Source organism: Paenibacillus paridis, assembly GCF_006345825.1.
Classification (GTDB): domain Bacteria; phylum Bacillota; class Bacilli; order Paenibacillales; family Paenibacillaceae; genus Pristimantibacillus; species Pristimantibacillus paridis.
The window spans coordinates 2073228-2130898 of sequence record NZ_VCIX01000092.1; the positions used below are offsets into that span (position 1 = coordinate 2073228).

The 57671-nt window shown below is 45.3% G+C and carries 36 protein-coding genes, 2 pseudogenes and 3 other annotated features (2 of these 41 cut by a window edge); of the genes and pseudogenes, 7 read left to right on the forward strand and 31 right to left on the reverse strand.

All coding sequences use genetic code 11. From position 1 onward, the window contains the following. The 5 genes from FJQ58_RS31155 to zwf all read right to left on the reverse strand — a co-directional run. Nucleotides 1-245: the start of a copper amine oxidase N-terminal domain-containing protein gene (locus FJQ58_RS31155; protein ID WP_238404408.1), read on the reverse strand. The gene continues 271 nt to the left of window position 1, outside the view; only the first 245 of its 516 coding nucleotides appear in the window; it begins with the start codon at nucleotides 243-245; its stop codon lies off the left edge, out of view. A gap of 576 nt (nucleotides 246-821) precedes the next feature. Continuing rightward, nucleotides 822-2240 carry an NADP-dependent phosphogluconate dehydrogenase gene (gene gndA / locus FJQ58_RS31160; protein ID WP_139999618.1) on the reverse strand — a complete coding sequence of 473 codons (1419 nt, stop codon included), beginning with the start codon at nucleotides 2238-2240 and terminating at the stop codon, nucleotides 822-824. 44 nt (nucleotides 2241-2284) lie between these two features. Next, nucleotides 2285-2950 (reverse strand): fructose-6-phosphate aldolase, encoded by a 666-nt coding sequence (gene fsa, locus FJQ58_RS31165; protein WP_139999620.1) that lies wholly within the window; start codon nucleotides 2948-2950, stop codon nucleotides 2285-2287. Between the two features lie 20 nt (nucleotides 2951-2970). Next, entirely contained in the window at nucleotides 2971-4965 is a 1995-nt protein-coding gene (gene tkt / locus FJQ58_RS31170; RefSeq protein WP_140000262.1) for a transketolase, read from the reverse strand. Continuing rightward, nucleotides 4949-6475 (reverse strand): glucose-6-phosphate dehydrogenase, encoded by a 1527-nt coding sequence (gene zwf, locus FJQ58_RS31175; RefSeq protein ID WP_139999622.1) that lies wholly within the window; start codon nucleotides 6473-6475, stop codon nucleotides 4949-4951. The genes tkt and zwf overlap by 17 nt, the downstream gene beginning before the upstream one ends. A 129-nt stretch (nucleotides 6476-6604) precedes the next feature. On the opposite strand from zwf, the gene FJQ58_RS31180 reads away from it, so the two are divergent. Beyond that, nucleotides 6605-7486, forward strand: coding sequence for a LysR family transcriptional regulator (locus tag FJQ58_RS31180; protein ID WP_139999624.1), 882 nt, complete (start codon nucleotides 6605-6607; stop codon nucleotides 7484-7486). 150 nt (nucleotides 7487-7636) lie between these two features. Here the strand turns inward: FJQ58_RS31180 and FJQ58_RS31185 are convergent, their stop codons facing one another. Both FJQ58_RS31185 and FJQ58_RS31190 read right to left on the reverse strand, forming a co-directional pair. After that, the gene (locus tag FJQ58_RS31185; protein ID WP_139999626.1) at nucleotides 7637-10765 is read right to left on the reverse strand and encodes a hybrid sensor histidine kinase/response regulator; all 3129 of its coding nucleotides are present in this window, start codon (nucleotides 10763-10765) and stop codon (nucleotides 7637-7639) included. Nucleotides 10766-10996: 231 nt separating this feature from the next. Beyond that, a pseudogene (locus tag FJQ58_RS31190) lies at nucleotides 10997-12121 on the reverse strand (NADH:flavin oxidoreductase). Nucleotides 12122-12367: 246 nt separating this feature from the next. On the opposite strand from FJQ58_RS31190, the gene FJQ58_RS31195 reads away from it, so the two are divergent. Beyond that, nucleotides 12368-12964, forward strand: a complete 597-nt coding sequence (locus tag FJQ58_RS31195) for a TetR/AcrR family transcriptional regulator (protein ID WP_139999628.1) — start codon at nucleotides 12368-12370, stop codon at nucleotides 12962-12964. A gap of 93 nt (nucleotides 12965-13057) precedes the next feature. Here FJQ58_RS31195 and ilvB read toward each other — a convergent pair whose 3' ends face one another. The 10 genes and pseudogenes from ilvB to FJQ58_RS31245 all read right to left on the reverse strand — a co-directional run. Beyond that, nucleotides 13058-14782, reverse strand: a complete 1725-nt coding sequence (gene ilvB / locus FJQ58_RS31200) for a biosynthetic-type acetolactate synthase large subunit (RefSeq protein WP_238404409.1) — start codon at nucleotides 14780-14782, stop codon at nucleotides 13058-13060. Nucleotides 14783-14848: 66 nt separating this feature from the next. After that, nucleotides 14849-15120, reverse strand: a binding site (T-box leader). Nucleotides 15121-15179: 59 nt separating this feature from the next. Further along, nucleotides 15180-15451, reverse strand: a binding site (T-box leader). Between the two features lie 59 nt (nucleotides 15452-15510). Next, nucleotides 15511-15782: a binding site (T-box leader), on the reverse strand. A gap of 70 nt (nucleotides 15783-15852) precedes the next feature. Next, on the reverse strand, nucleotides 15853-16563 hold the full coding sequence (locus tag FJQ58_RS31205) for a GDSL-type esterase/lipase family protein (RefSeq protein WP_139999630.1): 711 nt from the start codon (nucleotides 16561-16563) through the stop codon (nucleotides 15853-15855). 18 nt (nucleotides 16564-16581) lie between these two features. Beyond that, nucleotides 16582-17709: a glycoside hydrolase family 88 protein gene (locus FJQ58_RS31210; RefSeq protein WP_139999632.1), complete on the reverse strand. Its 1128-nt coding sequence runs from the start codon at nucleotides 17707-17709 to the stop codon at nucleotides 16582-16584. Nucleotides 17710-17756: 47 nt separating this feature from the next. Next, nucleotides 17757-19382 carry a response regulator gene (locus FJQ58_RS31215; protein WP_139999634.1) on the reverse strand — a complete coding sequence of 542 codons (1626 nt, stop codon included), beginning with the start codon at nucleotides 19380-19382 and terminating at the stop codon, nucleotides 17757-17759. 5 nt (nucleotides 19383-19387) lie between these two features. Continuing rightward, complete coding sequence (locus FJQ58_RS31220) at nucleotides 19388-21112, reverse strand: sensor histidine kinase (protein ID WP_139999636.1); 1725 nt, start codon at nucleotides 21110-21112, stop codon at nucleotides 19388-19390. 49 nt (nucleotides 21113-21161) lie between these two features. After that, complete coding sequence (locus FJQ58_RS31225) at nucleotides 21162-22040, reverse strand: carbohydrate ABC transporter permease (RefSeq protein ID WP_139999638.1); 879 nt, start codon at nucleotides 22038-22040, stop codon at nucleotides 21162-21164. Nucleotides 22041-22054: 14 nt separating this feature from the next. Then, entirely contained in the window at nucleotides 22055-22948 is an 894-nt protein-coding gene (locus tag FJQ58_RS31230; protein ID WP_139999640.1) for an ABC transporter permease, read from the reverse strand. A 100-nt stretch (nucleotides 22949-23048) separates the two neighbouring features. Next, complete coding sequence (locus FJQ58_RS31235) at nucleotides 23049-24773, reverse strand: extracellular solute-binding protein (protein WP_162341887.1); 1725 nt, start codon at nucleotides 24771-24773, stop codon at nucleotides 23049-23051. Between the two features lie 97 nt (nucleotides 24774-24870). Next, nucleotides 24871-29061 carry a polysaccharide lyase family 8 super-sandwich domain-containing protein gene (locus tag FJQ58_RS31240; RefSeq protein ID WP_139999644.1) on the reverse strand — a complete coding sequence of 1397 codons (4191 nt, stop codon included), beginning with the start codon at nucleotides 29059-29061 and terminating at the stop codon, nucleotides 24871-24873. A gap of 145 nt (nucleotides 29062-29206) precedes the next feature. Continuing rightward, nucleotides 29207-31432 (reverse strand): annotated as a pseudogene (locus FJQ58_RS31245) (GH92 family glycosyl hydrolase); the annotation flags it as partial. Nucleotides 31433-31575: 143 nt separating this feature from the next. Here FJQ58_RS31245 and FJQ58_RS31250 point away from each other — a divergent pair. Continuing rightward, on the forward strand, nucleotides 31576-32439 hold the full coding sequence (locus FJQ58_RS31250; protein ID WP_139999648.1) for an AraC family transcriptional regulator: 864 nt from the start codon (nucleotides 31576-31578) through the stop codon (nucleotides 32437-32439). Between the two features lie 104 nt (nucleotides 32440-32543). After that, nucleotides 32544-33074 (forward strand): NAD(P)H-dependent oxidoreductase, encoded by a 531-nt coding sequence (locus FJQ58_RS31255; protein ID WP_139999650.1) that lies wholly within the window; start codon nucleotides 32544-32546, stop codon nucleotides 33072-33074. Between the two features lie 72 nt (nucleotides 33075-33146). Here FJQ58_RS31255 and FJQ58_RS31260 read toward each other — a convergent pair whose 3' ends face one another. Both FJQ58_RS31260 and FJQ58_RS31265 read right to left on the reverse strand, forming a co-directional pair. Further along, nucleotides 33147-33512 carry a winged helix-turn-helix transcriptional regulator gene (locus FJQ58_RS31260; RefSeq protein ID WP_139999652.1) on the reverse strand — a complete coding sequence of 122 codons (366 nt, stop codon included), beginning with the start codon at nucleotides 33510-33512 and terminating at the stop codon, nucleotides 33147-33149. A 60-nt stretch (nucleotides 33513-33572) separates the two neighbouring features. Next, complete coding sequence (locus FJQ58_RS31265) at nucleotides 33573-34457, reverse strand: TetR/AcrR family transcriptional regulator (protein ID WP_139999654.1); 885 nt, start codon at nucleotides 34455-34457, stop codon at nucleotides 33573-33575. 123 nt (nucleotides 34458-34580) lie between these two features. On the opposite strand from FJQ58_RS31265, the gene FJQ58_RS31270 reads away from it, so the two are divergent. Further along, nucleotides 34581-35363, forward strand: coding sequence for an MBL fold metallo-hydrolase (locus tag FJQ58_RS31270; protein ID WP_238404410.1), 783 nt, complete (start codon nucleotides 34581-34583; stop codon nucleotides 35361-35363). 203 nt (nucleotides 35364-35566) lie between these two features. On the opposite strand, the gene FJQ58_RS31275 is transcribed toward FJQ58_RS31270, so the two are convergent. The 5 genes from FJQ58_RS31275 to FJQ58_RS31295 form a co-directional block, all read right to left on the reverse strand. Then, nucleotides 35567-36112 carry an ABC transporter ATP-binding protein gene (locus FJQ58_RS31275; protein WP_338016185.1) on the reverse strand — a complete coding sequence of 182 codons (546 nt, stop codon included), beginning with the start codon at nucleotides 36110-36112 and terminating at the stop codon, nucleotides 35567-35569. 53 nt (nucleotides 36113-36165) lie between these two features. Further along, nucleotides 36166-36987, reverse strand: a complete 822-nt coding sequence (locus FJQ58_RS31280; protein ID WP_139999658.1) for an ATP-binding cassette domain-containing protein — start codon at nucleotides 36985-36987, stop codon at nucleotides 36166-36168. Nucleotides 36988-36998: 11 nt separating this feature from the next. Next, nucleotides 36999-37835, reverse strand: a complete 837-nt coding sequence (locus FJQ58_RS31285; protein WP_238404411.1) for an ABC transporter permease — start codon at nucleotides 37833-37835, stop codon at nucleotides 36999-37001. A gap of 1 nt (nucleotide 37836) precedes the next feature. Further along, nucleotides 37837-38805 carry an ABC transporter permease gene (locus FJQ58_RS31290; RefSeq protein ID WP_338016187.1) on the reverse strand — a complete coding sequence of 323 codons (969 nt, stop codon included), beginning with the start codon at nucleotides 38803-38805 and terminating at the stop codon, nucleotides 37837-37839. Nucleotides 38806-38888: 83 nt separating this feature from the next. Then, a complete protein-coding gene (locus tag FJQ58_RS31295) occupies nucleotides 38889-40541 on the reverse strand; it encodes an ABC transporter substrate-binding protein (protein WP_139999661.1) in 1653 nt (550 codons plus the stop codon). Nucleotides 40542-41023: 482 nt separating this feature from the next. Between FJQ58_RS31295 and FJQ58_RS31300 the strand changes: the two genes are divergently transcribed. Continuing rightward, nucleotides 41024-42127: a PRK06851 family protein gene (locus FJQ58_RS31300; protein ID WP_139999663.1), complete on the forward strand. Its 1104-nt coding sequence runs from the start codon at nucleotides 41024-41026 to the stop codon at nucleotides 42125-42127. Nucleotides 42128-42293: 166 nt separating this feature from the next. Further along, nucleotides 42294-43250, forward strand: a complete 957-nt coding sequence (locus FJQ58_RS31305) for a phosphotransferase family protein (protein WP_139999665.1) — start codon at nucleotides 42294-42296, stop codon at nucleotides 43248-43250. 56 nt (nucleotides 43251-43306) lie between these two features. On the opposite strand, the gene FJQ58_RS31310 is transcribed toward FJQ58_RS31305, so the two are convergent. The 7 genes from FJQ58_RS31310 to FJQ58_RS31340 all read right to left on the reverse strand — a co-directional run. Beyond that, nucleotides 43307-44353, reverse strand: coding sequence for an ABC transporter substrate-binding protein (locus FJQ58_RS31310; protein WP_139999667.1), 1047 nt, complete (start codon nucleotides 44351-44353; stop codon nucleotides 43307-43309). A 106-nt stretch (nucleotides 44354-44459) separates the two neighbouring features. Then, nucleotides 44460-46085: a helix-turn-helix domain-containing protein gene (locus FJQ58_RS31315; RefSeq protein ID WP_238404412.1), complete on the reverse strand. Its 1626-nt coding sequence runs from the start codon at nucleotides 46083-46085 to the stop codon at nucleotides 44460-44462. A gap of 216 nt (nucleotides 46086-46301) precedes the next feature. Next, on the reverse strand, nucleotides 46302-47654 hold the full coding sequence (locus FJQ58_RS31320) for an S-layer homology domain-containing protein (protein WP_162341889.1): 1353 nt from the start codon (nucleotides 47652-47654) through the stop codon (nucleotides 46302-46304). Nucleotides 47655-47731: 77 nt separating this feature from the next. Then, nucleotides 47732-55327 (reverse strand): immunoglobulin-like domain-containing protein, encoded by a 7596-nt coding sequence (locus FJQ58_RS31325; RefSeq protein WP_139999673.1) that lies wholly within the window; start codon nucleotides 55325-55327, stop codon nucleotides 47732-47734. Nucleotides 55328-55388: 61 nt separating this feature from the next. Then, the gene (locus FJQ58_RS31330; RefSeq protein ID WP_139999675.1) at nucleotides 55389-55793 is read right to left on the reverse strand and encodes a hypothetical protein; all 405 of its coding nucleotides are present in this window, start codon (nucleotides 55791-55793) and stop codon (nucleotides 55389-55391) included. Nucleotides 55794-55822: 29 nt separating this feature from the next. Further along, a complete protein-coding gene (locus FJQ58_RS31335; RefSeq protein WP_139999677.1) occupies nucleotides 55823-56569 on the reverse strand; it encodes a hypothetical protein in 747 nt (248 codons plus the stop codon). A gap of 93 nt (nucleotides 56570-56662) precedes the next feature. Further along, nucleotides 56663-57671: the 3' end of a preprotein translocase subunit SecA gene (locus tag FJQ58_RS31340; protein WP_338016196.1), read on the reverse strand. The gene runs 1349 nt beyond the window's last position; the window shows 1009 of its 2358 coding nt (coding positions 1350-2358); its start codon lies beyond the right edge, outside the window; the stop codon is at nucleotides 56663-56665.

Below are 57671 nucleotides of genomic sequence, written 5' to 3' on the forward strand. Positions count from 1 at the left end.
GGACTATTTTTCTCATCACAAATGCTCCCCTTGACTAGAATAGATCTATTTTTCAGACCTATTTCTTCCATTTCGGCTTTTTGCACCAGTTTAGATCTACAAATTAGATCTATTTCTCTAAAACCTAGCCATATCCAGTTCATTTGGAGGCGTTGGGCTAGATTAGATCTATTTTTTAGACCTATTTCTTCCATTTTGTCCATTTGTGACAGTTTAGATCTAAAAATTAGACCTATTTCTTTCAAACCTAACCATATCCAGTTTATTTGGAGTCTGCTGGGCGGTCAAATCCAGATTTGTGTGTAAAATCTCATCTTTCTTATCTAATTTATCTATCTATCTTACTTATCACATCCATTTCATCGGTTTCAGCGAATTCTGCTACGTTTACGAGATAAGTGATGACCATGGAAATCGTAAAACAGACTTATAGAAACTGGATTAACGGCTGAGATAATAGAATAAACGCCGGATGTATGTACGCGATCAAATCGTTTGCTTACATGATGTGTAGAGCTGTACACCCTCAAATCTCATCAGTCATTTCTTATTCTTCAGTTATATCGTTTTTTCAAGCTCTTGTCCGAAAATGCGAAATCAATATGCTCAGAATGATAGCTCTTATCCCTATTCGAGTTTCATTCTGCGCTCATGAACAACTCAAGATTCTAACAGATGTTTCCATATCTTCTAACGCGAAAATCAGTGGAAAGTTACATATCCGACCACGAAGCAGCAAAAAAAACCGCATTGCGAATGCACATTCGCAATGCGGTTTCCCATGAATCTCTTCTTAATTGTTTAGCTGGCCCCAAATCCGATTACGCATTATTTTCCATCCATTGGAAGTGGAAGCTGCCCTTCTGATCGAGCCGCTCAAACGTGTGAGCTCCGAAATAATCCCGCTGCGCTTGCAGCAAGTTAGCTGGAAGCCTCTCCGAACGGTAACTGTCATAATAAGCCAGTGCGGATGCAAAAGCAGGAACCGGTATGCCTCTGGTTACTGCAATCGAGATTACTTTTCTCCAAGCACCTTGATAGTTTTGAACGACATCTCTGAAATAATCGTCCAAGAACAGATTTTTCAGCGCAGGATCACGATCATACGCATCTTTAATATTTTGCAAGAATCCTGCGCGAATGATGCATCCGCCGCGGAAAATCATCGCGATGCTGCCGTAATCAAGATCCCATTTATACTCGTCGGAAGCGGCTCTCATTTGTGCGAAGCCTTGCGCATAGGAAGCGATTTTGCTTGCATAGAGCGCTTTGCGGACGGCCTCGATAAATTCGGCGGGATCACCGTCGTAGCTAGCCGTATCCGGTCCGTTCAACCGTTTGCTTGCTGCCACGCGCTCTTCTTTCATCGCTGAGATAAAACGTGCAAACACGGATTCAGTAATGATGGATAAAGGTACGCCTAAATCCAAAGAGCTTTGGCTCGTCCATTTGCCGGTTCCTTTTTGGCCTGCAGAGTCAAGAATGACATCGACCATCGGTTTACCCGTTTCCGGATCTGTTTTGGAGAAAATATCAGCTGTTATTTCAATTAAATAGCTATCCAACTCGCCTCGGTTCCATTCCGAGAAAATTTCGTGCAGCTCACTTGTATTTAAATGCAAAACATCATTTAGCAATTGATACGCTTCACCAATCAGCTGCATATCTCCGTATTCGATGCCGTTATGCACCATTTTCACATAGTGGCCCGCGCCGTCTTCCCCGATGTAGGTAGAACAAGGATCACCGTTAACTTTGGCCGATATCGCAGTCAAAATTGGCTCTACCAGCTCATACGCGTCTTTCTGTCCGCCAGGCATGATCGAAGGACCTTTCAGTGCCCCCTCCTCGCCTCCAGAAACGCCTGCTCCAATAAAGCGGAAGCCTTTCGCTTGGAGCTCTTTGTTTCTTCTTTGCGTATCAGGGAAATAAGCATTCCCGCCGTCTATCAGAATATCCCCTTGGTCAAGGTAAGGCAAAAGCTGATTAATCGTATCATCCGTAGGCTGCCCCGCTTTGACCATAATTAAAATTTTGCGAGGCGTCTCTAGCGATTGGACAAACTGTTCAACACTGAAGGTGCCAACGAAGTTTTTTCCTTTCGCTTCCTCTACAAGCTCATTCGTTTTCTCGGGGGAACGATTGTACAAGGCAACCGAGAATCCTCTGCTTTCGATATTTAAAGCTAGGTTTTTACCCATAACCGCCAAGCCGATCACGCCAATTTGTTGTTTACTCATCGCTGACTTCCTCCCCTGCTTTGCTTATGAATGGTATATGGTTATTATTGGACTGCTTTTTTCCAATCTGCTGCAAATTTCTCCATCCCTTGATCGGTCAAAGGATGCTTAGAGATTTGTTCAATCACACTGAATGGGATCGTAGCAATATGTGCACCCGCCATTGCAACGCGAGTCACATGATCGGGATGACGGACAGAAGCCGCGATAATTTGCGCGTCCAGGTTATGGATACGGAATAATTCAGCAACTTTCACGATTAATTGAACGCCATCTTCCGAAATATCATCCAAGCGGCCAAGAAACGGAGATACATAGGTAGCGCCAGCACGGGCAGCCAAAAGCGCCTGATTCACTGTGAAGATCAAAGTGACATTTGTTTTTACGCCTTTTTTGGCGAGATAGCGGCATGCCTCAAGACCGGCAAGCGTCATCGGAAGCTTGATGGTAACGTTTTTATCGTTATTGTTGATTTTGATCAATTCATTTGCTTGAGCGATCATTTCTTCTGCGGTTTCGGCGTCAGGCGTTACTTCGGCAGAAACGGATTCAACGTCCGGCACTTCTCGCAAAATTTCTGCAATCCGATCTTCGAATTTCACTCCCTCTTTGGCTACCAAAGAAGGATTCGTTGTCACGCCAGATAAAACTCCAATTTTGTACGCCTTTTTAATATCCACCAAATTTGCTGTATCGATAAAAAATTTCATAGTCATAAACCTCCAATTTTTTATTTGTTTAGCAATTCTTTAGTCAAGCGAACGACGTTGTCAGCAGAGAATCCAAAGTATTCCATAACTTCATTGCCTGGGCCTGAAGCGCCAAAGGTGTCAATAGACAACACTTTTCCGAATGGTCCGGTGTACCGCTCCCAGCCTAACGAAATTCCCGCTTCTATCGCCAATCTCTTCGACACGGAATCAGGAAGAACCGATTGCTTATAGTCATCAGGCTGACGATCGAACAGTTCCCTGCTCGGCATCGCAACCACACGGACCGAGTGGTTATCCCTCTCCAGCTCAGCTTTAGCGCTAACGGCAAGTGAAACCTCAGAACCGGTAGCGATCAAAATGACGTCTGGTTGACTGTTTGTTTCAGCAAGTACATAAGCGCCTTTTGCCACGCCGTCTATATTTGCTTTTGTCGCTTCATAAACGGGCAGATTCTGCCGGCTTAATACGAGCGCTACCGGGCCTTCTTGCTGTTTCAGCGCATATGCCCATGCGCTTGAAGTCTCATTGGCATCCGATGGACGAATCACCGTAAGTCCCGGGATTGTACGAAGTGCAGCTAGATGCTCAACAGGCTCATGCGTCGGTCCATCTTCCCCGACCGCAATGGAATCATGCGTAAATACATAGGTGACTGGCAGCTTTTGCAAAGCAGCCAACCTGATCGCAGGCCGCAAGTAATCGCTGAATACGAAGAACGTACTGACAAACGGTTTAACCCCTCCATGCAAGGCCATGCCATTGCCGGCTGCCCCCATGGCATGCTCACGGACACCGAAGTAGATATTGCGCCCAGAATAGGATTCAACGGCAAAGGTTTGCTCCCCGCGAATATCCGTCATCGTCGAGTGAGATAGGTCTGCGCTGCCGCCAAAGATCGATGGGACGGTTTTAATGTAATGATTAATAGCTTCACCGCTTGCAATTCTTGTTGAAACGGTTTTGGAAGAGTCAAATGTTAGTATGTCTTCCGCATCAATCGACACGGATCCATCGATGACTTGCTCAAGCTCCTTGCCTTGCAGCGGATACTGCTCTTTATAAGAAGCAAGTAGACCATTCCATTCCGTTTCCTTGACTTCGCCCTGCTGCTTTAACTGCTCGAAGTGAGCTTTAACTTCTGTCGGAACCGTAAACTCTTCCTCGTACTTCCAGCCGTAAACTTCCTTCGTTGCAATCGCTTCTTCTTTGCCAAGCGGATTGCCATGCGCTTTATTGGTTCCGGCTACTTTCTTGCTTCCATAGCCAATAATCGTCCGAATTTCAATAATGGTCGGCTGTGAATCATTTTTCTTAGCTGCTTCAATCGCTTTAGTGATTTGCGCAACGTCGTTGCCGTCTTCCACTCTTAAGTAATGCCAATTAGCGGATTCGGCTCTCTTCTGCATATTTTCCCCGAAGGATAGGTTTAGATCCCCATCCAATGAAATATCATTGGAATCATACAGTGCAATTAATTTGCCCAGCTTCATGTGTCCTGCCATGGACATTGCTTCGTAGGAGACACCTTCCATCAAGCAACCGTCACCGACAAGCGCGTACGTATAATGATCGATGACTGGAAAGCCATCTTGATTGAATTTTGAAGCTAAATGGGCTTCGGACATCGCCATTCCTACTGCCATTGCAAGCCCTTGGCCCAGAGGCCCAGTAGTCGCTTCAACGCCATCCGTATGCCCAAATTCGGGATGACCTGGAGTTCTGCTGTTCAGCTTGCGGAACTGTTTTAAATCATCAATGGATACCTTATAGCCAGACAAATGCAGCAGGCTGTAAAGCAAAGCTGAGCCGTGGCCTGCAGAAAGAACGAAGCGGTCGCGGTTAAACCATTTTGCGTGCCCTGGGTTTTGATTCAACTGGTTCGCCCAAAGAGCATACGCCATTGGCGCAGCCCCCATTGGCAGCCCAGGATGTCCTGAGTTTGCGCTGTTAATCGCATCAATAGACAACGTACGAATTGTATCAATAGCTAGCTGTTCAATCGTTTGTGTGATAGGCATATTCTTCTCCTTTAATTGCTTCTATTTTTTGTTTAGGCTTGGAATCGAACCACCAATGATAGCCGTCTCTTGCCAATAGCTCATCGGACTCGGCAGGTCCATAGGTGCCTGCCTCATAGAGATGAAGGGGAACAAGATTTTCTTCAAAGGCGTTCAGGATCGGCTGCACCCATTTCCAGGACAGCTCAACCTCATCCCAATGCGCAAAAAACGTTGAATCTCCATTCAAGGCATCGTGAATCAAATTTTCGTACGCCTCTGGCACATCGTTGCGACTCGTATGAAAATCGATATGAATAGGCTTGAACTCCCCTTTATGCTGGGGATCTCTTGTGTTCAATTGCAGCGAAATGCCTTCATTGGGGCTAATTTCAAACACAAGCAGATTAGGCTGCTTAGTGTCATCAATGGTGTGGGATTGCTGTTTGAGCGGTTCTTTGAATTCAATGACGATCCGGGTCGATTTCTCCTTCATTCGTTTCCCTGTGCGGATGTAAAATGGAACGTCCCGCCAAAAATAATCGTCGATTTGCAGTTTGGCAGCTATAAAGGTGTCATTCATGGATGTAGCGGCAATTCCCGGTTCAGCTCTATAACCGGCAACCGGCGTATCCTGAATTACTCCCGCTTTGTACTGCCCGCGAATCACGCTCGATTTAACCTCATGTTTTTGCAAAGGCTCAACGGATTCCATAACCATTTTCTTTTTTATACGTACATCCTTGGAGGTACTGTTCTTCGGTAGATGAATCGCCAGCATCATCAGCAATTGCAGCATATGGTTTTGGAACATATCCCTCACCGCACCAACATGGTCGTAATAACCCGCTCTTTCCTCGACGCCGACGGTTTCGTTAGCCGTGATCTGTACGTTCGCAATATAACGATTGGTCCATAATGCCTGTAGAACCGGATTGGATTGTTGTAGAACTTCGAGCTTCTGCACCATGGGTTTGCCAAGATAATGGTCAATTCGGAAAACCTCATGCTCCGCAAAAGACTTGCTTAGTTTCTCATTCAGGTCCCGGGCTGATTGCAAATCATGGCCGAATGGCTTCTCGATCACTAGACGCTTCCAGCCATCCGCTGAACCAAGTCCGCTTTCTTGGATATTGGATGCGATGGTCTCAAAAAATTCAGGCCCAACGGATAAATAAAACAGTCGATTCGGCGCAATATCAAGCTCTTTCTCCCGCTGTTCAATCACCTGCAGCAGCTTCACGTAATCCTCTTTATGACCTACGTCTAATACTCTATAGCGGAATGCTTGCAAGAAGCTTTTCATTAATGCAGGATCGTTCGCCTCACGTCTAGAGAAGGTACTCAGCGATTTTTCGACATTTGCCTGAAAAGCTTCATCCGACACTTCTCTTCGGCCTAGACCAATGACAGAGAAGGATTGCGGCAGCTTCTGATCAACAAACAAATTATATAAGGCCGGGTATATTTTTCTTTTGGCTAAATCCCCCGTCGCTCCAAACAAAACAAATGTTGTTGCCTCCATTTTTTTCTAACTCCCTTCAAGCATGGTTTCCCTTAATTCGATGAATCAATGGCTTCTTTTCCTTAGTTCAACTATAATACGAATATCACCTATACAAGTAATTAATATATTTCACAGGAGCTATAGACCATGTCTATGAACAACTATGAGTTATATAAGGTTTTTTATTGGGCCGCGAAGACAGGAAGCCTGACACAAGCTGCCAAATCCTTGTACATCACCCAACCGAGCGTCAGTCATGCCATCAAACAGCTGGAAGACAGCTTTGGCATCACTTTGTTTTACCGAAACTCCAAAGGCGTTTCCCTAACTCAGGAAGGGGCTATCCTCTACTCCTATATTGAAAAGTCGCAAATCCTCATTTCGTTGGGGGAGGAAAAACTCGCAGCGCTAAAAAATCTCGACAGCGGCGAGCTTAGAATTGGCGGTAGCGATTCACTGTTTAAGCATTATTTGCTGCCGTATTTGGAAGAGTTTCATCGGAGCCACCCCGGCATCAAGCTGCAGCTGATTCATGGCACCACGCCAGAAGTCATTGCATTCTTGAAAGAAGGCAAAATTGATCTTGGTGTTGTCCGTATGCCGATTGTTGATCCTCAGCTCGAGGTTAGAGAAGGAATACAGCTTCAGGATTGTTTTGTCGCGGGGGCTCATTTTTCAGAGCTTAAGGGTGTGGCGATTTCGCTCGATATGTTGCTCGCATATCCCGTTATCTTATTCTCGCGCAACAGTCGCGCCCGAATGGCCATTACGGAATTGTTTCAAGGCTATGGCTATGAGCTCAAGCCCGAAATTGAGGTCGGAAGCGTCGATCTTCTCATTGAGTTTGCACGGAAAGGACTCGGAATCTCCTATGTGACTAGAGAGTTTGTCTCCAAGGAGCTGGAAGAAGGCTCGCTCTTTGAAATCCAGTTAGAGGTGCAGCTGCCTCCTTCCCAAGTAGGAACAATGATTATGCGCAACATGCCGCTCTCTAGCGCTGCAACGAAGTTCATTGAGCTTGTCAGATAGGCAGCTTAATATCGAAACCATCATCTGTATAACGACAAAAAAGGAATGCCTAGGCATTCCTTTTTCTTGCTTGTAAGGTATTAGTTACTCCACTATGCATTGATTAAACTAAACGGTCAACCTGTATCCATTTTCTTTCTTTAATATCCATTAATCCTTAACCGGAATGGTAAACGACACCGCTGTTCCTTCGCCAGGCTCACTTTGAATATGCAGCCCTTGGCCATATAGCTGGGTTAATCGACTATGCGTATTAAACAAACCAATGCCACGTTCTTCTTTGCCCACCGGAGATAGCAGCTTCGCCACTTGTTCCCCATTCATTCCGATACCCGTATCCGATATTGTAACACGAATAGCGCCTGCTTCACTCTTTATTCGAATGCTCAGAGTGCCGCCCTTTGCCTTACTTAAAATGCCATGCCGAACCGCATTCTCCACTAGCGGTTGGATCGTTAATGGCGGAATCAGCACATCGTCCCTCTCCCATTTTACGTCCCATTCGATCTGCAGCCGTTCCTCAAAGCGCTGCTGTTCAATGTACAGGTAGTTCTCCACCAGTTGAAGCTCACGCGAGAGTGAAACCAGCTTGCCAGCGGTCAAGAAGTCGAAGCTAATGCGCAAATAAAACGTAAAAGCCTCTACAAGTTTCCTCATCTTGTCTGAATCAATCTCACTGAGTGCCGTAATCGAATTCAGTGTATTAAATAGAAAATGAGGATGGATTTGCGCTTGCAAATAAGCAGCCTCCATGCGTAAGCGGTCATTGACGGCCTGTTTCAGCGACGACAGCGACCATGCGCGATATTTCAACTCCATGGCATCCACTGGCTTGGTAACATAATCGTTGGCTCCTGCACGAAACCCCGTATAGATGTCTTCCGGTTCGCTGCGGGCCGTCAACAAAATAATAGGCAGCTCATAAAGCGTATACCGTTCTCGGATCAATCGGGTCAATTCATACCCTGACATTCCCGGCATCATTACGTCAGCAATCACAAGATCCCACTGGTCTTGATGCAGTTTATCTAGTGCCTCACCAGCAGAATTGGCAGTTCCGATATCATAATTTTCTGTAGACAAGATATGGGTAAGTACCTTGAGATTGATAGAATCATCATCAACAGCTAGCACACGAATTTGGTCGACTGCGCTGGAGAGCTTCGAGATGTGATCAAGCTCCTGACTTGTAGTGCTGACAGCAACCATAGCGGCAGTCTCCGTTGCAATCTTAACTAAAGCCGCCGACCACGCCTCCGAATCCATTTCTGCAGGAGTTGACAATAAAGGTACAGAAGGCTGCGAACGCTCTTCATGCACTGCTAATTTGAAGCTGAACACGCTTCCTTCTCCTGGCTGCGATTGTAAGAGCAGCTTGCTGCCATGCAATTCAACCAGCTCTTTGCAAATGCTAAGCCCAAGCCCCATGCCTCCCCCGTCAGTAGAGCCCTGTTCATAGGGGATAAACGCGCGCTTTTGCAAGATTTCATCCATTCCAGCACCTGTATCCCTGATTTGCAGCAGCACTTGGCCCTTTTCATATTTTGCTGACAGCTCTACAAAGCCATTCTGCGTATACTTTAGTGCATTATGCACCAAATTAATAAGAATCTGTACCAAGCGTTCCTCGTCTGCATCTACATGCGGCAGGTCCTCCGGTATATTCATGCGCAACTCAACCTTTGTACCTTCGCTCGAAAACCTAAGCATGTCCAGTACGCCAACAGCTACAGACTGCACGTTTACCTTTGTCAAACGGACCGAAATTCTTTTTTCCTGCAATCGTACGACATCAAGCAAATCATTTAGCATATGCGACATCCGGCGACTGACCATGACAAGCAGCTCCATATCGCGCTGGCTTTGTTCATCAAGCACTTGTTTTTTTCGAGTCAGTACGCTCTGGGCAATGTTCATAATGCCATGCAGAGGCGTCCGCAATTCGTGAGACGTATTCGCAAGAAAACGATCCTTAAGCTGATTAGCCTCAGCCAATCGTTCATTAAGCTGCATATTTTCATCGGAATTATTAAAATATCTTTTGAACCAATAGGCAGAGAAACTCGTAATGGCAGCTATCAAATCAATCGGATAAAACATAAATTGAGAGGTACCCGCATAATACACCGTCCCCCACAAAATATTATTGATAACGCATACGACAGAGAACACCAGGAATAATGCCCCTTCTCCCCTATTAAGCACCATCCGCATGAAATAGTAGGCCGTCCAAAACAAAGGAACATAGTATAGGATCATATAGTGTTCTTTTTCAAGTGAATACAGCACCATTTCCGCCGGGGCAATGGCAATAAATAAGGTAAAGGCAATAAGCAGGAAGATGTATTCATACAAAAGCACGCCTTTTCTTCTTATACCGCCAAGACCTCTTCCCATCAGCAAGAGGAAAAAAGAGAACCACATGAAGGCGAATGCTTTTATCTTCAACATCCATGCAAAGCTCGTGTCCATCCACATAAACAATAGCCCATGATGATTAACCGCAACCGTCATGGCTGATGCTGCCATCAAAAAGAAAAATACAATAAACTCTTTTTTTCGCCTATTCATTAAATATATGATTAGCGCATACATCGCATGAAGCATAAAAATGACGCAAACGATAAGCTGAAAGGCAATCGAATACAAATAAACCTTATTAACCGTTTCATGTGTGCCAAATTGTACGGACCGAACGATGCCACCTTGGAGCGGTGACTCTTGGTTTGCTGCCCGTACGAATACGTTGAGTTCCATCTGATCCTTCTGTGCATAGGTGACCATAAAAGATTTGGTTTCCGATACATGTTTCTCCTTGGATTCGGCAAGCACGCCGAACTTCGCCAGCACTTCCCCATTAATTTCGACTTGGGAGGCCGTGTAGATCGACTGAAACCATATGCTTAGCGGCTCCGATAACGGACGGTCCAGCAAAATCCTTACATAATAGGTACCGTATCCATAGCTATCCATTTGGGCAGGCTGAAATGCAGTATTCCAGTTGCCCGGAACCTGCAGCATTTGATCATGTGAAGCGTCAACAAAATTAGTTGAACCGATCCACTGACCAGGGTAAAATAACCACTCCCCATCTATTGGAATCGATTTTTGATTCTCAAGATCTATGCCTCTTAAATCAAGCAAGCCTTGCTTCACCGTTGGAGGATTAGATAATGAAAGCCAATCTTGCCAACTCCATCGTACGGAAACGAGGATAAGAATAAACAATGCTAAATAAATGATATGACTGAGCCTAATCTTATTTTTAGATGTTTTCATGAGTGCCTCGTTCGTTGCATATTCACCATGCCGTATTGATGATTCATAATCCGCTTCACCTTCTCTTAACTTGCCACTATCTTACCATATTACCTCTCGCTACCAGAAATAAAATGACATATTTTTATAATTGAATAGATTCATTCGGCTTGTATAGGGATGGAATGCAAAAAAACACTCCAATATCGGCGATTGCCTGAATTATTGGAGTGTATGTTTATTTAAAATAGGTTAAATAAGAGTACTAAGTGCTTCTGGAGTGAAGGGTAGAAGCTCATCCATTCGTCCTTCTCGTATTTTCACAGCCCAAGCAGGATCGGCGATAAGTGCTCGTCCGACGGCCACCAGATCAAACTCATTGTTGTTCAGTCTTTCAAGTAGATCATCTATATCTTTCTGGCCTGCCCCTTTGCCTTCGGTGTAAAGGCTAGTAAATTCGTTATCAAGGCCAACCGAACCTACCGTAATCGTCGTTTTACCCGACAATTTCTTTACCCATCCAGCGAGGTTAAGATCGGAGCCTGCAAATTCAGGCTCCCAGAAGCGGCGAGTGGAGCAATGGAAAATGTCTACGCCTGCTTTGACCAGCACGCTCAGCAATTGCTCTAGTTGTTCCGGCGTTTCAAACGGCTTTGCTTGGTAAGCGTTCATTTTCCATTGCGATAGTCGAAATGCAATCGGATAATCGGGGCCAACTGCAGCCCGGACTGCCTCAACCACTTCGATAGCAAATTGAGCACGTCTGATGATATCGCCACCATAACGGTCTGTTCGCTGATTTGTTTTCTCCCAGAGGAACTGGTCAATGAGATAACCGTGAGCGCCGTGAAGCTCGATTCCGTCAAAGCCGATTCGTTTCGCATTTGCCGCTCCGCTTGCATAGGCTTGTATAGCTATCGCGATTTCTTCTTCCGTCATTGGCTCTGTGACTTGATTACCTTCCAAATCAAGCCCGGATGGACCAATCGAGAGCACCTCTGAATTGGGCTGAGATCCTAGCGGGCGCGCCATGCCCATATGCCATAGCTAGGGAAATATTTTACCGCCGGCATCATGAACTTGTCTGACCACTTCCGCCCAACCGTTCAAAGCAGATTCTCCATAGATAGCCGGCAAACTCGTCTCGCTAGTCGCAGCGGGATGGTCAATCACGGTACCTTCCGTAACGATGAGACCGACGCCATTTTCTGCACGCTGGCGATAATAGGCAGCTACATCCGGCCCTGGCACGCCATTTGGAGAAAAACCTCTAGACATTGGAGCCATCACAATTCGACTCTGCAAGGCTAACGAATGAAGGGAAAACGGCTGAAATAGAAGATCTGTTGAATGGCCTTTCTGCTGCTGATTATTCATAAATGGAACCTCCACTATTTATATTTTATCGCCTGCTTCACTGCATGAATTACACTACCTATGCAATGGGGGATGAATGAAATATTAGCAAGGTTAGAAAGGTCATTCAACCGACAAACTCACCATTTTGTTGCTTAAACGAAAGGAGTTGAAAATTGTTGGTTAACCCAGAAAAACAGTTGTCGAGAAAGCAACACCTGTTATAATAGAGGCATCAATTGCTTTGCTGAAAGGAGGTATTAGAAAATGACTGGCCTATTCACTCCCAATCCTACCGATCCGCGTGTTATTCGAACGCGTCAACTCATATTGGATGCCTTCGTCGAGAACCTGAATAAAATGGACTTTAATGCCATTACCATCAGTGATATTACGAAGAAAGCGACGATTAACCGAGCTACTTTTTATGCGCATTTTCCTGATAAGTATGCACTGCTTGACGCGCTTTTTTCGGGTACTTTTTTGGATTATATTATCAAGAGAGTTGATGCCGACGCCATGTTGACGAAGGAAACCATTGAGCAGCTCATTATTTCTTTGTGCGATTACCACGAGTCAACCAACCGCTGCGTCAAAAAATATGATTCCGTTGCACCCATCAATGAAAAAAACATTAAAATTCAATTAGAAAAATTCATTCTTCAACTCCTATCACGAGAATCAGAAAAAACAGATTCGAATAAGTTAGAACTTACAGCCACCATGCTCTGCTGGTCACTCTATGGCATAACCTTTCAGTGGAATATCGGGGGAAGAAGCGAATCCCCTATTGATTTGTCAAAGAGAGTGTTACCCATGATTTTTAATGGAATTAGCTGGTTAAACACCACTGCAAAAGAGTAATGTCTACCACTCCTCTTCATAAAATAACAGCTCGCTGCTCCATACCCATTGGCAATTTTGCAGAGTTCCGAAATACTAAGCCATAGGAACCCGTCAGTCCCCCATAATCATTTGGTCTAACGTAGTTCCAGCAAGAACCATCGGATATACGTTCTCATCTTTCGAGACAACAAACTCAACGAGCACAGGCCCTTGCGTTGCCATTGCTTCCTTCCAAATGAGGGAAGCCTCTGCTTTTGTCGTTGCTCTCCGTCCTTTGATTCCGTAGGCTTCTGCCAATTTTACGAAGTCCGGGCTTCCAGCAAGATCGATCTGGCTATAACGCTTGTCGTACATGAGCTCCTGCTGCTGTCTAACCATACCGAGAACTTGATTATTAATAACGACAATTTTAACTGGAATTTGATGAATGGAACAAATCGCCATCTCTTGAGCACACATCTGCATGCCTCCGTCACCATTCACAGATACCACAAGCCGATCCGGATTTCCGATCTGTGCACCGATTGCAGCTGGAAACCCGAATCCCATCGTTCCAAGCCCTCCAGATGTAATGAGTGAACGCGGGCGATTAAATTTGTAAAACTGGGCTACCCACATTTGGTGCTGGCCTACATCAGTCGTAATAATCGCATCGCCGCGCGTTGTTTCACTGATCATTTCAATAACAAATTGCGGTTTCAGCTCATTCTCGGAATCCTCGTAGCGTAATGGATACTTTAATTTATTTTCTTGAGCTTCATGAATCCAACGGCCGGATTGAGAAGGTCTAGCTTTCGGAATCGCATAGCTTAGGACAGCTTTAATATCGCCGATACAAGCAATATTCGTTTTAATGTTTTTACTCATTTCAGCAGGATCAATATCGATATGGGCAATTAATTTGGCATGCGGCGCAAAACCATCGACTTTCATCGTCACCCGGTCATCAAATCGTGAACCGATGGAAATAATCAGGTCTGCATTTTGAATAGCCATATTCGCTGAATACGTGCCATGATGGCCAAGCATCCCGAGACTAAGGGGATGACCACTCGGGAATCCGCCCAAACCAAGCAATGTAGATGCCACTGGTATTTTCGTTTGATCCACAAACGATAGCAGCTCGGCGGATGCATTGGAATACACCACGCCGCCACCGGCAATAATGACAGGTTTTTCAGCAACAGCAATTGCCTGAATTAACTGTTCGGTCTCCATTGGGTTTATGCTCGGAGCTCCTGTATAGCCTCTAATGCTTAGTCTATTCGATGGTTGGAAGCGGATTTTTTGATTGGAAACATCTTTGGGAATATCAATCAAGACCGGCCCTTTCCTCCCAGAGTTTGCAATATAAAATGCTTCGTGGATGATTCGCGGGAGATCGTCTGCGTCACGCACCAAATAGTTATGTTTCGTTATCGGCATGGTCATGCTAACAATGTCCGCTTCCTGAAACGCATCGGTCCCCATCAACGCTGTTGAAACATTCCCCGTAATCACAACAAGCGGAACCGAATCCATATAAGCGGTAGCAATTCCGGTCACTAAATTTGTCGCTCCCGGTCCAGAGGTGGCAATACACACACCTACTTTCCCTGTCGACCGTGCATAGCCATCCGCCGCATGGACAGCTCCTTGCTCATGTCTAGTCAAAATATGCTTGAAATCCGGATGGCCGACCATGGCATCATAGATATAAAGTACATTTCCTCCAGGATACCCAAATACACACTCCACGCCTTCCGATAACAAACCTCGCAAAAGAGCCTCAGATCCCGTAATCCAATCATCCGATTGTTGAACGGAATGTTGCGTCGACATCAATCCTTTTTCCATGAAAATGCCTCCTTGAATATAAATAACCCCTCTCATCCTTAGGCGACAGCATACTGCTGCCAAGCCTATAGGGACGAAAGGGGAACATTTCGTGGTACCACCCTGATTTGCCGAAAATCTTGCGATGTCAGCCTCAAGAGGTAAGGTTTCCCTTACCTGCCGCACGGTAACGTGTGCCATTCCGTTTGAGCCTACAGATCGCATCCATACTGGATACGACTTTCGGGTCAAATGCTCCGAGACGACATTGTACAAAAGGATTATGGCAAAGGTTTCAGCGTTTCCTTTGCTCTCTGGGCATAAGAGCCTTCGTACTTTTTTCTCTTCATCGCTTAATATAGGTTTAAATGCAAATAACCCCTCTCATCCTTGGGCGACAGCATACTGCTGCCAAGCCTATAGGGACGAAAGGGGAACATTTCGTGGTACCACCCTGATTTGCCGAAAATCTTGCGATTTCAGCCTCAAGAGGTAAGGTTTCCCTTACCTGCCGCACGGTAACGTGTGCCATTCCGTTTGAGCCTACAGATCGTATCCATACTGGATACGACTTTCGGGTCAAATGCTCCGAGACGACATTGTACAAAAGGATTATGGCAAAGGTTTCAGCGTTTCCTTTGCTCTCTGGGCATAAGAGCCTTCGTACTTTTTTCTCTTCATCGCTTAATATAGGTTTAAATGCAAATAACCCCTCTCATCCTTGGGCGACAGCATACTGCTGCCAAGCCTATAGGGACGAAAGGGGAACATTTCGTGGTACCACCCTGATTTGCCGAAAATCTTGCGATTTCAGCCTCAAGAGGTAAGGTTTCCCTTACCTGCCGCACGGTAACGTGTGCCATTCCGTTTGAGCCTACAGATCGTATCCATACTGGATACGACTTTCGGTTCAAATGCTCCGAGACGACATTGTACAAAAGGATTATGGCAAAGGTTTCAGCGTTCCCTTTGCTCTCTGGACATAAGAGCCCTCGTACTTTTTTCTCTTCATCGCAATTTATATTGGAGCTTATGTTAGCATAAAGCCAAACCTTTTTCAATCCCATTTTGAACATTACTATAAGCTCTAGCTAGACACTCATATGAATACCTTTTTGTTCCATAGTATCAATTAGTGCACTTGCCATTATATCATAACCAAGCAAGTGAGGGTGAAGTCCGTCGTCGGCAAGTCCATCGCGCAGCCGCACGCCATCTTCAGCCGTCATAAGTGAATGATAATCGACATAAATGGCATTTTTCTCTTCAGACAGCACTTTCAGCTGACGATTTACCTCGACGATACTCGCATTGCGAATATCATTGTTTCCTGATTGCGGCATATACGTAGGCAGCACCGAACAAACGATTGGCGTAATTCCATTCTCCTGAGCACTCTTCACCATTTGCCGAATATCATCAACAAGCCCCGCAATAATTTGATCTGCCGGTTTCCGGTCTAATGCTGTCCAGCCATCCAAAGCCCAGAAATTGTTTACGCCGATTTTGATTGCAACGTATTTCGGTTTGAGTTGGATAACATCGGCATCAAATCTTCTTAATACATGACTGCTTATATCTCCGCCAATTCCGCGATTTACAATGAATTGCCCGCCGCGGCCAAAGTAGGTATGAAGTTCCCACATATGAGTGATAGAATCTCCGATAAATACAAAATCGACGGGTACTTTATGAGCAATCAGAATTTCGTTGCCGATATCAAATTCTCCTCTTCGGCTATCCGCTGCAGCTGTAGTGGCAAAGAAGCCCGGTTTTACGATGTCCATTCGTTTTGTTGTCATTTCACAAATCCTCTCCGTCTATTTTGTTTTTGAATTTCCCGAATTTTTAAGCTTTAGCAATGCTTCTACAAAATAATAATCTCCATAAATGAGCGGTGCATCCACATAGATGCCTTTATCGAAATAACCGGTTGCATGCAGCAGCAATCCTTCCTCATCCAGCTCCCATGCGCCATAATTCTCATACAAGGAATGAAGGATCTCTTCAGCTACCAGCTTATACTCCGCCCCTTCTTCCCCCGGCAGTAGTATAGCAAGTTCCAATAGACCTGAAGCAGCAATTGCAGCAGCGGAGGAATCTCTAGGGACAGCGTTGCTAGCATTCGGCATTCGAAAATCCCAATAAGGCACTTTATCCGCCGGCAAATGATCGATATAAAATTTCGCGATCCGCTTGGCAGCTTTCATATAATCCTCTTTCCCCGTATAGCAATAACAGAGCGCAAATCCATATAATGCCCACGCAGCTCCTCTTGCCCAAGCTGAATCCTTGGCATAGCCTTGTCCTGCCAGTGCCTCAATTCGCTCGCCTGTCTCCGGATCGAAACTTACGATATGGTGAACGGATCCGTCGGAAAGAACAAATTCTCGAAGCACCGTATCTGCATGCAAGGATGCAATATGCCGGTACCGGGGATCGTCAATCTCCTGGGAAGCCCAGTAGAGAAGCGGCAAATTCATCAGGCAGTCAATAATTGCCCAACCGCTGTGATCCTCTCCTCCCCAGTTCGGCCATGCGCGGACAAACCCGCCTACAGGATTGAACCTTCCAGCTAGCAAGCTTGCAGCCATTAACGCATGGCGCTTGGCATCTTCATCTTGCAAGATCAGGTATTGATTCATGCTGCTTAAGCCAAACATAAAACCAACATCGTGATGCAATGGATCAAATTCCCAGAGCGTCTGACTGATTTGCCGTTCGCATTCCATAGCAAGTAGTTTCATTGGCTCCTTCTTCGTTTCCCGGTAAACTAACCACAGCAGGCCCGGCCAAAATCCGGCTACCCAATCATGAGGTGAACTTCGCTCGTACCGACCATTTGCCGATCCATTCGGGAACGATGCCCCTATGGATTTGCTCGTCCGATCTATTTTTAGAATGACTTTCTGCCAAGCTTGTTCTACCCAATCCGTCTTTGTACGCATCTGCTTCCTCCCTTCTCCAAGCCCATCTGGGTAAGTTACAGTGAAGACTATCTTTTTCGATAGATTTCAGGTGTAACCCCATAATATTTTTTAAACGTTCTGATGAAATGCTGTGAGCTTTGGTATCCTACCCGCTCCGTAATCTCATAGATTCTAAAGGACGACTGTTCCAATAAAATCTTTGCTTTCTCCATACGGGCACGCAAGATGTATTCGCTTAAATTTTCTCCCGTAATTTCCTTATAAATTTGAGATAAGTAAATTGCATTCAAGTAAACGGAATCTCCAATCGATTGAAGCGTCACATCTTCTCCAAGATTCTGCTCAATATAGGAGTGGACTTTATTCACCAATTGACGATGATTATCATCGATTTGCAAAGACCCCTCATCAAATAAAGCATCTAGGATGACAAGACTCCACGTTTTCAAGAGCTTTGCTGAGTGAATCGCATTATGTTCCGCGCGACTGGAGGCCGACCCTACGATATCCTCCAGCACTTTGCCATTCTTGTGTGCGAGGTACGTGAAGCTGCTTAACAAATGCAAGTACGCTTCGCGTAGATGCGCTTGTGAATCCGATTGGGAATGCTCCAGTTCGCTGAAAATGTCCGAAAGTTTATGATTCAGCTTCTCCCGATCCCGGGTATCCATTAACCGAATGAGCAATGGTTGCTCATATAGGGAGCGCAAAGGCTTCATAGCCCGATCGGTGCCTAGCTGAGGCGCTGAAATAATCATTCCCCGCTGCTGATTGGACTTCATTAGCATAGATAGGAGGGATGAATAGGCAGCAGGAATCTCCTCTGGAAATTGCGCCGGGTTAGCAACATAGGTCGTAATTTGCCCTTTTAAATAATAATCGACATTTTCCGTAAGCCTATTGGCAAGCGTGAGCCAATTATGCTCCTGCTCGTCATTCCAATGTATGGCGGTCTCCTCATCCTTTGTCTTAGGAAGCAGCAGCATAATCAAATGCCCCTGCGGTGCTTTGCATCCCCAAATATGATAGGAAACTGAAAATAGCTCCTCCGCCATATTCAGAACGGCAAACTGGAACAGCTTCATATCCGCCGCGCCATAAGATTCGTAGAAATAAGGATCTAATTTAATGGCTACCATCTTCACTTGATGACCGTAAGGGAAGGGAATCCGATACATATCGAGCTTTTCCGTTAATTGATTCATCGAAATGCCTGTATTTTGCAGCACATCAAGCAGCAGGTTTTCTTTCAATAAAGGAAGGTTCTGATGCACAATAGACGTCGCATATTCAAATATTTGATGCTGCTTCCGCTCATTTTGGCGCTTGTCCACGATCTTGCTGACCGCATCTAACAGGACCTCGTCTCGAACAGGCTTAATGAAATAATAGATGGCATGCAGCTCTATCGCTTGTTTCGCATATTCGAATTCGGCATATCCGGTAAGCAAGATACAATCGATATTCTTTTTTTGCTCATTGACGAATTGAATGAGCTCCAGCCCAGATATGCCCGGCATACGAATATCCGTGATCAAGATATCAATCGCGTGCGTTCGAATGATTTCCAACGCGACTTGGCCGCTATATGCCGTATGAATCTGAGAGATTCCATATTGCTCCCATGGCATCGTTGTAGCCAATGAATCCACTTGGTGCTTCTGATCATCCACGATTAACAAAGAAATCATACGGTTCACTCCTTCTCGACTATTTCCCAATAAAGTTCGATTCGTAAACCGCCCATAGCAGAGTGATCGATGTGAATGCCGGAATGCTCTCCAAAATAATACTTTAAGCGATGATTTACATTCCAAAGACCTGTTCTCTTCGTAATATTATTCTCTTGCCCTATGGTTTGGCGAAGCCTTTGCAGCGCATCAGAGGTCAGTCCCGATCCATTATCTTCGATAATCAGCTTGGAAACAGGGCCTTCCCGTCCTATGATTGTGATTTGTCCTTCTTCCATCCGTTCTTCCAAGCCATGGACGATAGCATTTTCTATGATGGGTTGGACGAGCAGTCTCGGAATTTGCATATCCAGCATGCTGTCCGGAATTGTGATCGTGTATTGCAGCTTATCGAGTTGAGAATTCATAATGTCTAAATAACTAATAGCGAGGTCGATTTCCTGCCGCAAAGTAGCGACAAGCGATTCATTGCGGGTTGTATATTTATAGTAGTCTCCTAAATTATGAGCCATAGCGATGACCGATTGGTTTTTGTTCATTTTCGCCATATTCACGATGTAGGCCAAACAGTTATACAAAAAATGCGGATTAATCTGCGATTGCAGCTGCTTCATAACAGCCTCTCGTGAACGAACCTCCTCCGTGTAAACACGTTTAAGCAGTTGATCGATTTCGATCGCCATACCGTTAAACGAATCGAAGAGCTGCTGGAACTCGTTTTTTCGACGGTTTTTAATTTGATAAGCGAAATTTTTATTTTTGATTTGCTCGACACCGCGGATTAACATACGGATAGGCACTTGGATATGAGAGTAAAGTAACAACGCTGAAACGATTCCGAATAGAAATAAGAGCAATAGGATGACATAGAATAGATTTCTACTAAGCACAACCGGTTGCAAAATTTGGTCCAGCGGTTCGATATCGACCAGGCTCCATTCCATCTTGCTGGATCCCAGTGTATAAAGCAGATATTTTTTTCCGTCAATCTTCACAATGGTACGAGATTTGCCTGCGCTCGTATATTGTTCAAGCGGATAAGTCTCCATTACTTGTTGAATCAGCTTAGTATTCGCTTTGCTGCTGTAGACCACCTCACTTGGGCTGTGATAAAAAAAAGCATCGCTATGGCCGGCCAAGGTGAAACCATCCAGCAGGTTGGTAATATTTTGCGTAAAGAAATCGACGCGGATCACAAGATCAGCATTCATAAGATTGTCAGGATCAACTTGAAAAGGCGAAACAAAATACCTAGAGAACGCATCCATTTTCACGCCATTGACATCCACTTTATTCAGCTTCCAATTCGGTGTGTATTGCGTTTCCACTTCCGATTCACCGAAGATTGCGGAGGACATCGTAGATAACGATAGATCGCTTTTTGGAAAATAAATCGAGATGACATTCATGACTTGATTTGTAATGCTGAACAAGCTGAGCTTGCTCTGAATGGATTGAATAACATTTTGCCGATCGTATCCGGATTGAGGCAAATTCCCAAAGGACACGTTGCGTATTTCGGGATCCTTCGCAGCTAATGTCGCATACATCATATTCTGATCCAGTAATCGCTCTATATCATTCAGAAAGTAGGATAATTTCTCTTCATTTCTAGTATTAATCTGGTCTTCAATCACGCTTACGCTCTGTTGATTCGTATACGTATACAATCCGATGATTGGTGTCAAAATTAATACAATAAGTAGAATTACCTTGGTAATGACATTCAAGGATCGCGCCTCCCCACTCCATTTCCTACTATTGTAGCATGTGTGCGGGTTATTCTTTCACCGAACCTAGCGTCATTCCCTTCACAAAATATTTTTGCAGAAATGGATAGACAAGTAAAATGGGAAGCGTTCCTATAAAGATGAGTGCAGACTTTAACGAACGTTCCGATAGACTCTCCAAATCGGATGGGTTGAGTCCTATCTGCGTATAATCGAAGCCTGCGATCAAAGCCTGCAAGAAGGTAGCCAATGGAATTTGATTTGCCTGATTCATATAAATCATGCCATCAAACCATGAGTTCCAATGAAATACCATCGTGAAGAGAGAGAGTGTAGCAATGGACGGCAAAGAGATCGGGAAGAAAATAGTGAAAAGTATGCGGAAATGGCCTGCGCCGTCAATTGCGGCAGCTTCCTCCAGCTCTTTAGGTATTCCGCGGAAGAAATTCATCATAAGAACCACGTTGAAAACATTGACCGCAACGGGCAGGATCAATGCCCATAGCGAATTCATTAATCCTGCCTTTTGCACGACAAGATAAGTCGGAATCAATCCGCCGTGAAACAGCATGGTGAATACAAAAAACCAGGCGTACACGGTTCTTCCTCGAAAATACCGATTATCCTTGGACATTGAATAGGCAGCCAGCATCGTAAGTGTCATGGAGAGAAGCGTCCCAAAAACCGTTCTCAGAACGCTAACTCTGAACGCAATTAAAAAATTATTGCTGTTCAACGCTTTCTCGTAGGCGTCCAGAGTGAATCCAATTGGCCATAGCTTAACCAAAAAAGAAGTCGTCGCATAATTCGAGCTTAACGATACAGCCAGAACGTGAATCATCGGAAGTATGCAGAGCAAGGCAACAATCGATAAGAACACATGGTTCGAATACTGAAAAAGTCGGTTAGAGATTTTAGGTTTGAGCATCGTTTTATATCCTCTCAGAAAATCCTGTAATTGGCATATTTAGAGGCTAATTTATAGGTTGTAGCGATCAATATGAACCCAATGACCGATTTGAAGAAGCCAACCGCCGTAGCCAAGCTGAACGAGCCTTGCAGTAGACCTACGCGGTACACGTACGTATCGATAATATCGCCTTTCTGGTAAACGAGCGGATTGTACATATTGTAGACTTGATCAAAACCTGCATTCAGGATATTCCCTAAAGATAATGTAGCGATTACGATGGCAATCGGGATAACCGCTGGAATCGTAATGTGAATCGCCTTCTTGAAATTGTTGGCGCCGTCGATATCGGCAGCTTCATAAAGACTCTGGTTAATTCCTGTCATGGCAGCCAAATATATGATTGTGCCGAATCCAAATTCCTTCCATACATCGCTCGTCACTAAAGTGAACCGAAACCACTCCCCGCTGCCCAGAAAAAAGATGCGATTAAGGCCAAGCCCTTCGAGCAGTTGATTGATTAAACCGTTAGTAGCTAACAAATCTGTTAAAATGCCGCCGAGAATAACCCAATTCAAAAAATGCGGCAAATAAATAAGCGATTGAATCGTTCTTTTGAACAGCATGACCCGCACTTCGTTGAGAAATAAAGAGAATGCAAATGGTACGATCGAGCCAATGATGATCTTAAACACGGCAATGATGAAGGTATTCCAAATCACCTGTAACGCCGTTGGGTCATTAAACATAAACTTAAAGTGCTTCAGGCCGACGAAGGGTGACTTCAAGATGCCAAGCCATGGCTTAAAATCCTCGAAACCGATTAAGAATCCGGCCATCGGAATGTAATTGAAGATGATTAATAATAAGACTGAGGGCAGCAGAAAGATATGAAGCGGCCATGTTTTTCGAAAATACATTTTCATCCCGTAATTCTCCCATCGGTGCTTGATTATGAATAAGCAAATGCGGAGTGAAATCATTAGCCTTGCACTCCGCATTTACTACTTAATCATGTACGTTATGTCACTTCAAACTAGCAACGGCTTCATTCACTTCTTTCGTAATTTGTTTGCCGCCCTGATCGTTCCATTGCTTAACGAAGGTGTCGAAATAATCCAATGGTTGTTTGCCATAAATGATCTGTAGGAACGTTTGCTCTTCTAATGTAGAGAGCTGATCCCACTTCTCTTTCATGGTTGCGGTGTTAGCACCGTAAAATCCGCTTGGCACGTCTTGCGCAATCTGCTCATAAGCTACGGCGAAACCATCAATCGTCAATTTGCCATTGCTTGCTGCAAGTTTCTGCTCAAAGACATTATCCAATTGCCCTGATGCGACGCGCTGATAAATATTCGGGCCTTCCATTACATTGGTAGGGGATGTTCCGGATGAAGGAGAAAGCATCAAGTACGCATTAAGACTCACAATGCCATCCGGAACGTCTTTCCATTCGGTTTTGCCGTCATTCAATACGTAGTCATACCCTTCGCCGTAGCCCTTATCGAACGGACATTTCGGATCCTCGATCGCACAGCCATACAACGTATCCCAATATTTGAAGATCGCTTCCATTTGGGTAAAGTCTTTGCTGAATACATAAGTTCCGTAGGATGGCAAGGATGCTTGCCGCCCCACTTCCCCATTCACGCCAGCCGGTAACGGATATGGCTTAATGTCAAGCGCTTGATTCGTTTTCTCTGCTTCCGCAACCGCTGTGCCAATCGGCCAGCCTCCGGACCATCCGGGTGCAAATGCGATGCCGGCTTTGCCCGACGTGAAATCTGCCATCGCTTTAGCTGCATCCTGCGTTCCAAAATCAGGGCTTAAATATCCTTTAGCGAACCAATCCTTGAGTTTCCCAAGGCCATCCTTAACGCCTGCAAGGGTTGATCCGTATTGCAAATTGCCGCTTGCATCCTTAATCCATAAATAGGGTTGGTCCTGGCCGAATATGAATGAAGTATCAGCCATGTAGTTGCTCGTTGGGTGATAGTAGCCCGTATTCCCACCCAATGCCAATCCGTACGTATCGTTTTTGTTATTTCCATCTGGATCCTGATTAGTGAACGCTTCCATAACCGCATCAAATTCAGCAATGTTGGTAGGAGCTTTCAAACCTAGCTTATCCAGCCAATCCTGACGAACCCACATCACTGTAGCTCCTACGATTCCATTGGATATGGTTGGCAAACCATATACTTTGCCGTCTCGTTTAACCGAATTCCAAATTTCCGGGTTTTTGATATAGGAGTCTTTGACTCTCTCCGTTGCATATTTCTCGAAAGCCTCGTCGATCGACTGAATTTTGCCTGAGGCAACTAGATCCTCAAATAAAGTTCCTGATACAGAAAGGACATCCGGCAGCTCTTCTCCGCTAGTCATCGCCAGGCGTACCTTCGTCTCCAAGGAATCGGTAACGACCCATTTATACTTCGTGACAATCCCAAGATTATCTCTAAACCAGCGGGAAATGGGGTTATCTTCCGGTGTATCACCATTCCTCAGCTTATCCGAGGGCTTTAATTGGAGCGCTGCCGTAATCGTAACCGGAGGATCAAATTTCGTCCGGTCATTTGGCTGCGGCGCTGCCGGCGGATCTTCCTGATTCGAGCTTGTTGGACTAGCGCTTGCCGAAGGTTGAACTTCAGCTGGATCTCCATTATTTGCGCCATTCGAACACGCGGCCACCATGCTCATGCTTACAAGAATACTTATGATTACTGCCAATAACTTTCGCTGCCCTTTCATTGTACTCCCCCTCATTTATGTTCCTTACACTTTCTATTATTTCATCCGCGCTGCTTGAATGGAATGATCCATTCTCAAGATCATGAACTTCCGTTAGTTATGTTTCATCGCTTGTAATCACAACTTTGCCAATCTGTGGGTTCCAGGTATTGGAAGAGCTATGCTTATAAACGATTTTTAAATATTGAGTTCCTGCCGGCAACTCCCCGCTATAATTTACTTCGTTCCAAGAAGTGCTCACCGTTATTTGATCAGGGGTGAACAGGGTATACGTTACATTGTCCGTTGAGACGTAAAAATGAAAGTCCGTGGTTGGTTCATATTTCCAGAACCAGCCTTCCATTGAAAACTGCTTCATATCCCTCTGCGGCGCAGCGGCGTAGACGATATACTCTTCCGTATTTGTTCTCCTTGCTAGCCTAGACGCATCCCCGTTAAAGGTTGGGGCATTGGACGAGTCGAAATAGAGATTCGCGCTGTAATTAAACATCTTTGAAAAATTGTTCAGCTCATCAACGACCGTCACTTCAGCAGTTGGCGCCTCGCTTATGATCTCGATTTTGCCAATCTGCGGATTCCAAAGTTTACTCTGGATGTGCTTATAGACTACCTTCAAATACTGAGTGCCTACCGGGAGGTCACCGCTATAATTCACTTCCTTCCATCCTGTGGTTCCAACCAGACTATCAGGCGTATACAACGTATAGGTCACATTATCCGGTGAAGTATAAAACTCAAAATGGGTGACCGGCTCACCGGACCAGTACCAAGCATCCATTGCGAATTGCTTCATTTCTAATCCCGGCGCAGCCTTATAAACCAAGTATTCGCTCGTATTCTGCGTTCGGATGACACGCGACGTATCCCCATTGAACGTTGCCGATTCGCCGCGATCAAAGGTCAAGTTAGCGCTGCGGGCAAACACTTTCGAAAAATCATCAAGCTCGTCGACCAGCACACCTGGGTCTGCAGGCGCTGGCGGTACGGGATCCGGTGTCGGCGTAGGCAATGGCACCGTCACGGCTTCGTCATATTGAAATTTGACTTTATGCGACTTTCCATCCAGATCACCGGTGTTCACCTCAAACTTGATGGTTGGACTTAGCTGCAATACCGTAACAGAAGCATCCTTCTCCATCACGGAGAGGCCAGACTTAAAGATTTCGTAGGTAACTTTCGGTTGGAGATGAGTAGGATCGGATACCGCTACATCCAGTACGCCTGATTGGTCATCCAGCATAATAGAGGACGGATTGGATGCCGTTAAATAACCGAAAGTGCTCGGAACAAAGAAATTCGCTCCTGTCACGCCTAGTGACGTTTCATGGACAGCTTGAACGTTTGCGTTGTTGATCAGCACTTCAATATCCGGATTGACGCTGTAGTCAGCCGTTTGCGCTGCTGTCTTATTCGGAAGCAGAACGTAAGCATAGTCCTCATAAACTGGACTTGTGCCATGGTCAATCGATAAAGTAAGATAGTTTTTCGTCAAGATTGACGTCGGACCGGATTTATTTAGCTGTGACCAGCTGCCCTGCGATGCTTTCCTCAAGCCCTTAATATCCTCAGATTCAGGGAAATAATAACCCCCGGTTCCTTCCAAATAAGCATAGGAGACATTATTCATGTCCTCTGTCCAGCCGAGACCTTCCGGTTTGACTACTCCGTCTACAATGAACTGCTCGTCTCCTTTGACTTTTTGTGTGGAGTGAAGCGGATCCAACACGGCCCCTGCCGCAAACGGAGCGTAAAATTGAACCTCTGAAATGCTATTCGTCAGATCGAGATCATTGCCGTTTACTATAATCTTGACATACCTTGCGCTTGTATCTGGGAAATCATAAGCCGTTATTTCTGATGTCAGCCCTTGATTGTGGCCACTGTAGACCGTTGACCAGGTATTGTCATCCGTAGAGGTTTGAATCTCAAAGGAATACTCCCTTTCGTGACCCAACGGGAAGCTGAGGCCAGCATATCCAACCTGAACGTCGCTGCCAAAATCATATTTTAACCATTCCCCGCTGCCCGTAGATGTCCATGCTGTTCGAATATCGCCATCATGAGTGGACGGCAGCTGAGGGGACGCCAAGCTACTCGTTATTTCCGTATAATTTAGCGGTGCAACCGTAGGAGGAATGATGATATTCCCAGCCGTACAAGGAGCATAGATCTGAATTTCATTAATGCTGTTCCATAGATTAGAAGAATTTCCATGGCCCACGATTTTCACATAACGTCCTTGCGTATCAGGAAAATCAAAAACTTGAATAATCGAGTCATTGGCAACAACGGACGAATTTCCGCTGTAAACCTGATTCCACGTTGCAAGATCCTCCGATACCAATACATCGAAGGTGGTATACCGCGTTGCTTGAACAAAGAAGCTCATTCCGATATAACCAATTTGCTGGGTCTTGCCAAGATCATATTGAATCCATTGGCCGTCTCCTGAGGAAGACCATCTGCTGCCTAAGTTATTGTCAAACGTATTCTCCGGCAAGTTGCCGTCATTTCCGCTATCCGTAACTCCCATAACCTTGTGGCGCAGCGGTTCACTGCCAACCGGAAGCGATCCGGGAGAATCCATATCGATACCTTCCGTAACCCTCGCCGTGTTCAGCATTCTGTTCTCAACCGTTGTTTCAATTGTCCGGTTATCGGTACTATGAATGCCGGCACCAAGGGCGACGATCTCGTCATCGAACATGAACCATGACTTTTTGGCTGTCAGCGTGCTTCCATATCCTTTCAAATCCATGCCCGCTGCTGAATACTCGCCGCGCAGCTCCGTACCGCCCGCCCACGTGCTTGGGCTTAAGAAGCCTGCGCCTTCACTGTCAGATCTCGGCATCGTATCAACTGTCGTGCCTGGCAAACGATATTTGTCTACCGTTGGCCAATAATCCGTGTATTGTTTCAAATCATGATTGTATAGATAAGTCATGCCTGCACCTGTATACCAGCCTTTATAATTCTCATCATTAGTCGATTCATAGCTCCCAATCCGATGGGAAGACATGCTGACCCCGAAGCCGAAGCCTGGGCGCAGCTGCACCGCCTGATCCATTCCGGCAAATACTTTTGCCTTAACGAGCTCCCCCCGAGGCGTAATACTCGCATCCGCCACAATCTCCTTCGCCAAACGAACGATGCTCAAGTTCGCGCTTTTGTAGAAATTAAATCTGGTATCCGCCTGAATCCATTGCTTCACCATAGCTTTCATTCTCGCGGCATCCACGGGAGGCGCCAACTGGGATAATCGTATAATAGACGAGATGACAGTATGCCCTACAACATGATCCTGCTCGCTGTTTCTGGATATGACTCTTCCTCTAGTCATATCCATCATTGCACCATTATAAATAAGCGGTTCATAGGAATCATAGATCCATTGATAGACATGACTCGCTTCCGGTACAATCGGCTCCCATGGCGAATTGCTTAGTAAATACAAGACATTTGCAAGCTCTTGCAGCAAGCTTGCTCCATAACCGCCGTTGTAAGCGTATACATTATGTTGAATAAATGACCCGTCCTCATAAAAACCGTCCCCGGTTGTTACATAATCGAATACGGGGCTCAGCGCATCTCTTGCGGCAGTCAGCTTGCTGGATGAATTCACGATGACGCCGCGCAAGCCTATGATGACACACTTCCACATCAGATTTGCCCCAGTGGGAACCAATGTACCGTTATTCACTTGATTCGGATCAGGTGAAAACTTCTCAATCGCATTCATGTAATTGGTGATTTTAGTCGGCGTACTTATTAAATCATCATATAGGAGTACGACAATGTCGTTAATATGCAGCGGTGTACCGATTTCCCATTCCCACCAATTGCCGTACTGGGATTTGCTTTCGTTATACCGATTTGCATACATCCAATCTAAAGCACCGATAATGTCAGCCTTCAGTGCTTGGTCTCCAAACAAGGGCGAGCCTACCGTACGATAAGCCAGAGCCATGCCTTTAATTCGCAAATAAGCGCCAGTGATTTGGGAAGAATCCGTTGTGCTGGTCAAATCGCTCCATAGATAAGTTCTTCCTGCCGACTTGTTCAAGGTGCTCCAGTTGGTTTGACTTATCGCGTTGATCTTGAATGCAATGTCTGAATCATTCGTGTCATAATCATCTCCCCCTGTCAGAAATTCATACCATTTCTCTCTCATCGCGTCATAATCATCGCCAGTTGCATGTACGCTGACTAACCCGACTTGTCCAATCGCTACAGATAAAACCGTCACAATCAGTACTACCTTGATGGTTAACCAAAATCTTCTTATCAACAAACCCACCACCTTATTCTAATTTGAATTTCGGCTTCATTATTTCATTAATAATAGAGGAATGAAATGATCCGATTTCAAGATCATGAACTTCTCTAAATAAAAAGTGCACCCTTAGGGTGCACAAGAGGATAAATAGGCTCATTCAGCGCTTGATGGACATAGAGAACGGCAAATCTTCATCTGTCCTATCATTATTCAGGTTTACGGGAGTGTCCATAAGCTCAAAACGAATGTGAGCGCCATTCCTAAGATTATCGTGTAAAAAATAAAGCTTGTGATGCGGTTGATTATTCAAATGGATGTTTTGGACGTAAGGTTTGCCTTCGGTAGAGCCGTTCGTTTCAATGATGATTTGCTTGCCGTTCTCTAATTGTATAGACATGTGCTCAAACAAAGGGCTGCCAATGACATATTCCGGAACGCCTGGGCACAAAGGGTACATCCCCATGCTTGCGAAAATATACCAAGCACATAAGCTGCCATTGTCCTCATCTCCCGGAAGGCCTTCAGGCGTTGCTTGGAAAAGCTCCTCAGCCGTCTTTCTAACCCAATATTGCGTCTCTGCCGGAGCTCCAATTGCCGCAAATAGATAAGGAATATGAAAGCTGGGTTGATTGCTGATGGCAAATTGCCCAAAATCAATCGAGGCCATTTCCGACATTTCATGAATTTCGAATCCGTAGCTGCCCGTTTTAAATTCCGGCGTTGTGGTCATCAGCTCAGTCAGCCGATCCAAAAGAACACCCCTGCCTCCCATAAGATTGGCAAGCCCCATAATATCGTGCTGCACGGCCCAACTGCATTGCCAAGCCCCTCCTTCGCAATAGGAACTGCCCCACTCAAGCGGGTCAAAGGATTCAAGCCAACTTCCGTCCGTATTTTTCCCCCTCATAAAACCTACTGATTTGTCTAACAAATGGGCATAATTTCCGGCTCGGTTCATCAATAAATCATATTCTTCTGATTTCCCAATCCCTTTCGCTAATTGAGCAACGCAAAAATCGCCATACACATAATCTAATGTATTGCTGACACTTTCATGAAATTGGTCTGCTGGCAAATAACCATATTGGTTATAGGCTTCAGACCCCTTCCTGCCAAAGCGAGAATCCTCCGCAGCGTGAAGAGCATGCTTAAGCAAGCCTTCATATGCAGCCTTGCTATCATAACCTTCAATACCTTTGACATAAGCGTCTGCAAATACGGCATCAATTAAGGTGCCCGGCATGGCGCTGCGTTCTCCAGGCGAAGACCATTTGGGCATCCAGCCCCCTTCTTTATAGGCGTTCACATATCCCTCCAGCATTTCTCCCAGACGAGTGGGAAATAGCAGGCTGAATAACGGATAAGAGGTACGATAGGTGTCCCAGAATCCATTATCGCAATATAACGCTCCATCTACGATCTTGCCATTATAGGGGCTGTAGTGTATTTTTCGACCATCCTCTGTATATTCGTGCCACACTCTAGGAAACAAGCAAACCCGGTACAAGCAGGTGTAAAAGGTTCTTTTCTTCTGCTCATCACGATCCTCGATTTGTATGCGGCCCAGCGTGTCCTCCCAGCTTTTATTTGCTTCTGACCTTATTTCCTCAAAGCTTCTCGTTCCCACTTCCAGATTAAGATTCAGCTGTGCTTGTTCCATGCTAATAAAGGATGTGCCCATTCGCAGAACGGACTGTCCCGATTGCGGCAGCTGCAGTCCAATGAACGCACCTATACGTTCTCCCTCCTCCTGTAACCGATACGATTCACGGCACTCCTTATCAAATATGCCACTTGCTTGCACATCAAGGTCACAATCAAACTCCAGTACAAAGTACATAGCGAAATTGTCCGGCACTCCTCCTGAATTCGATCGGGTATATCCCGTCAGCCTTTTGTTGACCGGATCAATCGTCATCGACGCTGATCCGCTAAACGGCGCAACAACGACCCTTGCCTCTTTACGCTCATCGAACGAGATGCGCATTACTGCACCTCTTTCCGTTGGGCTCAGCTCCAGCGTCGCACGATAACGTTGCAAGCGTATGTGAAAATAATCCGGCTTGATCTCCAGCTCATGCTGGCGAAACGAGGAGGAACGTTTGGAGACTGATAAAGCGAGAGGACCGGATTGCGGCAGGATCGTTAGGTGGCCGTAATCCCCAATCCATGGGCTAGGCTGGTGGGTCAAGCGCAGCCCTTCAAAGTGACGATGCGCGGGATGAAAAAACCACCCTCCGCCCGCTTCATCCGTTTGGGCGCTCCATGCGGCCATGCCAAATGGACGTGCTACCCAAGGAAGGGTATTTCCATTAGAGAAATGAAAGCTTGACGCAGTTCCTTGCAGTGGATTTACATACTGTAATAAACTTTTCATTAGGACAACAACCTTTCTGTTACAATGGTTTGCTCCTCATTGTAATCAGAATGCGGCTGCGCTTCTTATCAAAATTATGCTCTTTCTCTCATTTTTTAAGATTTCGGGTTATGATAGCGATATAAATCTCACTTAAAGCGAGTGATTCCATGATTCCATTTAACCTGCCGGGAGACCTTGAGCTTCATGGAAGCTTCCCCTTTACCTTTAAAATCCATAAACTGAAGGCCGATGTTCTTCCGCATACGCATAATTTCATTGAATACACCTATGTCATTTGCGGCAGCGGCATGGAGATCATCAACGGGGTCGAACGCAAAATACATGCAGGAACCTTTACTCTATTATTACCGCACCAGGTACATCAGCTTAAAATCCCCCCGGGCCAAGAGCTTCATCTCTATGTAGGCGCAATTGGACTGCAAGCCTTGTTCAGCTCCGATGATTTTGCTTGCGCTCTTCACGAACTGCTTCTTCGTGCCGGTACCGAAGAAGAGCCTTCCTATCCGCTGGATGATGGGCTCGCTGCCGAACTGCTTCCTCTCTTCGCCAAAATGCATGCGGAAGTGCAAAGCTCACAAGCCTGGAACCAATGGATGTTCAAAATGAAATTAATGGAAGCATTGATCCTCTTGGAACGCAAGTGCTTTCGAAGGAAGGATGCAGGAGTTGCAATCATGCCTGTCAACAAAAAGGGGAACATTCGGGATATCGTTCTTTACGTTTATCAAAATTATCGTGAGGACATCAGACTAGCGTCGCTAGCGGAGCGCTTCCACCTCAGCGTCCCTCATATTAGCGCATCGTTTAAGGTTTTTAGCGGTGACCGCTTTCATAATTTTTTGGAAAAGATTAGAATCTCGCATGCTTGCAGCTTGCTGGTCTCCAGCAATGAATCGGTTACCTCGATCTGTTATGAAGTTGGATTCACTTCCTATTCCACCTTCTGCCGTGTATTTCAAGCCCGGCTTGGCATGTCCCCGACCGCTTATAAAAGGCTTCATCAAAACTAATAACTTACCTTTATGTAAGTACCTGTAGTAAAAGTGCATACTTACATATTTGAAGCGTGCGCTATATACTCAGGAAGTAATATTACTCAAGGAGGTTAACCCATTTGAAAACTCTTGTTATCGTCACACATCCCAGCATCGAAACGTCCATCATCAATAAACGGTGGGTCGAAGAACTCCGTAAATATCCTGAAAAATATACCGTGCACGAATTGCATAAGGTTTATCCTGACGGGAACATTGATGTGGAAAAGGAACAACAATTAATTGAATCCCATCAAAATCTCGTTTTACAGTTTCCTTTTTATTGGTTTAATTGTCCGCCACTCCTGAAGAAATGGCTTGACGATGTTTTTACTTACGGTTGGGCTTACGGATCTAATGGAGGCAATAAATTAAAGAATCGTAAAGCTGCATTAGCTGTGTCCGCTGGAATTGAAAAAGATGAGTATAGCAAAGAGGGGAAATATCGTTATACGCTAGAAAATCTGTTATCCCCATTTGAAACTACGTTGCTATACTGTCATGCGGATTATCGATCTTTTTATGCATTTTATGGTACAGAAAACGGGACTTCTGCAAGTCAACTAGAAAAAGGCGTACAAGATTATTTGAATTTTATTGACCACATGTAGGAAGAAGCAATCATACAGCTATACAAAAGAAGTATCGCCTTATTTAGGCGATACTTCTTTTGATAAAAACATCTATGCCTTCGTCAATGCATTTTCTTGACATTCTGGACTGTTCTTCTCTCCCCACTCGCACATCATATCCAACAATGGAAGGAGAGAAAGTCCACGCTGCGTTAAGGAATATTCAACTTTCGGAGGCACTTGGGGATATTCCTGTCGTAGGATCAAACCGTCTGCCTCCATCTCTTTCAACATGACGCTTAGCGTTTTAAAGGAAATTGTGCCAATACTTCTCTTCAGCTCATTATGCCGTATAACCTTATTTTCAGACAGACAATACATAATAATCATTTTATATTTACCGCCGATTAAGGACAACGTATAGCCAAAGCCAGTGTCTTTTAATCCCACGCCGGTTGGAACACAGGTTTCGCTCAAAAGTTACACACTCCCTTGGTTAAATTGATAACAAATATGCTTATTCCGTACAATTAAACCCTAAGTCATCAACAGCTTGAGTTGCCGCAAATACGAGCGCAGTTCTGGAACGGCTTCCAGATGAGCCTTCAATACACGCAGAAGAGTGAGATTAGGCTTCTGAGACAAAACTTCCTGACGAAGCAGGCCAACGACGTCCCTCAACTCTGTACGAGAAGCTTGTGATAAAGGGAGCGCCTGAATCCGCACCTCCATCGCCGCTAGAAATTCTTCAACCGTTTCCTTGCGTGCCGCCTTGTCATTTTGCTGCTCGGAATTATACTCGATGATCCATTCACCAATCATCGGTTTTGGTGCTTTTGCCATCATATCTTGAACGACGGCTTCCATTCGATCAACGATGAAATCCGCAAGTTCGGGAATTGGCTGCGAGATTTCCTTCCGCAAAACTCCGCTCATATATTCATGCAGAATGCCCTGAAAGATCATGACTGCATCCCACACATGCTGCTCGAGCCGTTCACTGAACGCTTCGATCAACATCTCCTTCCGCCAGGTAAGCAGAGCAATCTTGATCTTCTTCCTCGCTTCCATGAAAGACTCGTTCTCCGCTATGGGCAGTTCGCTGAATTCGATCATAAACAGGTGATTCTCTAAGCTATAGTACAGATAGAATTCAATTTTGCGGCTTAATTTCTCCTTTGAGGACATATCAAGCGACATGCCAGTGCGCTCGAGCTCAGCTGCCTGCTCTAATAACGTCTGGTAGCAAGCGACGAACGTCGCCGTAAACAAGTCCTCTTTGGATGTGAAAAATTTATATATACTGGCTTTGGCCACTCCGCATGCTTCTGCGATGTCTTGCATGGAAGCTGCACCGTAGCCCTTATTCCGAAACAAATCCATAGCCGCATCGAGAATTTTCGCCTTCTTTAAATCCTTCATTTGACTATCCCCCCATCTTATATTGACATGAGTTTCAATTGAGGTCAACGTTGCGGCATTGACATAAAAACTTTATAGTTCTATATTATACTCATGAGTTTTATTCTATCATAAAAAGGAGGTGTGCCGACGCTTGGCCCTAGTGCCAGCTCGGCAACCATTATGCGCATTGCAGAAGGCTTAGAGATGTTGGACTTAGAGATGAAGCTTGGCGAGCGTTCCATGCCGATTCATCCCATTATTTTTTACGATAAGGATGCTTGGACGTTAATCGATACAGGAATGCCGGGCTCGGCAAGCGAGATCCTTGACTGCGCCAAACATGCTGGAATCGATAAGTTGCCACTTCAAGCCATTCTTCTGACGCATCAGGACATCGATCACATCGGAGGCTTGCCGGGATTTTTGGATAATACAAGCGAATCGCCATTCGAAGTATATGCCCATGAAGACGATAGAGATACGATCGACGGGAAAGCTCCGCTTCTGAAATTTCCGACCGCACGCTTGAATGCAGAGCTAGAAAGCTTACCAGCCAACGTGCGTACTCAATTCAATCAAGTTTTCGTTCAGCCCTCCAAACCAAATGTAACAAGACTAATGGCGGACGGTGACACACTTCCAATTGGCGGCGGTTTAACGGTAATCCATACTCCTGGCCATACACCGGGCCATGTCAGTCTATATCACCATGCGAGCAAAACACTGATCGCCGGCGACGCCTTGGTTATTCATAATGGCGAATTGCAGGGTTCTTCGCCATACTCTACGATTGACATGGAGCAAGCTCTTCAATCATTAGAGAAATTCAAGCCTTTTGATATCAAAGCCGTCGTATGCTATCATGGCGGACTGCTGCGAGGCGAAATGAACAAACGGATTGCTGACTTAATGCTGCAGCCTTAATCCTATTCCAATCGTGAGAATTTTGAATTACCCCTTCGGATGGCTAGGTCCCATTCAGCAATCATGAGCAAAAGCCACCTGGGAGGTGGCTTTTGCTCATGAAGATTGCTATAGGCTTCCTTATTTAAAGGCTTCAAATAAAAAAACGTATCGATTGCTCAGCTGCGATGGTATGAAACCTAAAAGTAGGTCAAGTCAAATATTCACTTTCCTAAATGATAGATCCTATCGCATAATCGATTCAAAAGACTGGTCTCGTGACTGACTACAATGACACCGATGTTCCTGCTCTTACAGATGCCGAGAAATGAGTTCCAAATTTTAGCCTGCGTAATTGCATCGAGCATCGTGGTCATCTCATCTGCGATAATAAATTTTGTGGCTGGATTTAGCGCACGGACAATGCAGAAACGCTGCTTTTCCCCGCCTGAAAGTTCAACAGGCCAGCGAGTTAGCCATTCATTCTTAATTTCGAATGCATCCAGAATAGCTTGCGAAGGAGCATAGGATTCTGTCAAAACATCGCGCATGCGCCACTTAGGGTTTATCGCCTTCTCCGGGTGCTGATAAATCAATTGTACCGGACGAAATGTTCGCGGTTCCATGGCTTTATGATCTATCCATATGTTACCAGTGCGAGGAGCAATATATCCCGCCAATATTCTAGACAACGTAGTTTTGCCACATCCACTATAACCAGATAAACCAAGCACCTCGCCGGGAGCAATAGAAATGGTTACATCCTTCAATATCCAACGGTCTCTTTGATAATAGTGTCCTAGATTCTCTCCACTGAGAGTCATTATATATTCAAGTCCCTTCCCTTAAATTCTAAATCGAAATCATTTTGCGGCAACGCTCTCCACAACCTTTTCGTATATTCGGTTTTCAATCGTTCCCCCGTCCCTTGAAAAGCGACAGCCTCCGATATTTCAACTGTTGCTCCTTCCTTGATGACGGCTACCCGATCTGCGATTTGAAGCGCCGACATCATATCATGCGTGATTAACATGACTCCCGCACCATCTTTTGCAAATTGTTTAAGCTGCTTCAGAATTTCAGAAAGTGCCTCAGGGTGAATGCCAGGTGTTGGCTCATCAGCAATCACAAGCCTAACTCCTTCTCGGACGCTTGTTGCGAACAATACTCTGCGAAGCATGCCTCCCGACAACTCGTATGGAAACAAGTGCCCATCGCTACTCTTTAGGTCATATTGCGCAAATAGTTTTTCCTGCTGTTTATGGGCCGTTTTCTTATCTAGACCAATTTGCACCTGTGCTCCCACACGCATGAGGGGATCCAAATAATTAACGGACTGTGGGATAAAAGAGATCTCTCTTCCCCGGAGCTGTCTTTTTCTTTTTTCAGTCAGTTCTTCTCCTTTATAAACGACGCTTCCGCTGCAGATGGCATTGCTAGGCAATATACCAAGCACGGCATGCGCGAGCAGGCTTTTTCCCGAACCGCTTGCTCCTACGACAGCTACGATCTCGCCCTCATTAATTTCAACATTCATATCCGCTATAGGTTGGATCACTCTTTTCTGTGTCCCTTTCATATATTGAGAGAAGCCTATCGACAGATTTTCCACTTGTAATAATGGTTTTTTCTCAGTTTTACTCATCCTGCATCCCTCTATTCATTGGAGCTGGTAGGCTCCATCAAAATACGAATCTTCTCGCCAATACTGTCAAAGCTTTTTATAACGATAACTAACAGCAGACCAGGGAATACGACCAACCACCATTTCCCCGTTGAAATATGGCTCATCGCTTCAGATAATATTATTCCTACTGCCGGCGTTTGTGGAGAAAAACCGAAACCCAGAAAGGTCAGCGCGGCTTCATGCAAAATCACATGTGGAAACATTAGCAAAAACCCTACCATCACTTGCGGAAAAATAGACGGTAGAATGTGTCTTCTAGCAATGAACCAAGCAGATTTACCGTAGCTTTTTGAAATTTGAATATATTCGTCATTTTGAATCTGCATGACTTCGGATCGAATTAATCTTGCCATGGCAGTCCAATGTGTCAGTGAAATGCCCAATACGATGCCATATACGCCTCCGCCCGCAATGAAGCAAATCAATATCATGAATACGAGATGAGGCATTCCGATAAATAAATCGATAATCCAAGAGATAACGGCATCCACTGTTTTACCAAAGCTTGCAGCGCATATGCCCATTACAGTAGCGATCAGAACGCTGAGCAAAGAGGTAAATGCACCTAAAATTAGTGATAAGCGCATTCCTTTTATGGTTCGAGTAAACATATCCCGCCCAAGCCAGTCCGTACCGAATAAGTGTTGAACACTTGGGACCAGATTTTTGCTCGCAGCACTCAATCGAAGATTGTCATTGCTAAGCCAAAAACTGAGAATCAGAATCGCCAAAAGAAACCCCGAGGTAAGCAAGAGCAGGATTAACATTTTTCTCCTTACATTCAGTCCATAATGTATGCTGAGCACCTTAGATCGCCCCCTTCATTCGTGGATCAACAACCTTATTCAAAATATCAGCAATGAAGTTACCTGCAAACACAAACAAGGAGCTGATCAAAATAATACCCACCATTAAGGGAAGATCGCCTTTTAATCCCGCAGTGGTTAAAGTGCTGCCAAGTCCCGGATAAGCAAACACCTGCTCTGCAAGCATTGAACCACCAAAGAGCTCTCCGAAGTAAGCAAATTGCAGAGAAATAGCGGGCAGGATTGAGTTTCTTATCCCATGATATTTAAAGATTTGCCAATCGCTTTCTCCCCTTGCCTTTGCAAAAACAACATACTCTGCATTTAAAATATCAATCATTTTTTCTCGAGTGTGCATGGCAACATTAGCAACTCCCAGAATACTTAATGTGAGAGCCGGTAACACAAAATGATGAAGCCGATCTAGGAAGCGCACATCGCTCTCCATTACCCCAGGCGGTACCGCAAGGCCTACAGGAAACCATTCAAGCCCTACAGCAAACACAATTAGAAGAATGAGTCCCATCCAGAAGATTGGAGTAGATACCAACGTGTAGCTATACCATTTAATAATCCTGTCAATTATTTTCCCTCGATTCATAGCAGCAGCCATGCCTAACAAATAACCAATCACTCCTGATAAAAGCCAAGCAGTTCCCATTAAGGCAAGCGAAGTTACAAACCGGCTTTGGATAATATCAATTACAGGAGTACGATAGAGCATAGAGGTTCCAAAGTTGCCCTGCAGCAATGCTCCTGCCCAGGAAAAGTATTGTTCCACGGGGCTCTTGTCCACGCCCCAATATTCCTTGAATTTTTCTATTTGCTCCGGTGAAGCCGAGCCATCCCCTCCGATATAAGCATTGACCGGATCCATCGGAGACAAATGGATGAGTGAAAATGTCAATATGGATAACCCGATAAGCAACGTCACAACTCGAATCATGCGAATAACTGTATTTTTAGCCACAACAACTCCCCTTTCCATAAAGAAAAGGAGTTTCTAGAAGCGCAGAGCCTCCAAATACTCCCTTCCCAGTCCAAATCAGTGGATTAGTTTTCCCAAGTCCACTCTGTTATATTGCCGAACAATGCCCATTCATGGCCGTGAGTATGTACGGGTTGTTTAGCGAGATTCAGCTTTTCATTTGCTAGATATAAATGGTCTACACGTAACAGCCAAATAATTGGAGCGTCTCCGATACCGCTAAATCCCGTTGCTCCATCCCATTGGGCTAACTTCCAATATTGATTAGCCTCTTCCTGCGTTGAAGCAGTCAGTGCCTTATTTAAATACTCGTCTACTTTGGCGTTTTGGTAGTTAGGCATATTGTCTATGCCTTGGTTCATCCTCTGAGAGGAATTCATCGAGTATAGTTGATGAGGATGATGTCTTCCTCCACCCCATGCTACCGCAGCTGTTTTGCCTTTAAGATAAATTTCATCCCAAGTCACGCCAATCGTATTGATCTTGATACCGAGCTCAGTAGCCTGATCTGCAACAGCAAGGGAGAGATCGCTGCGAAGCTGATCGCTTGAACTGAAATACATGTCAAACTCTGCCTTCAGACCATTTTTCTCAGCAATGCCATCATTGTTAGTATCTAACCAACCGCCATCGCCCAGAATTTTTCTGGCTGCTTCAACGTTTCCGTCCTCAACAATGGTTTTCTCGTTAAACCAAGGCATATTATCGCACAGACAAAACGCTTTTTGACCATGTCCATCCAAAGCAAGATCTAAAAGTTTTTGACGATCAAGACCGATATTGAGCGCTTTACGGATAGCAAGGTCTGATGTCACGTCGTTGCCGATATCGACTTCTTTGCCATTGGTCATCCCTTTTCCTCCGCTTGGCACTGTTGGCAGCATGATTCCACGAGAGTCTATGCTCTCATATGCCCGAAGATTCATTCCAGCAACTTTTTGATCCGCGAATGTCGGTGGGACATAGACAATATCAGCCTCACCGGCTTTTGCAGCTGCAAGGGCTGCATCTTCCTCAAGAAGTAGGAAGGTAAGTTTTTTGAATTGCGGTTTATTTCCGTACCAATATGGATTAGATTCCAAAATAATTTGTTGACCATCATTATATTGAACAACTTTATAGGGTCCAGAGCTAATTGGATTCTGGGAATAATGTTCATCATAATGCGCCTTCGGTACAATACCAATTTCGGTAAGCTGGCTTACAAAAGTGGAACGGGGTTCGCCTAGTTCGATGACGATTGTATTCCCATCAGCGACTTTGATTGACTTAACAAAAGACAAATCAAACTTGATGCCGTCCTCTTTGAGCATTTCATATGTAAACTTGACATCCTCTGCTGTAACCGGCTCGCCATTAGAAAATTTGGCATCATCACGAAGTGGGAAGGTCCATGTTAAGGAATCATTACTGATCGAGTAGGATTTAGCAAGATCTCCAACAAAGTTAAGATCAGCATCAATAGCTAGCAAAGAACTGTGGGTCAGACGAATCTGTGTCATTCCCCATCCTTTTCTCGGATCAAACTGACCTCCGTCCAATTTCCCAATGGCTAAAACCAATTCATCTTTAACAGTTGTAGGTTTCTGCGCATTTATTAAGTTCTCAGATACTGGAGCTGCTGTTTGACAACCTCCCAAAAACAAAAACACGGATAATGTTAATCCTAAATAAAATAAAGTGCTACTTTTGGTAAATGAACTTCCATTGACGTTCATGCTAAACCTCCATAACTATAATATTCCGCTTCCAACGTGCAGCAAGTACTAATTTTTTTTTGTATAAAAAAAAGCTTTATTTTTATTTATAGTCGTCATTCCTCCTATCTCCCACTTAAGAAAATTCATAGAAAATCATTTCCCCATCTCAACATGGCCGTTAATCTTCTAAAGCTGATAGACAGATTTCGTATTTAATAGTAATGAATACTATTAACATTCAAGTAAATTGTAATCATAACGATTAAGATTGTCAAACATTACTTTTTCTTGGTTTTCAGAATGCAATAAAATGTATTAACGAAGCGAAAATAAAAAATAGAACACATCATTTCCAAATATTGAAAACAAAGAAACACCTCAAAGAACGTCTCGGAATATACAATAGCATAGGCATTTATCCCACTTATGCTTATTCTCAGCTCATTTACATATTTGGTAACTGAGAACAATCGAGAACAGGCACAAAGGAGTGTTTCAGGTTGGTCGAAAAAACATCTCACTATTTTGCCCGCGGCAACACCGCACACGGAGCCCATTTCTTGTATAAGTCCGCCTTTCAGGGACTGAATACACTTTACATCCTAACTGGTCCTCCAGGTACTGGAAAATCGACGGTTATTGGCAGTTTGGCAAATAGCTTGCTGGAAAAGGGGCAGCAACTGCAATACTTCCACTCACCACTTCGTCCCGACGAACTAGATGGAATCATTGCAACAGAATTGAAGGTTGGCATCGTTGATGGGCGAGTCTGCGAGGGGATTTCGGAAGTCGCTGCGGGTGAAGTCCTCTTTGTCGATTTGGGGGATGCACTCGACAACAGCCTCATACTTCCTCAACAATTGGCAGCGATCGAACACCTTAGAGCCAAGCTCGCTGATGCCTATTCTAAAGGCTATGAAACATTCTTAACCGCTTTGCGAATTCATGATGAATGGGAAAAATTTTATATCGAAAACATGGATTTCGTGAAGGCGGATCAAATTGGGCAGCAATTCATTCAGCAATTAGTTGCTAGTCAGGAAAGTAACCTATCCAAGGATGTGCGACACTTGTTTTTCGGTGCTGCGACTCCGAAAGGGGCATTCGATTTTATACAAAGCCTGACCGCCCAGCTCGAGAGAAGAATCTTCATCAAAGGAAGGCCTGGGTCCGGTAAATCAACAATGCTTAAAAAGCTTGCAGCCGCGGCCGAAAACAAAGGAATCGAAGTTCAAGTCTTTCATTGCGGCTTCGACCCCAACAGCCTGGATATGTTGATTTTCCCTTCACTTAGCACAGCGATCTTCGACAGCACCGCACCGCATGAATATTTCCCTGAACGAAACGGGGATGAAGTATTGGATATGTATGCGCATACGATTACACCTGGCACTGATGAGGCCTATGCAGTTGAAATAGCTGCGATTAAGGAACGATATTCGGCCAAAATGAAGGAAGCCACCTCCTATTTGAAGTTAGCCGAGAGCATAGATTCTCAAATTAAGGTCTTTTATGCTGCAGCAACAGATTTTTCTATCGTTGAGAAGCAGCAATTGGAGATTCAGTCCAATTTGGATGAACTGCTGAACAGCCTCGCACTATAAAGGACGTTATTAAAATGAGCAGGCTCGCAAAGCGGCCTGCTTATTTCGATTTCCTATTCACCCTATTGGTAATGTTTTATTATAAGAAAACTCTCTCGTGATTAATTAGAGCAATCTCCTATATAATTTTCTTACTAACGAATTTCCTAATGAAAGGATTAATCATTTGATCAAAAAAGAGGCTCCTTCGGTTGATTTAGTCATACAAGCTCTGAGTGATCACATGCATCCAAGAGACTTTCAAATAGAAAGGGTATTAAGCGGCGCATCTACTTATGTCTATCGTGTCCAATCAGGCGCAGATACCTATTATTTTCGAATCCTTCCAGAACAACATATGAGTTTTGCTGTGGAAGTGCATGTCCATTTGTTGCTAAGGAAACAACAAGTTCAAGTTCCAGAAGTTTTATTTTTTGAAAATGATAACGAATCACTAGGGATGTCTCTGATGCTAGTTAAACAAATTCTTGGATCGCCAATTGAAGATTGTCTTCCTCTAGTCGGCAACGAAGATATTCTTTACAAGGCTGGACAGCAGCTTGCGGTTTTAAATCAAATTCAAGTTGATGGATTTGGTTGGATTAAAAGAGGCAAAGAGTCTTGTGGAAATATTCTACAAGGAGAGCATCTTTCATTACAAGAATACATTTATGCATTTTTTGAGGAAGATTTATTTCTATTATCAAAGGATGTTTTCCATAGGGATGTTGCAATCCAAATCAAAACCTCGATAACCAACGGAATAGCATTAATGGTACGGCATCCCTCTTGTTTAAACCATGGCGATTTTGATAATTCGCATATTTTCTCCCATAACGGAAATTTCACGGGCCTAATCGACTTTGGGGAAATGCAAGGAAACAGCCCGTTCTATGATTTAGGCCATTTTAAATTGCATGATGGACAGCATCGACAGCTTTCTGCGGGCTATCCTTCCTTAGCTAAAGGCTATAACGAGGTAAGAAGCCTCACCAACGATGACCAGATTGAAATTGACCTATGGGCATTATGGATCGGGGTTCGAAGGCTGGGGATGGTACACAAGAGAACCTGGGGCGGATACCATAATCATTTGTTAAAAGCTGTAACCCTTCAATTGAACAGATTGCACAAGATATTATAGGTTTAAAGAAAAGCCACTTCGCTTGAAGTGGCCTTTGTTTTAATGGACTCTTGTTATCATTTGTTCGTAACCGCAGCCACTACATCGTCAATGACCTTACCCTCAGCGATTGGACCTGAAGACATCCAGTGCCTAGCCGATACTTTGAATACATGATTTTGCTTAACAGCTGGAATCGTTTTCCATACGGTCAGCTTCTCAACCTCTGCCGAGGATGCCTCCTCCTTCGCAAAATCCTCCGCAGTATCGATCGAGCCTCCGTAGATGGCAAATACATAATTTGCAGTGATCGAAGGCAGCTTCTCAAGCGAAGTGTTCATCCCCCAATCTTCGGTAGATTCCTTCTGGAATGCTTCGATGCTAGCATCAGGCTTTAATCCTAATTGTTCATAGACCAATGGGTTGAAGCTCGGGAAAAACACTTGCAAATCCTTAATGGACGGACGAATAAATACGACAGAATTATCAGTTCCAGCCGCAGTGGAAACCGCTTTTTTAGCTTCCTTAATTTTATCGTCATAAGCTTGGATCACGGACTCTGATTTTTTTTCCAACCCTAATATTTTGCCGATATCGGTAATGGTTGCTTTCCAGTTATCCGGCTTGTAAGGAACCGTTGGGGCAATCTTGCTAAGCTCATCGTAACCGGCCTGATCGGTAAAATACTGCTGGAGCAGGATTAGATCCGGCTTCGTTTCTAGAATCTGCTCCAAGTTCTGATTCGTATCCGCACTGCCGGATAATGGGATGTTCAATTCATTAAGCTGATCCTCTAAATAATAACCGTCAAACCCGTAGGCGTACACCATTGGGACTTCTAAAGAAAGCGCTAGATCTTCAAGGCCAATCACGGCGATTCGCTGAGGATGGGTCGGAATTATCGTTTCTCCGTAATCGTGCTTTATCGTAAGCGGCTTCTGCTCCTCTGGTTGTGCTGTGGACTGTGCAGGGCTATCCGTTTGAACACTATTCGTATTATTACCGCAAGCGCTGATCAGTACGGCCATTATTACGGTTACCATCAGTCCTGCAATCGTCCGATACCTTTTTCGACCCCATTTGAAACCTTGGTTTGAAGAAGAACTGCTCTTTCTCTGATGCATCATATACCCTCCGTTATTTATAATGATATTGATTCTCATTATTGACTAAGCAATTATATCATACTCATGACGGCATGGAATATGAAATGGTGCCGGCTTTAACTGCTTACAGAGCACAAAATAGTTGATTCAACTCCTCAAGCAAATGATGGTGTCGATGTGCAGTATATTCCATAATCGGTTCTGCAAGCCAGGAATGACCTGCTGTATAATGAACATTATGATTTCGGACAGCCTTCAGCCCCTGCCATTGCTCCGACCGCTGAAGCTGATCCCACCTCATTTGGGATTGCCAATCGCTCATTACATTAATAAGAATAAGGTCCGCATCAAAAGCTGCAAGCTGGGCCGTTTCCACATATTCGGTTAATTCGATTTGCTCCACTCCCGTTGCACAGAGGAACTTCAGATCGTCGTACAAAACCGTTCCTGCTCTTTTCCCCCAAACTTTGATACCTCGTGGCGAAATGTTGAGAATAAGCAAACGGTCCTGCCTGAACGAAGCAGGAATGGTTTCCATGACAGCCTCTACTTTCATATCATAGCGAGTAAGCCATTTTTCCGCTTCCTTCTCACGATCTAGAAACTGAGCAGTCATTAGCAAATGCATTCTCCAGCTTTCGCGATGCCATGGAAGAAATATAACCGGAGCAATCTCTCTCAGCTTCTCTTTCTCCACATCGGGAATCATTTCTTCCAGAGCTACAATGTGGTCAGGCCGTGCCCGCCATAAAGCTTCTCTATTAAATTCGTAGTCATGGCTCAATGGCACCTTAATATCAAAACGGTATTTTTTCCGATATTCATCCGTCCAGGTCTGATCGATCGGCGCAGCGTACGGGATAATCTTCAAACTAAGCAAATGTCCGATATTAGGCCAGCTATAAGCGGCAATTTTGCTTTTTCGATTCTGATTATAAATACTAGGTGACATGCCAACATGTTTTTTGAATTGGCTGCTGAAATATTGCCTGTCCATATAACCTACCTTTTCCGCAATTTTCTGCAGCGTCTGACCTTCGTCCATCAAACGTTTTGCCTGATTGGTACGAACCTCAGATAAATAATCCATAGCGCTTTGTCCAAATTGCTCTTTAAAGGAGCGCATAAAATAATAACGGCTCATGCCTGCCAGCTCAGACAAATCCTCTACCGTAATCGCTTCGGGATAATTGTTATTCATGTAATTGCGTGCCTGATTAAGCGCCAACTCGTGTTGGCCTTGCTTTTTGAACAGCAGGTGCAATAGATCCTGAAATCCAGCCTGGCTGGCAAATCGATCCGCGGGATCATTAGTAGACCAGTTATCCCATATTTTCTCACAGTAAGATAACAGCAGCGTGTCCGCTGCCACGTTTACCTGTCTCAAATCCAACAGCATGGGGCTTGGCTGATCGACGTCGTTGGTAAGAGAACCAATTTCTAAATGAAACCGATACAGCACTTGCTCCCCGTCCGAAGTATAGTTCGTTTCTACGCGTTGCCCTGGCATCACGAAATATACGGCATGAGGGGTTTGTGGATACAACATGCCGTCAATGGTAATAATCCCATGCCGTTTGGCTGAGACGATAAGTGCATATCCGGGGGATGCTTCATACGTTAATCGATAACTTGAGCCCTCTAATTCCCGGTAGCAATCCACTATTCTGAACCAGCAGCTGGTGAGCAGTTCCCTACTCAACTCCCCGCCCTCGTTTTTTTGAAGTTGAGCCATCTTCTTTATCCCCATCTTTCTATAACTCCTAAAAGGATTGTATTTGATAACAATTCTCAATGTCAATCTTCATCTTACGGATGATCCCGTCCTTCATCGCATTAACTAAGAGGTACAGGAGATGACTTTCTGTAATGCTCCATATATATAAAAGGGAGTCCTCTCCAGCCTTTTGGCTTTCGGGACACCCCATTCGGAAATATTTTTATTGATTTATGCCTGTTAATCGCATTATTTATTGATCGAAATCGCTTTTAGAATGACTGTCACCGCTTCTGCACGAGTCGCATTCCCTTTTGGTTTTAATGAACCGTCCTCGTAACCGCCTAACAAACCTTTTGAAGACGCGGTCGCTACACTCGAAGTTGCCCATGCCGAAATGTCCGAACTATCTGTAAACGTTTTTCCCTCCAATATTAACGGAAGCTTGGCAGCTTTTACAATCATAGCAGCCATTTGCTCGCGAGTAATCGGTTCGTTAGGGCCAAACGTTGTTTCGCTAAATCCGTTCACAATACCTTGCTCCGCTGCTGTGCTAATTGCCGTTCTAGCCCAATGATTGGCTGTATCGGCATACGTTTTTCCGTCTTTTGGCTCAATATTAAAGGCTTTAACGAGAACAGAAACAAATTCTGCGCGCGTAATCTTATTGTTTGGCTTGAAGGTTTGATCTGGGTAGCCGCTGATTGCGCCAAGCTTAATAAGCTCTACAATGTTCGCCTCTGCCCAATGTCCCTTGATGTCGGCCAACGCTAATTCCGGTTCAGTCGATTGCTCCTTTTCCGTAGCTAGAACAGCAAATTTAGTGAAATGATTGACTGTCCCGCTTACCACTCCCTTATTTAGATCAACTTGCTGGTTATCCAAAGGAATCCACTTACCAGTCGTTTCATTAAGCCAATATAGTCTAAATTCAAATTTCTCTAAGCTTAGCTCACTTTTGTCAAATGGCAACGTGATAGTCACCGATTTTTGGAACAAGCCTTCTTTGTCTTTCGTGATTTCAAAAACATCACTAATTAATTTTTGCAAAGTATCCATTGGCAACTTCGTAGGGTCGGTTACTTTGTCTACCGTCACTTTGATATCGCTGCCCAATGCTCCCGCCGGAAAGCTAATTGTTGCCCCATTTAGGGTGACAATCCCCCCAATGGATACTTGAATGGTTGCTGTATTTGTCGTTGGTACGGTGATCACGCCACCGCCACCGCCGCCACCGCCAGTTCCTGAACCAGTATTAGATGCAGATACCTTAAATGGATCAGTGGCTACATCTGCCCCTTTCCCCACTACTACGGTATATGTGCCTACATCGGCATTGCTCGGTAATGTAATTGTAGTCGTGTAGTTCCCCGAAATATCCGGAAGCACGACATCATAGTAAAACACAGTATTATTAGGACGGATAATCTTAATCAATATCTCATCAAAACTAGTCGTTCCTTCAACCGTAACCGAATTCCCTTGTACTTTATCGGTAATATCCTTTAATGTAACATTCGCGGAATCAGCCATAACGCTTACCGGAATAGATACCAGTAAGAGGGCTGCTACTATCATCATCTTAAGCAATCGTATCTTCACAATAGGTTTCCTCTCTTTCATGGAATAATCGAACCCGGAATTCACCAGGTTCGATCATGGTACTCAAACGGTTTCGTTTATTGCAACACGATTGCAGAAGCAAGGCTGTTACCAACATCCGTGAAGCTTCCACTATACGAATCAACTACAAACACCTTAACAGAGTATCCTGAACCAGATACATTAAAATGTGCAATCAAGTCTTCAGCAGCAACAATGTCTTTTTCTAAAACAACGATGCTTATTGGCTCCGTGCCTTTCATCAATTGAAAGACCACAACTTCTTTGCCCATATGCGCTGTTCCGGATGTCGGTGAAACCGTTACTTTAGCCGAAATACCATTAGTCGTAACCAATGGATTTCCAGAAATCGTAAACGGCTTGGCTCCTTCTTTCGCAAAATTGACCGTAACTTTGTCACTTTCATCGTAAGCACCACGGGTAAACGTTACTTTTACAGAGCCCGCCTCTAGGCCAAGCTGTGCAATCTCCAAAATAGCAGATGTTTCATTGCTAGCAACCGTAACTGTTCCAATTAACTGATCCGCAGAACTATACACGTTCACTACGTCCCCTGCTAGTAAACCAGACAACTGGATAAGATCATTTTGTCCTGCAGCGTTATTCATAATTAAAATGCTCGAAGCAGTTGGTGCCGCCGTTTGACCGTTTTTCAATACAATGACTTCGAAAAGCTTCTGTTCCGATATGCCATTTTTCGTAATCGTAGCCGTTAAAGTGATTGTAGTGTCACCTGCAAGATAAGCAGGACGCGTTACGGTTCCGTCAGATTTAATTAACCCTGTATTGCTGGATGACCAAGTAATCGCAGAGCCATTTGCCCCTGTATTCGGCAACGTCAAGTTTTGCATAACGTTAACTGAAGTTTCACCACTAGCATAAGCAATCGTAAGAGCCGTTTTATCCGCTTCTACCGATTCTACATCACTTAACGCCGATAGCTTCAACACGTTAATGGTAAACGTTTTTGTCTCCTGCTTGTCACCTTTGGTAATCGTCGCAGTCAAGGTCACAATGACATCGCTCGTTGTTTTCGCAGGACGGCTTACCGTTCCGTTCGTTGCGATAACCGTTGGCGCGGTCGAAGACCAACTGATCTCCGTTCCATTTGCTCCTGTTATCGGCAAGCTTAGGTTCTGTGTCACGCCTGTTGCCGAGTCGCCAGGAACAAAACCTACACTCAGTAACGCCGTGTCCGCTTCTACCGATTCTTTATCGGTAAACGTTGTTAGCTTCAACACGTTTACTGTGAACGTTTTTGTCTCCTGCTCGTTGCCTTTCGTAATCGTTGCGGTTAAGGTCACAATGACATCGCTCGCTGTTTTCGCTGGACGGTTTACCGTTCCGTTCGTTGCGATAACCGTTGACTCGGTCGAGGACCAAGCGATCGTCGAACCATTTACTCCCGTTAACGGCAAGCTTAGGTTTTGCGTCACGCCTGCTGCCGAGTCGCTTGGACTAAAGCCTACACTTAGTAACGCCGTGTCCGCTTCTACCGATTCTGTATCATTAAACGTCGATAGCTTTAGTACGTTAACAGTGAACGTTTTTGTCTGTTCCTCGGCACCCTTTGTAATCGTTGCGGTTAAGGTCACAATGACATCGCTCGCTGTTTTCGCTGGACGGTTTACCGTCCCGTTCGTTGCGATAACCGTTGACTCGGACGAGGACCAAGCAATCGTCGTTCCGTTTGCTCCTGTTAACGGCAAGCTTAGACTCTGTGTCACGCTTGCTGCCGAGTCGCCTGGAACAAACCCTACACTTAGCGACGTGGTATCCGTCTCTACTGACTCTCCATCGTTAAACGTCGTTAGCTTCAGCACGTTTACCGTGAACGTTTTTGTCTCCTGCTCGCCGCCTTTAGTTATCGTCGCTGTCAAGGTTACGATCACATCGCTCGCGGTTTTCGCTGGACGGTTTACCGTTCCGTTCGTTGCGTCCGTTCCATCTGCAGCTATTACCGTTGGCGCGGTTGATGACCAGCTAATTGTTGTTCCGTTTGCTCCTGTAATCGGCAAGCTAAGGTTCTGTGTTACACTTGCTGCCGAGTCGCCTGGAACAAAGCCTACATTTAGCGATGCGTTGTCCGCTTCTACCGATTCTTTATCGGTAAACGTTGTTTGCTTCATCACGTTTACAGTGAACGTTTTAGTCTCCTGTTCGCCGTCTTTCGTAATCGTCGCTGTTAGTGTCACAATGACGTCGTTCGCAGTTTTTGCTGGACGGTTTACGGTTCCGTTCGTTGCGATTACCGTTGATTCGGTTGAGGTCCAAGTAATCGCCGTTCCGTTTGCTCCTGTCGTCGGCAAGCTAATGTTCTGTGTTACGCTTGCTGCCGAGTCGCCTGGAACAAAGCCTACGCTTAATGATGCGGTGTCCGCTTCTACCGATTCAATAGCCGTAATGGATTCCTTGATCACTTTAATAACAAACTCTTTGGTCTTGGATTCACCGTTAAACGTCAATTCCGCTGTCAACGTAACAGTGGTATCGCCAGTTAAAAAAGCAGGGCGGGTAATGGTACCCGTTGTACCAACAATGGCTATAATATTCGGAAGATCCGTAGTCCAAGTAATCGTTGAACCTTCGGCTCCTAGAGCAGGAAGCTCTATATCGCCAATGACATGGCTAGCCGTGTCCCCTGCTGCAAATTGAAGGGTAAGCGCGTTTACATCGCGATTCAATGTTCCAGCACTTAATGCAAGATCGAGAGCAGACTGAATTGCCAACTGATTCTCGTATCCGGTGACTGGACGAGACATCAATACTTTGCTCGAAATGTCCAGCTTGTCGTTATACCCTAATGAATTATAGATCGATAAATCGAGTCCCAATGTGACATTTTGCAACGCTACTTGAATGGTTGCAGGGGTAATGGCAATGTTTACATTCGCCACCACTGTTCTATCCGAAAGCGCCGTATTCAATGCCGCTTGCACGTCTGCTGCATTTACAAAACCTGTAGGCGGTACCGATGCAAGCACAGCTTCTGCCACAGCGATATGATCTGCGTCTGTCCAGACTGTATATGCGCCAAGTGCTAAGCCAAGGGATGCATCTTCCAGCGCCTCTTGCATAGCTGTTGCATTCGCAGCCGTATTTACGGCCGCAACTGCAGCACGTTCATTTATCGCCACTTCAAGTGCCGCTTGTACTGCCGCTTGATCCGTATATCCGCCAGTAGGACGTGCGATGTACACCGCATTTGAGACTGCTTCCTTATCCGCATCTGACCAATACCCGTATGCCCCAAGTGTTAAATCAAGTGCTGCATCCTCCAGTGCTGCTTGTGTCTCTTCAGCATCTGATGCCAAATTCACGGCTGCAACAGCAGTACGTTCTGTTATCGCAGTATCAAATGCCGTTTGCACGGCCGCCTTATCTGCATAGCCGCCAACAGGACGATCATGCAATACTGCCGCAGCAACTGCCGACTGATCCGCCTCTAACCAGACGGTGTATGCGCCAAGGGTCAATTGAAGGTCTCCGTCTTCCAGTGCCGATTGCACATCCGCTTCATTTAAAGTAACGTTGACTGCTGCCACTGGTTTACGAGCAGTCACTGCCCCATCAAATGCCGTTTGAATTGCTGCCTCATCTTCGTATCCACCAGTAGGGAAAGCCGACAGAACCGCCGAAGCTACCGCTGATTTATCAGAAGTTGTCCAGGTTGCATATTCACCAAGCGTCAGGCCTAGTCCATTATTTTCAAGAGCCGTCTGTGCTGCTGCAGCTGTTAAAGCGATATTGACCGCTGCCACCGGCTGACGCGCTTCGATTCCATCTTCGAATGCAGCCTGCACCGCTGCTACATTTGTATAACCGGCAGGCAAACGATTAGCCAGCACATAAGCCGCAACCGCCTTTTGGTCCGCATCTGTCCAGGTTGCATAATCACCAAGTGTGAGCCCTAGATTAACGTTCTCCAAAGCGGTTTCCATATCCGTTGCATTTGCTGCAAGATTGACAGCGGCCATCGTTGCGTCCGCATCAATAGCACTGTCCAAAGCTAATTGCACGGCTGCTTTATTGGTAAATCCCCCGACAGGCCGGTTGTCGAAGAGATGGTCTGCAACCAACCATTGATCTGACAATAGTAAGGCGTCGTACTCCGACAAATCCAAGCCTAGCAAACCATTTTCGAGCGCCAATTGAATTGCAGTTACATTTATTGCAATGTTCACATCCGCTACGGGTGTCCGTTCATCAACAGCATCGTCAAACGCAGCTTGAACAGCACCTTTATCCTCATAACCAGCTCCAAGGTGACCCGCTTGCACTACAGTTGCCACGGCCGCTTTATCAGCAGTTGTCCAATTTACATACACGCCAAGCGTTAAATTAAGCGCAGCGTCCTCAAGTGCCGTTTGTGCTGCCGCTGCAGTTACAGCGATGTTCACGCTTGCTACAGGCAACCTCGCTGCAATGGCAGAATTAATTGCTGCTTGTACCGCAGTTTTATCAACATAACCGCCTACAGGGATACCGTCTAGAACTGACTGCGCCACTGCCGCATGATCCGCATTCGTCCAGCTTTCATATGCTCCAAGAGTAAGGCCTAGTGCACTATCCTCCAGTGCCGTTTGCATTTCTGCTGCATCTGCCGCAATGTTGACCGCCGCTATTGCCGATCGGCTGGAGACTGCTGCATTAAATGCGATTTGCACAGCAGATAAATTCGTAAAACCGTCGTTCGGACGAGAAACTCGCACAGCTTCTGCTACCGTCGATTTATCCGCATTTGACCAGCCGATGTAATCGCCAAGTACCAATCCAAGAGCTCCCGCTTCCAATGCAGTCTGGATTGAAGCAGCATCTTGCGCTGTATTCACAGCCGCCACATAGCTTCGTGCCGCCAACGCATTATTGAATGCAGTTTGCACAGCCGCTTTGTCAATATAACCATCGTTTGGACGAGCCGCTGATATTGCAGCCGCTACCGCTTTCTTATCCGCAGACGTCCAACCCGTGTAGGTTCCCTGAGTTAACGAAAGCGCTCCGGCTTCCAGTGCGGTTTGCATATCCTCATCATTTGCTGCTAGGTTAACTGCCGCCACCGCCACGCGTGCAATGATTTCTAAATCGAGTACAGTTTGCACGGCTGCTTTATCCACGTAACCTGCTCCGCGATTCGCCAGCACACCAGCCGCCACCGCCGATTTATCCGCTGATTGCCAGCTGGCATAAACACCAAGCGTAAGATTTAGGGTTGAATCCTCCAAAGCACTTTTCATCTGAGATGAATTGACAGCAATATTCACATATTCAATGGCAATAGCCATATCCAAAGCCGATTGTACTGCCGTTTTATTGGTATAACCGTCAGAAGGCCGATTGCTCAGTACCCAAGCAGCTACAGCTGTTTGGCTCGTAGGGGATAAGCTAGTGTAAGCTGCAGCCAAAGTCAGATCCAAGGAGACAGACTCCAATGCCGTTTGCATATCCGACGCATTTCCTGCTCCATTTATATTGGCAAGCGGTGCTACTGCTAAAACCGCAGCGTCAAAATCAGTTTGAATTTCAGTGAGCTCAGCATATCCCGTAACTGGACGATTGTTAAGGAGTGCTGTTGCCACCGCCGTTTTATCAGCCAACTTCCAACCAGCATATGTAGCACCTAGGTTCAGAGTAAGCGTGCCTTGTTCCAGTGCTGCCTGCATGGCTGCTGCATCCACTGCAATGTTCACGGCTGCGATGTCCGCACGAGCCGCCAAAGCAAGATCAAACGCAGCTTGCACAGCTCCTTTGTCCACATAACCAGTACCGGGACGTGCCGACTGCACATTCACAACAACGGCTTTTTGATCCGCCTCTGTCCAGCTTGTAAATACATCAAGATCAAGATTTAGTATTCCGTCTTGCAACGCTGTTTGCATATCGGCATCATTCGCCGCTGTATTCACAGCCGCAACTGAAGCACGAGCAACTAACGCAGCATCGAATGCAGCTTGCACAGCAGCTTTATCCACGAAACCCGTACCTGGACGATTCGCCAGAACGTCTGCGGCAACCGCCGTTCGATCTGCGGCAAGCCAGTCCGCATTGTAATTTGTTCCTAGATCAAGTGCAAGTGCTGCAGCTTCCAGTGCCGTTTGTGTCGCTGCTTCATTTGCAGCTAAGTTCACTGCGGCTACCGGAGTTCTAACGGTTACAGCTGTGTTGAATGCGGCTTGTACAGCCGCTGGATTGACATAGCCGTCCGTCGGACGATTCGCAACCACAACCGATGCAACTGCAGCCTGATCCGCTGGTCCCCAGCCTGGATATGAAGCTCCTTGATTAAGTCCGAGCGCTACAGCTTCAAGCGCTGATTCCGCTGCTGCAGCATCTGCTGCCAGGTTGACGGCTGCCATTGGAGCATTCTGCGTAACCGCTGCATCCAATGCAGCCTGAACAGCTGGTTGATCAGCGAAACCTGCCCCGCGGTTTGCCAGAACGAGTGCAGAAACCGCATCTTTGTCTGCCGTCAACAAAACGTTATATGCAGTAAGCGAAAGGTTTAATACATTGGCAGTCAAAGCGCTTTTTATGCTGCTTGCATCCCCGGCTGCGTTGACCACGTCAACAGCTTGAGCTACTTGCTCGATCGCTACCAGCGAGCTAAGCGTTGCTTGTATGCTAGACTGATTGGCAAAAGATCCATTCGTCGTTTTATAATTTAGAAGCGCCTGAGCGGCTGCTAATCGATGTGCAGCATTCAATTTATAATATTCGATTAGATCTAGGCCAAGATCCGAAGCTTCCATTGCCGATTTCATCGCATTGGCTGTAGACGTATTATTGAGTGCTTGAACTGCTACAGCGTAAGCTGCATCTTGCGCACGCTGGGTTACAAGCGCGTTGAGCTTCGTTTGGATGGCAGCCTTGTTGGCAAAAGCTCCGTTCGTTTCTTTAAAATCATACATTTGCTGAGCGACCCCGCTTTGATCGGGTAAGCTCAAGTTGTGGAAGGAAGTCAGGATGAGCCCAAGATAAGCATCTTCGAGCGCAGCCGTCATTGCACCTGCATCGGTTGCATCATTTACGCTTTTTACAGCGAAGGCAAGCGCTTCATTATCCAGCGTTGCCTGAACGGCAACGTTAAATTGATTCTGAATCGACCCTTGATCTGCAAAACTGCCATGTGCAGTACGATAGTCGAGCAGTAATTGTGCCGCTCCAAGCTTGCCATCCGGCGTACTCAAGTTGTTGTAAGTCGTCAGAATCAAACCGAGTGCCGGGTCTTCCAGCGCGGTTCTCAAAGCACTTGCGGAAGCTGCTGTATTCACAGCTTGGATAGCATTGTATAAAATTTCTACGTTCTGTTGATTAGCCACAAAATTATTCAATTCTTGCTGAATCAACGGTTGCGAGCCAAAGCTGCCGTTAGCTGTGCGAAGATCGATCATTTTTTGGGCAACGACTTCTTTTCCTGTTGGGCTTAAGCTGTCGTAACCTGTGAGATTTAAAGCCAAATCCACTTGAGCGAGTGCGATTTGCATATCGGCTGCAGTAGCCGCCGTATTCACTACAGCAATAGCTGAAGCTTCATCAGCACTGGCAATATTGGTTGGCATGACAGAAATGACCGATGTTGCAGCAAATGTTGCGGAAAGCACGGTTGCGATACTTTTAGTTAACGGTTTATGGTTCTCATTTTTTCTCTTCGACATGTTTGAGACCTCACTTTTTTTTCCATTTGAAAGCAGTCTGTTCATCCATTTTGCGCACTATTTATTTGACTTGAAACACTTGCCATTCATCCGAACCAAAGCGGACTAGGCTTACGACATATTCATATTTGCGTTGTCCCATCGAATTCTGATAGAACACCTCCAAATTGACACGATAAACCGGTTCGTCCCCACTCGTTACGAACATTTGGGATTTGAGAGCATATCCCTTGTCCAATAAAGGATCATTCCGTAGCTTCTGAGAAAAATGCTCCTCCACGTATCGACTAGCAATTTCTATGATCTTAAGCTGTTCCACCAGCTCCAAACGATCGATTCCTTGGACAATCTCTTCGTCATGGGGAATATCCGTGTTGGGAAGCTCGTCGGTCGACTCTGTCGATTTCAGCGTCGCTGAAAATAAACGCTGACGCAGACGAGCCCATCTTCCTGCCAGGCCATCCATATCCTAACCTCCCGATACCGTCCTCTCTATTATTCCGTCGCGGCCTCAAGAACCGAGGCAATTGCTCCGTTAAAAGTTTTTTGAATATCAGTACGGTTTAAGAAACCTTCAGCGGGTACAGCTTGGAGTACCAAATCAGCCGCTGCAAGTTTGCCTTCGGCGCTTAGATTTCTATAGTTCAGCATAACCAGTCCCAAGTAAGGGACTTCCAATGCATTTTTCATCTGCACTGCGCTAGTTGCGGTATTGACAGCTGTGATGGCATCGCGCAGTACCGAGATGTCTCTTTGAGCGGCTACTGCCTTATTCAGTGCCTGCTGGATAACACCAGAGTCTGTGAAAGCCACGTTGGAATGAATAGAAAAGAGAACTTCAGCTACTTGTGCTTGGTCTACAGGACTAAGCTCATGGTAACCTGTTAAATTCAAAGCCAACTCCACTGCCGTCAATGCAACCTGCAGCTCTTCTGCTGATACAGCATTTTGTATGGAATCCACTGCTGTCACCTCCGTTTGAACGACAATTGCTGGTGCATCTATTTCTACAGTTGGCACATCAACCCGTGGTGATTCCTCTGCCGCCTCAATCGCAGGACTAGCCGTATCCGTTGGCTGAATGTACACGGTGTCTGCTACGCTAACATCTTGGGACACTTCGGCAGTTGTGAAATTTGCAGGCAATAATGGCACTACTGTTGCAGCTGCAATGGTTAAAGTTAATGCTTTAGCAACCGTTTTGCTTAATTTTTTATTTGAACCCGATCCATTCTTTGACAAGGAAATACCCTCACTTCTACGATAAATTTATATTTTTTAGCTCAATGAAACTACCAGCCGATCTATAGCAATCGATTTGACCGCTGACTGAGTTTAAGCAGATCCACTAAGCGGAAAGGCAAGCTGGTCTTTCATCTCCTGAATCACTTCTCTAGTAATGGCCCGATGGTATTTGCGTATAAATTTCAGATGCAGTTGATACGCTTCCTCCTCATAAATGTCGGCAAGATCCCGCTTTTCAATGGCCCGTAAATGAATGCCTTGTTTAACGGACCCTAAGACCTCCATATGTTCCATCCAACATTGATCGATTAGTCGCAAACACCGCTCTCTCCAACTGGAACGCCACTTTTCCAGCAACTGAGTTTCCAAAAACAGTGACCACCCTTGACGCCATTGCTGTCCTACCTGTTGACGTATTTCACTTGGAGTCATCAATTCCACAGCATGAATAGAAACCGTTAAACCAAACTCTTGTCCCAACTGCCTTACTTTCCATTCTTCTGGAAGCCGCTTCGCCGGGCACAGCCGTTCAACGCAGATATCTATCCAGTGGGAAACGGAGCGAGAAAGAATATCTTCCATTTTCTCTGAGTGCAAAATGTCCTCCCGCTCGGAATAGAACCACTCCCTCTGCCTATGAACGACACAGTCAAGTTTATATAGCAAAGTGCGAATTCCGTACATTTGCTGTTCTGCCCTGTTCTGGGCCATGTCTGCAAAACGAAGCAATTGTTGAGAGGATACGCCCTCCTCTCCCCACTTCCACGATTCGCGCCAATCCTCTGCCTCATCACTAGCGAAACGCAGAAACAATTCATCCTCTAGCGAGATAAAAAACTGAGATGCGCCTGGATCTCCTTGCCTACCAGACCGTCCTCTCAATTGCAGATCGATCCTGCAGCTTTCATGCCTTTCCAGGCCAAAGACATGCAATCCACCTAACTCAGCTACGCCAGCTTCTAGTCGAATGTCCGCTCCGCGACCTGCCATATTCGTTGCTATCGTGATCGCTGATTTTCTTCCTGCACGTGAGATGATTTCTGCTTCTTCCCGTTCTGTCTTCGCATTAAGCACCTGGCACGGCAAATGGACTTGAGAC

Coding starts and splice junctions, on each gene's coding strand:
- gndA (WP_139999618.1), bottom strand. CDS start 2,240: ATGAGTAAACAACAAATTGGCGTGATCGGCTTGGCGGTTATGGGTAAA.
- fsa (WP_139999620.1), bottom strand. CDS start 2,950: ATGAAATTTTTTATCGATACAGCAAATTTGGTGGATATTAAAAAGGCG.
- zwf (WP_139999622.1), bottom strand. CDS start 6,475: ATGGAGGCAACAACATTTGTTTTGTTTGGAGCGACGGGGGATTTAGCC.
- FJQ58_RS31180 (WP_139999624.1), top strand. CDS start 6,605: ATGTCTATGAACAACTATGAGTTATATAAGGTTTTTTATTGGGCCGCG.
- FJQ58_RS31185 (WP_139999626.1), bottom strand. CDS start 10,765: ATGAAAACATCTAAAAATAAGATTAGGCTCAGTCATATCATTTATTTA.
- FJQ58_RS31195 (WP_139999628.1), top strand. CDS start 12,368: ATGACTGGCCTATTCACTCCCAATCCTACCGATCCGCGTGTTATTCGA.
- ilvB (WP_238404409.1), bottom strand. CDS start 14,782: ATGGAAAAAGGATTGATGTCGACGCAACATTCCGTTCAACAATCGGAT.
- FJQ58_RS31205 (WP_139999630.1), bottom strand. CDS start 16,563: ATGACAACAAAACGAATGGACATCGTAAAACCGGGCTTCTTTGCCACT.
- FJQ58_RS31210 (WP_139999632.1), bottom strand. CDS start 17,709: ATGCGTACAAAGACGGATTGGGTAGAACAAGCTTGGCAGAAAGTCATT.
- FJQ58_RS31215 (WP_139999634.1), bottom strand. CDS start 19,382: ATGATTTCTTTGTTAATCGTGGATGATCAGAAGCACCAAGTGGATTCA.
- FJQ58_RS31225 (WP_139999638.1), bottom strand. CDS start 22,040: ATGCTCAAACCTAAAATCTCTAACCGACTTTTTCAGTATTCGAACCAT.
- FJQ58_RS31230 (WP_139999640.1), bottom strand. CDS start 22,948: ATGAAAATGTATTTTCGAAAAACATGGCCGCTTCATATCTTTCTGCTG.
- FJQ58_RS31235 (WP_162341887.1), bottom strand. CDS start 24,773: ATGAAAGGGCAGCGAAAGTTATTGGCAGTAATCATAAGTATTCTTGTA.
- FJQ58_RS31250 (WP_139999648.1), top strand. CDS start 31,576: ATGATTCCATTTAACCTGCCGGGAGACCTTGAGCTTCATGGAAGCTTC.
- FJQ58_RS31265 (WP_139999654.1), bottom strand. CDS start 34,457: ATGAAGGATTTAAAGAAGGCGAAAATTCTCGATGCGGCTATGGATTTG.
- FJQ58_RS31280 (WP_139999658.1), bottom strand. CDS start 36,987: ATGAGTAAAACTGAGAAAAAACCATTATTACAAGTGGAAAATCTGTCG.
- FJQ58_RS31295 (WP_139999661.1), bottom strand. CDS start 40,541: ATGAACGTCAATGGAAGTTCATTTACCAAAAGTAGCACTTTATTTTAT.
- FJQ58_RS31310 (WP_139999667.1), bottom strand. CDS start 44,353: ATGCATCAGAGAAAGAGCAGTTCTTCTTCAAACCAAGGTTTCAAATGG.
- FJQ58_RS31315 (WP_238404412.1), bottom strand. CDS start 46,085: ATGGGGATAAAGAAGATGGCTCAACTTCAAAAAAACGAGGGCGGGGAG.
- FJQ58_RS31325 (WP_139999673.1), bottom strand. CDS start 55,327: ATGTCGAAGAGAAAAAATGAGAACCATAAACCGTTAACTAAAAGTATC.
- FJQ58_RS31330 (WP_139999675.1), bottom strand. CDS start 55,793: ATGGATGGCCTGGCAGGAAGATGGGCTCGTCTGCGTCAGCGTTTATTT.